This window comes from Haemophilus parainfluenzae (genome assembly GCF_014931275.1).
Taxonomy (GTDB): domain Bacteria; phylum Pseudomonadota; class Gammaproteobacteria; order Enterobacterales; family Pasteurellaceae; genus Haemophilus_D.
The window spans coordinates 452672-509512 of record NZ_CP063110.1 but is presented as its reverse complement, the minus strand read 5'-3'; the positions used below and the strand labels follow the sequence as shown (position 1 = coordinate 509512).

General features: G+C 39.6%; 65 protein-coding genes (2 of these 65 only partly in view). 34 read left to right on the top strand and 31 right to left on the bottom strand.

Going from position 1 to position 56841, the window contains the following annotated elements; translation table 11 throughout:
- Window positions 1–725, top strand: partial view of a putrescine-ornithine antiporter gene (gene potE, locus INQ00_RS02505; protein WP_232086613.1) — the 3' portion only. It extends 592 nt beyond the left edge of the window; only the last 725 of its 1317 coding nucleotides appear in the window; the start codon falls outside the window, past its left edge; it ends in the stop codon at window positions 723–725.
- 107 nt (window positions 726–832) lie between these two features.
- Here potE and INQ00_RS02500 read toward each other — a convergent pair whose 3' ends face one another.
- The 6 genes from INQ00_RS02500 to INQ00_RS02475 form a co-directional block, all read right to left on the bottom strand.
- Window positions 833–1273 (bottom strand): SoxR reducing system RseC family protein, encoded by a 441-nt coding sequence (locus tag INQ00_RS02500; RefSeq protein WP_197547216.1) that lies wholly within the window; start codon window positions 1271–1273, stop codon window positions 833–835.
- Window positions 1267–2034 carry a class I SAM-dependent methyltransferase gene (locus INQ00_RS02495; RefSeq protein WP_197547215.1) on the bottom strand — a complete coding sequence of 256 codons (768 nt, stop codon included), beginning with the start codon at window positions 2032–2034 and terminating at the stop codon, window positions 1267–1269. The genes INQ00_RS02500 and INQ00_RS02495 overlap by 7 nt, the downstream gene beginning before the upstream one ends.
- On the bottom strand, window positions 2016–3107 hold the full coding sequence (trmA, locus tag INQ00_RS02490) for a tRNA (uridine(54)-C5)-methyltransferase TrmA (protein WP_197547214.1): 1092 nt from the start codon (window positions 3105–3107) through the stop codon (window positions 2016–2018). The genes INQ00_RS02495 and trmA overlap by 19 nt, the downstream gene beginning before the upstream one ends.
- 101 nt (window positions 3108–3208) lie before the next feature.
- Window positions 3209–3544, bottom strand: coding sequence for a MaoP family protein (locus INQ00_RS02485; RefSeq protein WP_032804166.1), 336 nt, complete (start codon window positions 3542–3544; stop codon window positions 3209–3211).
- Window positions 3545–3597: 53 nt separating this feature from the next.
- Entirely contained in the window at window positions 3598–4203 is a 606-nt protein-coding gene (gene dsbA, locus INQ00_RS02480) for a thiol:disulfide interchange protein DsbA (protein ID WP_049364231.1), read from the bottom strand.
- A gap of 9 nt (window positions 4204–4212) precedes the next feature.
- Window positions 4213–4479 (bottom strand): YihD family protein, encoded by a 267-nt coding sequence (locus INQ00_RS02475; RefSeq protein WP_005694923.1) that lies wholly within the window; start codon window positions 4477–4479, stop codon window positions 4213–4215.
- 66 nt (window positions 4480–4545) lie between these two features.
- Between INQ00_RS02475 and mobA the strand changes: the two genes are divergently transcribed.
- Both mobA and htpX read left to right on the top strand, forming a co-directional pair.
- Window positions 4546–5112, top strand: coding sequence for a molybdenum cofactor guanylyltransferase MobA (mobA, locus tag INQ00_RS02470; protein WP_197547213.1), 567 nt, complete (start codon window positions 4546–4548; stop codon window positions 5110–5112).
- Between the two features lie 78 nt (window positions 5113–5190).
- Window positions 5191–6042, top strand: a complete 852-nt coding sequence (htpX, locus tag INQ00_RS02465; protein WP_197542885.1) for a protease HtpX — start codon at window positions 5191–5193, stop codon at window positions 6040–6042.
- Between the two features lie 52 nt (window positions 6043–6094).
- Here htpX and INQ00_RS02460 read toward each other — a convergent pair whose 3' ends face one another.
- Entirely contained in the window at window positions 6095–7543 is a 1449-nt protein-coding gene (locus tag INQ00_RS02460) for an aminoacyl-histidine dipeptidase (RefSeq protein WP_197547212.1), read from the bottom strand.
- Between the two features lie 111 nt (window positions 7544–7654).
- Between INQ00_RS02460 and gpt the strand changes: the two genes are divergently transcribed.
- The 23 genes from gpt (at window position 7655) to pdxH (ending at window position 32084) form a co-directional block, all read left to right on the top strand.
- Window positions 7655–8113, top strand: coding sequence for a xanthine phosphoribosyltransferase (gpt, locus tag INQ00_RS02455; RefSeq protein WP_049364228.1), 459 nt, complete (start codon window positions 7655–7657; stop codon window positions 8111–8113).
- A gap of 79 nt (window positions 8114–8192) precedes the next feature.
- Entirely contained in the window at window positions 8193–9422 is a 1230-nt protein-coding gene (locus INQ00_RS02450) for a tetratricopeptide repeat protein (protein ID WP_054420112.1), read from the top strand.
- Between the two features lie 35 nt (window positions 9423–9457).
- On the top strand, window positions 9458–12937 hold the full coding sequence (dnaE, locus tag INQ00_RS02445; RefSeq protein WP_054420113.1) for a DNA polymerase III subunit alpha: 3480 nt from the start codon (window positions 9458–9460) through the stop codon (window positions 12935–12937).
- Between the two features lie 78 nt (window positions 12938–13015).
- The gene (gene pyrR, locus INQ00_RS02440; protein ID WP_197547211.1) at window positions 13016–13555 is read left to right on the top strand and encodes a bifunctional pyr operon transcriptional regulator/uracil phosphoribosyltransferase PyrR; all 540 of its coding nucleotides are present in this window, start codon (window positions 13016–13018) and stop codon (window positions 13553–13555) included.
- A 77-nt stretch (window positions 13556–13632) separates the two neighbouring features.
- Entirely contained in the window at window positions 13633–14565 is a 933-nt protein-coding gene (locus INQ00_RS02435) for a peptidylprolyl isomerase (protein ID WP_197547210.1), read from the top strand.
- A gap of 63 nt (window positions 14566–14628) precedes the next feature.
- A complete protein-coding gene (mltG, locus tag INQ00_RS02430; protein ID WP_197547209.1) occupies window positions 14629–15678 on the top strand; it encodes an endolytic transglycosylase MltG in 1050 nt (349 codons plus the stop codon).
- Window positions 15678–16310, top strand: coding sequence for a dTMP kinase (gene tmk / locus INQ00_RS02425; RefSeq protein ID WP_197547208.1), 633 nt, complete (start codon window positions 15678–15680; stop codon window positions 16308–16310). Before mltG ends, tmk begins: the two co-directional genes overlap by 1 nt.
- Window positions 16307–17287, top strand: coding sequence for a DNA polymerase III subunit delta' (locus INQ00_RS02420; RefSeq protein ID WP_197547207.1), 981 nt, complete (start codon window positions 16307–16309; stop codon window positions 17285–17287). Before tmk ends, INQ00_RS02420 begins: the two co-directional genes overlap by 4 nt.
- A gap of 7 nt (window positions 17288–17294) precedes the next feature.
- Entirely contained in the window at window positions 17295–18077 is a 783-nt protein-coding gene (locus INQ00_RS02415; protein ID WP_197547206.1) for a YchF/TatD family DNA exonuclease, read from the top strand.
- 26 nt (window positions 18078–18103) lie between these two features.
- Window positions 18104–18628, top strand: a complete 525-nt coding sequence (locus tag INQ00_RS02410; protein ID WP_049369996.1) for a DUF1523 family protein — start codon at window positions 18104–18106, stop codon at window positions 18626–18628.
- Window positions 18629–18740: 112 nt separating this feature from the next.
- Window positions 18741–20051, top strand: a complete 1311-nt coding sequence (gene paeA / locus INQ00_RS02405) for a polyamine export protein PaeA (protein ID WP_197547205.1) — start codon at window positions 18741–18743, stop codon at window positions 20049–20051.
- A gap of 81 nt (window positions 20052–20132) precedes the next feature.
- Window positions 20133–20663, top strand: coding sequence for an HI_0449 family lipoprotein (locus INQ00_RS02400; RefSeq protein WP_049369994.1), 531 nt, complete (start codon window positions 20133–20135; stop codon window positions 20661–20663).
- A 74-nt stretch (window positions 20664–20737) separates the two neighbouring features.
- Window positions 20738–22258 (top strand): fused PTS fructose transporter subunit IIA/HPr protein, encoded by a 1521-nt coding sequence (fruB, locus tag INQ00_RS02395; protein ID WP_197547204.1) that lies wholly within the window; start codon window positions 20738–20740, stop codon window positions 22256–22258.
- Window positions 22259–22261: 3 nt separating this feature from the next.
- Complete coding sequence (fruK, locus tag INQ00_RS02390; protein ID WP_197547203.1) at window positions 22262–23203, top strand: 1-phosphofructokinase; 942 nt, start codon at window positions 22262–22264, stop codon at window positions 23201–23203.
- Window positions 23204–23207: 4 nt separating this feature from the next.
- Entirely contained in the window at window positions 23208–24884 is a 1677-nt protein-coding gene (locus tag INQ00_RS02385; protein ID WP_197547202.1) for a fructose-specific PTS transporter subunit EIIC, read from the top strand.
- 84 nt (window positions 24885–24968) lie between these two features.
- Entirely contained in the window at window positions 24969–25226 is a 258-nt protein-coding gene (locus tag INQ00_RS02380; protein WP_049366673.1) for an FAD assembly factor SdhE, read from the top strand.
- A 116-nt stretch (window positions 25227–25342) separates the two neighbouring features.
- Entirely contained in the window at window positions 25343–25918 is a 576-nt protein-coding gene (gene rpoE / locus INQ00_RS02375; RefSeq protein ID WP_014064431.1) for an RNA polymerase sigma factor RpoE, read from the top strand.
- Between the two features lie 21 nt (window positions 25919–25939).
- Window positions 25940–26521: a sigma-E factor negative regulatory protein gene (locus tag INQ00_RS02370; protein WP_197547201.1), complete on the top strand. Its 582-nt coding sequence runs from the start codon at window positions 25940–25942 to the stop codon at window positions 26519–26521.
- Window positions 26522–26591: 70 nt separating this feature from the next.
- A complete protein-coding gene (gene rseB, locus INQ00_RS02365; RefSeq protein ID WP_177989620.1) occupies window positions 26592–27536 on the top strand; it encodes a sigma-E factor regulatory protein RseB in 945 nt (314 codons plus the stop codon).
- Window positions 27537–27671: 135 nt separating this feature from the next.
- On the top strand, window positions 27672–28181 hold the full coding sequence (gene mobB, locus INQ00_RS02360) for a molybdopterin-guanine dinucleotide biosynthesis protein MobB (protein WP_197547200.1): 510 nt from the start codon (window positions 27672–27674) through the stop codon (window positions 28179–28181).
- On the top strand, window positions 28160–29569 hold the full coding sequence (locus INQ00_RS02355; RefSeq protein ID WP_197547199.1) for an MFS transporter: 1410 nt from the start codon (window positions 28160–28162) through the stop codon (window positions 29567–29569). The genes mobB and INQ00_RS02355 overlap by 22 nt, the downstream gene beginning before the upstream one ends.
- 169 nt (window positions 29570–29738) lie before the next feature.
- Window positions 29739–31385 carry an ABC transporter substrate-binding protein gene (locus tag INQ00_RS02350; RefSeq protein ID WP_197547198.1) on the top strand — a complete coding sequence of 549 codons (1647 nt, stop codon included), beginning with the start codon at window positions 29739–29741 and terminating at the stop codon, window positions 31383–31385.
- Window positions 31386–31451: 66 nt separating this feature from the next.
- Entirely contained in the window at window positions 31452–32084 is a 633-nt protein-coding gene (gene pdxH / locus INQ00_RS02345; RefSeq protein ID WP_197547197.1) for a pyridoxamine 5'-phosphate oxidase, read from the top strand.
- A gap of 79 nt (window positions 32085–32163) precedes the next feature.
- Here pdxH and INQ00_RS02340 read toward each other — a convergent pair whose 3' ends face one another.
- The 5 genes from INQ00_RS02340 to INQ00_RS02320 form a co-directional block, all read right to left on the bottom strand.
- The gene (locus INQ00_RS02340) at window positions 32164–32787 is read right to left on the bottom strand and encodes a PM0109 family protein (protein WP_049369982.1); all 624 of its coding nucleotides are present in this window, start codon (window positions 32785–32787) and stop codon (window positions 32164–32166) included.
- Window positions 32787–33557, bottom strand: coding sequence for a hypothetical protein (locus tag INQ00_RS02335; RefSeq protein ID WP_197547196.1), 771 nt, complete (start codon window positions 33555–33557; stop codon window positions 32787–32789). Before INQ00_RS02335 ends, INQ00_RS02340 begins: the two co-directional genes overlap by 1 nt.
- Before the next feature lie 186 nt (window positions 33558–33743).
- Window positions 33744–34850 (bottom strand): Gfo/Idh/MocA family protein, encoded by a 1107-nt coding sequence (locus INQ00_RS02330; RefSeq protein WP_049369980.1) that lies wholly within the window; start codon window positions 34848–34850, stop codon window positions 33744–33746.
- A gap of 10 nt (window positions 34851–34860) precedes the next feature.
- Window positions 34861–35934: a Gfo/Idh/MocA family protein gene (locus INQ00_RS02325; RefSeq protein ID WP_197547489.1), complete on the bottom strand. Its 1074-nt coding sequence runs from the start codon at window positions 35932–35934 to the stop codon at window positions 34861–34863.
- On the bottom strand, window positions 35924–36634 hold the full coding sequence (locus INQ00_RS02320) for a FadR/GntR family transcriptional regulator (RefSeq protein ID WP_197547195.1): 711 nt from the start codon (window positions 36632–36634) through the stop codon (window positions 35924–35926). Before INQ00_RS02320 ends, INQ00_RS02325 begins: the two co-directional genes overlap by 11 nt.
- 174 nt (window positions 36635–36808) lie before the next feature.
- Here INQ00_RS02320 and INQ00_RS02315 point away from each other — a divergent pair, with 174 nt between their 5' ends.
- Window positions 36809–38035 carry an MFS transporter gene (locus INQ00_RS02315; protein ID WP_197547194.1) on the top strand — a complete coding sequence of 409 codons (1227 nt, stop codon included), beginning with the start codon at window positions 36809–36811 and terminating at the stop codon, window positions 38033–38035.
- Window positions 38036–38190: 155 nt separating this feature from the next.
- Window positions 38191–39576 (top strand): SLC13 family permease, encoded by a 1386-nt coding sequence (locus INQ00_RS02310; RefSeq protein ID WP_197547193.1) that lies wholly within the window; start codon window positions 38191–38193, stop codon window positions 39574–39576.
- Between the two features lie 70 nt (window positions 39577–39646).
- On the opposite strand, the gene INQ00_RS02305 is transcribed toward INQ00_RS02310, so the two are convergent.
- From INQ00_RS02305 to INQ00_RS02285, 5 genes are all read right to left on the bottom strand, one after another.
- A complete protein-coding gene (locus INQ00_RS02305) occupies window positions 39647–40738 on the bottom strand; it encodes an extracellular solute-binding protein (protein WP_178165121.1) in 1092 nt (363 codons plus the stop codon).
- Window positions 40739–40757: 19 nt separating this feature from the next.
- A complete protein-coding gene (locus tag INQ00_RS02300; protein WP_049369977.1) occupies window positions 40758–41609 on the bottom strand; it encodes an ABC transporter permease in 852 nt (283 codons plus the stop codon).
- Window positions 41606–42475, bottom strand: coding sequence for an ABC transporter permease (locus INQ00_RS02295; protein ID WP_197547192.1), 870 nt, complete (start codon window positions 42473–42475; stop codon window positions 41606–41608). The genes INQ00_RS02300 and INQ00_RS02295 overlap by 4 nt, the downstream gene beginning before the upstream one ends.
- Window positions 42472–43542 (bottom strand): ABC transporter ATP-binding protein, encoded by a 1071-nt coding sequence (locus tag INQ00_RS02290; RefSeq protein ID WP_197547191.1) that lies wholly within the window; start codon window positions 43540–43542, stop codon window positions 42472–42474. Before INQ00_RS02290 ends, INQ00_RS02295 begins: the two co-directional genes overlap by 4 nt.
- A 138-nt stretch (window positions 43543–43680) precedes the next feature.
- Window positions 43681–43902, bottom strand: coding sequence for a SlyX family protein (locus INQ00_RS02285; RefSeq protein ID WP_197547190.1), 222 nt, complete (start codon window positions 43900–43902; stop codon window positions 43681–43683).
- 94 nt (window positions 43903–43996) lie between these two features.
- Between INQ00_RS02285 and fkpA the strand changes: the two genes are divergently transcribed.
- From fkpA to tusB, 5 genes are read left to right on the top strand one after another with little or no spacing between them, the layout of a single operon-like run.
- Entirely contained in the window at window positions 43997–44719 is a 723-nt protein-coding gene (gene fkpA, locus INQ00_RS02280) for an FKBP-type peptidyl-prolyl cis-trans isomerase (RefSeq protein ID WP_014064414.1), read from the top strand.
- Between the two features lie 59 nt (window positions 44720–44778).
- A complete protein-coding gene (locus INQ00_RS02275; RefSeq protein WP_081000843.1) occupies window positions 44779–45444 on the top strand; it encodes a helix-turn-helix transcriptional regulator in 666 nt (221 codons plus the stop codon).
- Window positions 45444–45824, top strand: coding sequence for a sulfurtransferase complex subunit TusD (gene tusD, locus INQ00_RS02270; RefSeq protein ID WP_197547189.1), 381 nt, complete (start codon window positions 45444–45446; stop codon window positions 45822–45824). Before INQ00_RS02275 ends, tusD begins: the two co-directional genes overlap by 1 nt.
- A complete protein-coding gene (tusC, locus tag INQ00_RS02265; protein WP_197547188.1) occupies window positions 45821–46180 on the top strand; it encodes a sulfurtransferase complex subunit TusC in 360 nt (119 codons plus the stop codon). The genes tusD and tusC overlap by 4 nt, the downstream gene beginning before the upstream one ends.
- A gap of 8 nt (window positions 46181–46188) precedes the next feature.
- Entirely contained in the window at window positions 46189–46476 is a 288-nt protein-coding gene (tusB, locus tag INQ00_RS02260) for a sulfurtransferase complex subunit TusB (RefSeq protein ID WP_197547187.1), read from the top strand.
- Here tusB and INQ00_RS02255 read toward each other — a convergent pair.
- The 8 genes from INQ00_RS02255 to INQ00_RS02220 form a co-directional block, all read right to left on the bottom strand.
- Window positions 46471–46872, bottom strand: a complete 402-nt coding sequence (locus tag INQ00_RS02255; protein ID WP_197547186.1) for an HI_0559 family membrane protein — start codon at window positions 46870–46872, stop codon at window positions 46471–46473. The genes tusB and INQ00_RS02255 overlap by 6 nt on opposite strands.
- Window positions 46873–46939: 67 nt before the next feature.
- Window positions 46940–47428: a YbaK/prolyl-tRNA synthetase associated domain-containing protein gene (locus INQ00_RS02250; protein ID WP_049384684.1), complete on the bottom strand. Its 489-nt coding sequence runs from the start codon at window positions 47426–47428 to the stop codon at window positions 46940–46942.
- A gap of 68 nt (window positions 47429–47496) precedes the next feature.
- The gene (locus tag INQ00_RS02245; protein ID WP_197547185.1) at window positions 47497–48258 is read right to left on the bottom strand and encodes a hypothetical protein; all 762 of its coding nucleotides are present in this window, start codon (window positions 48256–48258) and stop codon (window positions 47497–47499) included.
- 20 nt (window positions 48259–48278) lie between these two features.
- Window positions 48279–48713, bottom strand: a complete 435-nt coding sequence (locus tag INQ00_RS02240) for a DUF4189 domain-containing protein (RefSeq protein WP_197547184.1) — start codon at window positions 48711–48713, stop codon at window positions 48279–48281.
- Window positions 48714–48785: 72 nt separating this feature from the next.
- On the bottom strand, window positions 48786–49784 hold the full coding sequence (locus INQ00_RS02235; protein ID WP_197547183.1) for a DUF4424 family protein: 999 nt from the start codon (window positions 49782–49784) through the stop codon (window positions 48786–48788).
- Window positions 49785–49875: 91 nt separating this feature from the next.
- On the bottom strand, window positions 49876–50316 hold the full coding sequence (locus INQ00_RS02230; protein ID WP_197547182.1) for a DUF6636 domain-containing protein: 441 nt from the start codon (window positions 50314–50316) through the stop codon (window positions 49876–49878).
- Between the two features lie 97 nt (window positions 50317–50413).
- Complete coding sequence (locus INQ00_RS02225; RefSeq protein WP_197542565.1) at window positions 50414–50812, bottom strand: hypothetical protein; 399 nt, start codon at window positions 50810–50812, stop codon at window positions 50414–50416.
- Window positions 50813–50873: 61 nt separating this feature from the next.
- A complete protein-coding gene (locus INQ00_RS02220) occupies window positions 50874–51221 on the bottom strand; it encodes a hypothetical protein (protein WP_197547181.1) in 348 nt (115 codons plus the stop codon).
- A 235-nt stretch (window positions 51222–51456) separates the two neighbouring features.
- Here INQ00_RS02220 and INQ00_RS02215 point away from each other — a divergent pair, with 235 nt between their 5' ends.
- Complete coding sequence (locus INQ00_RS02215) at window positions 51457–51855, top strand: pyrimidine dimer DNA glycosylase/endonuclease V (protein ID WP_197547180.1); 399 nt, start codon at window positions 51457–51459, stop codon at window positions 51853–51855.
- A gap of 68 nt (window positions 51856–51923) precedes the next feature.
- Here the strand turns inward: INQ00_RS02215 and INQ00_RS02210 are convergent, their stop codons facing one another.
- The 6 genes from INQ00_RS02210 to INQ00_RS02185 all read right to left on the bottom strand — a co-directional run.
- Entirely contained in the window at window positions 51924–53036 is a 1113-nt protein-coding gene (locus INQ00_RS02210; protein WP_197547179.1) for an ABC transporter substrate-binding protein, read from the bottom strand.
- Window positions 53037–53259: 223 nt separating this feature from the next.
- Window positions 53260–54117 (bottom strand): cysteine ABC transporter substrate-binding protein, encoded by an 858-nt coding sequence (locus INQ00_RS02205; RefSeq protein WP_197547178.1) that lies wholly within the window; start codon window positions 54115–54117, stop codon window positions 53260–53262.
- Window positions 54101–54865 (bottom strand): amino acid ABC transporter ATP-binding protein, encoded by a 765-nt coding sequence (locus tag INQ00_RS02200; protein ID WP_197547177.1) that lies wholly within the window; start codon window positions 54863–54865, stop codon window positions 54101–54103. The genes INQ00_RS02205 and INQ00_RS02200 overlap by 17 nt, the downstream gene beginning before the upstream one ends.
- Before the next feature lie 18 nt (window positions 54866–54883).
- Window positions 54884–55552, bottom strand: coding sequence for an amino acid ABC transporter permease (locus INQ00_RS02195; protein ID WP_065244426.1), 669 nt, complete (start codon window positions 55550–55552; stop codon window positions 54884–54886).
- Complete coding sequence (locus INQ00_RS02190) at window positions 55542–56201, bottom strand: amino acid ABC transporter permease (RefSeq protein ID WP_197547176.1); 660 nt, start codon at window positions 56199–56201, stop codon at window positions 55542–55544. Before INQ00_RS02190 ends, INQ00_RS02195 begins: the two co-directional genes overlap by 11 nt.
- 174 nt (window positions 56202–56375) lie before the next feature.
- Window positions 56376–56841, bottom strand: the end of a protein-coding gene (locus INQ00_RS02185; RefSeq protein ID WP_197547175.1) for a heme biosynthesis protein HemY. Its footprint extends 821 nt past the window's final position; only the last 466 of its 1287 coding nucleotides appear in the window; the start codon falls outside the window, past its right edge — the gene reads right to left on this strand; it ends in the stop codon at window positions 56376–56378.

The window sequence follows — 56841 nt, the reverse complement described above, 5'->3', positions numbered from 1 at the left end:
CATTATGGGCATTCTTAGGGTTAGAGTCTGCTTGTGCGAACTCTGATGCGGTTGAAAATCCAGAGAAAAACGTACCAATTGCGGTACTTGGTGGTACTTTAGGTGCGGCAGTAATTTATATCGTTTCAACTAACGTGATCGCAGGTATTGTTCCTAACCTTGAACTTGCTAACTCAACTGCACCGTTCGGTTTAGCCTTTGCTCATATGTTTGATGAAACAATCGGTAAAGTCATCATGGGCTTAATGGTGATGTCTTGTTTCGGTTCATTATTAGGTTGGCAGTTCACTATTGCTCAAGTATTCAAATCTTCAGCGGAAGAAGGTTATTTCCCAGCATTCTTCAAAAAAGTTACTAGCAAAGATGCACCAATCGTTGGTATGGTAACTATCACTGCGTTACAAACATTACTATCATTAATGACAATCAGCCCATCATTAAATAAACAATTCAATGTGCTGGTGGACCTCGCGGTAGTAACAAACGTTATTCCATACTTGCTCTCAATGGCTGCACTTGACGTATTGCTGAAAACTGAAAATGCTCCTCAACAAAAACACAAAAAAACTGTTCTTGTTGCCTTTATTGGTTCAGTCTATAGTATCTATGCGCTTTATGCTGCAGGTGAACAAGCGATGTTATACGGTTCAATTGTGACCTTTATCGGTTGGACATTGTATGGTTTTGTTTCTTACAAATTTGACCTTAAAAAATCTCAAGCTTAATTAAAAAAGAAAAGCCTACATCTTCATGTAGGCTCTTTCGAGTAGTAATAAGCTTAAAGTATAAAAGAGCGGTTGAAAATTTAATTGTTTTCAACCGCTCTTTTTATTTAGGACAACACTCTCAACAAAACAGGCTGAAATTCCGTTTGTTGGCCGAGTTTTAGGGTGTAACGTTTAACCATCACAAAGGAAAGTGCGGTCAACATAAAGATTAAAATCGCACGGATGATCTCATTTTCACTGATATAGCTAGAAAGCAATGTTGCAACCAATAGAGTGAAAAGCGGCACGATATACATTAACAATGCAGAAAATAACATGGATTTTTCTTCTAGACCGATTTCTACCATTTGGCCTGCACGGAGTGGCGTGATGGTTTCTAGCGTGAAGATATGTTCGCCTCGTTTTCCGTTAAGCTCAGAAAGGGAAGCTGTTCCACAGGCTTCTCTAGCTGAACAAGCTCCACAGGCGCTTTGTGATTGACATTTCACTTTAGCAAGACCTGTTTTCGCATCATAGCTCATCACAATTGCACTTTCTTTTAGCATTGCGCTTCTCCCATATAAATATCAAAGCGGTGATTTTTGGTTTCACGACTAACATGGGGCGCTTTTTGCGCTAAAAATTCCGCATAATCAGGACGTTTTACCACCACACGTTTACGGGCTAATTGTAACGCAGGTGTCAAGAGCTCATCGGCATCCAAATCGGCACCAACCAAATGTTGGAATACACGCATTTCTTTTTTAACTAGGGCTGATTTTTGTTTGTGCGGATACATTGGATCCAAATACACCACATCGGCACTCTCGGTTTGTGGATTGAGTTCGGCAATATGATGAACATCTAGTAAGCGCATATTTTGTTGCATCATTTCGCCTATTTCTGTATCCTGATAGGCGCGGTTGAGACCATCCTGCAATAGCAAATATACTACAGGATGACGTTCTACTAAACGCACTTGGCAACCGATAGAAGCTAGAACAAAGGCATCTCGACCAAGTCCGGCTGTGGCATCAATCACGCTCAGCAATTCTGCGCCTTTAATGCCTACAGCTTTGGCAATAGCTTCACCACGTCCACCGCCAAATTTACGACGATGGGCCATTGCACCAACTACGAAATCCACAAACACATCGCCCAATTTAGGCTCATCCAGTTTACGCAGGGTAAGGTGGGTTTCGGTTCGCACCAATGCAAGCGGACTTTCAGTACAATGCTCGATACCAAAAGGGGAACAAAGTGCGGTCAATTCTGACAATGTTCCCGCTTCGGCAAGCAGTTGAATTTTTATTTTCTCACCAGCCATACGCCGCTTTCCATATGATCTGTGTAAGGGAATTGATCAAACAGCGCCGCTTTTTCAATGCGGTGGGTTTGGCTTAGGGTTTGCAAATTCTCACAAAGGGTATGAGGATTGCAGGAAATATACAAAATACGATCGTAATTCTGCACCAGTTTTACCGTGTCAGGGTCAAGCCCTGCTCGTGGTGGATCCACAAAAATCGTATTGCATTGATAGGCTTTTAAATCAATGCCTTTTAAGCGATTAAACTCACGTACGCCGTTCATTGCTTGAGTAAACTCTTCTGCTGACATACGGATAATTTGTAGATTATCTATACCATTTTCCGCAATATTAAATTGTGCGGCAGCAACGGATGGCTTGGCGATTTCGGTAGCAAGGACTTTGCGGAAGTTTTGTGCAAGGGCGATAGAGAAATTGCCGTTGCCACAATACAGCTCTAATAAATCGCCTTGAGAACCTTGAGTGCAATCAATCGCCCATTCCAACATCTTGCAATTCACCGCTGCATTAGGCTGAGTAAAGCTGTTTTCCACTTGGCGATAAACATAATTACGCCCTTTCACCGGTAACACTTCATCGACAAAATCCTGCTCTAAACAGATTTTTTGTTTACTCGCTCGACCAATCAGCTGCACATCAAAACCAAGTTGTTGTAATTCTTCTTTTAAGCGTGTAGCAGCGCTTTGCCATTCTTCCGTAAGTTGCTTGTGGTAAAGCAGGCTTACAATAATCTTATTGCTGAGCGTGCTCAAATAATCAATTTGGAACAGTTTTTTATGTAATACTTCCTGCATTTTTAACAATGGCAGTAAGGTTTTCATCATGCGATTGATCAGTTCGCTGGCAATCGGGAACTCATCCACTCGATAGCGTTGTAAGGTACTTTGATCAAACATGATGTGATAAAAATCGCCTTTATCATGCCAAATACGAAATTCTGCACGCATCCGATAATGGCTAGTCGGCGAATCAAACACGGCTATTTCTGGGGCGTTAAAGGGCTGTAAAAGTGCGGTCAGCTTTTCAGTCTTTTTTTGCAGGAGTTCGGTATATTGGGAAATGGGTAGTTGCATTGATGTTTACGTTTGAATGATAAATATCCCACAGCCCTTGGCAAGCATGGGGATTGAGTAAAAAAGCAAAAGGCAAGCTTCTGCCTGCCTTTTAAAATGTATTATTCGCCAGAATAATCTTCGCCGCCAGAAGCCGCTTCGCTCACATCACCTGATAAGGTGTAAACACGTTTTGTTGTGTTAATGCGAGTACGATATTTATTCCACGTTTTTTCGAAGAAAGTTTCCGGTGCACGTTCACCACGGCAAAAAGCAACAAATTCTTTTTCTTCTTTTGTCGCTGGCTTGCGCTCGCCTGAATCTAATGCTTTAAACGCTTGACCATATTGCTCTAACACTTGGGATTCTTTGATTGTATAATCACCGTGACGGGAAAATCCGCGTGGGTAGTTTTTGTCGTCAAAAAAACGACGAGTAACACTGAAACTAGCAGCCATAATCATCTCTCTTCTTTATATTTAAAAACGGCAGGCATTAAACCAATTTTTTTTTATTTTTGCAATAAACCTTTCACGGTTTCTACATAATCTTTGACGAAATCGTCGTAATTTAAGCCTTCAGGGTTTACACGGTATTTGCCATTGACATAGAAATCAGGTACGCCACGTACTTGAAACTGTTCCGCTGCATTTACTTGCTTATTCACTAAACCGTTTACAGCAAAGCTGTTGATGTTGTTATCAAATTGTTCAGCTGTAACCCCGTTATCAATGAAGATTTTGCGAATATCGTCCATTGAGCTTAATTTATCTTGCTGTGCGGCTTCGAATAAAGGTGCTTTCACTTTGCTTTCTGCACCAAGAGCCATCGCTAATGCCCATGCACGAGTGAGGTTTTCAGATTGACGACCTAAGAAGTTAACGTGATATTGTTTAAATTCAGTGCCTTGTGGTAAGCCTTCAGCAACTTGTTTTGGAATGTGGTATTCCATTTCAAAGGCATAACAATGTGGGCAGTAGAAAGAGAAAAATTCAATCACTTCTGGTTGTGCAGAAGCCGTTTGACTTACTTGAACGTATTGTTTGCCTTCTTCTAGGTTGGCTGCGAATGCATTAAATGAAAATAAAGCACCGAGTAAAAATAAAACTTTTTTCATTTGTTTTCCTTATTTAATAATTCCGCGTGCTTTTAACAATGCGGTTTTAAAATCTTCTTCATAATCTTTTTTGATGCCAGGGATTGGCTCAAGTTTATCTGTGCCGTGCATTTTTAAATGATAAATAATTACTTCATCAGATAATTCTGCTACGGGTTTATCAAAACCTGCTTCATCAGCAATTTTTTGCAAAATTTGTAACAAGCTCAGATCTGGGTCTTTAGACCAATAAGGTTGTAAAAGTTCCAATACTTCATTTAAACGCTTACATTTCATTGCTATTTCCTTTTAAATGGAGAAAAATAAGGCTAGATCATACTTCAAATAAGGCAATAAGAAAATATGAAATACACAATAAGTGCGGTTATTTTGGCGGGAGGAAAAGCGCGGAGGATGAATGGTGCGGATAAAGGCTTGCAGCTTTTACAAAATAAACCATTAATTAGCCATGTGATTGATCGCTTACAACCTCAAGTGGTTGATATTTCAATTAATGCTAATCGTCACCATGCGGAATATGCACAATGGGGGTTTCCTGTATTTTCAGATGAATTGCCTGATTTTCAGGGACCATTGAGCGGTATGTTAACAGCACTCGAACAAGCTAAAACGGATTTTGTGCTTTTTGTGCCCTGCGATAGCCCGTATTTTCCACAAAACTTATTAGAAAAACTAAAAAGTGCGGTTAAAAATGACCGCACTTTAATGGCTTATGCAAAAGATAAAGAGCGTGAACACCCGACATTTTGTTTAATGTCCGTTCAGCTTAAAGAGAAGTTACGCGCCTATTTAAACGAGGGTGAACGTCGTTTATTACAATTTATGAACAAAAATGGCGCGGTTGCTGTCCAATTTGACGAACAAGAAGGACGATTTGTAAATTGTAATACCTTAGAAGATTTACAATAAATTATTTGTTTAACCTTGAATTTTGTAAAAAATTCTCCATTATTGCAGTGTTTACTTTCTATTTTATTGAGGAACTTTATTATGATGCGAATCCTTTTATTTTTAGCCACTAACTTTGCTGTGATGCTTGTGTTAGGGATTATTTTAAATGTGACCGGTATTGCAGGAAATAGTACAGGTGGCATTTTAATTATGGCGATGCTTTTCGGTTTTGCCGGATCATTAATTTCATTATTCTTATCAAAAACCATGGCATTGCGCTCTGTGGGTGCGGAAGTGATTACTGAACCACGTAATCAAGCTGAGCGTTGGTTAGTAGAAACTGTACGCCGTCAAGCACAACAAGCAGGCATCCCAATGCCAGATGTGGCGATTTACCATTCTAATGATGCGAATGCTTTTGCTACAGGTGCGACTAAAAATAATTCTTTAGTAGCGATTAGTACCGGTTTATTAAACTCCATGACGGAAGAAGAAGCTGAAGCGGTATTGGCTCACGAGGTCTCACACATCGCGAACGGTGATATGGTGACCATGACTTTATTACAAGGCGTATTGAATACCTTTGTAATTTTCTTATCTCGTGTGATTGCTAATGTGGTGGCAAGTTCTCGTAATGGCGATGAAGAAAGTCGTAGTTCAGGCATTTACTTCTTAGTCTCAATGGTGTTAGAAATCTTGTTTGGTATTTTAGCGAGCATTATCGCGATGTGGTTCTCACGCTATCGTGAATACCGTGCAGATGCAGGTTCTGCACAACTTGTTGGTAAAGAAAAAATGATTGCGGCATTGCAACGTTTACAACAAATTCATGAGCCGCAAGAGATGGAAGGTTCACTTAATGCCTTTATGATTAACGGCAAACGTAGCGAACTCTTTATGAGCCATCCTCCACTTGAAAAACGTATCGAAGCATTACGTAATTTATAAAAGATAAAAAATAAAGGGCTAAATGTAATATTTAGCCCTTTTTATTTATGGATTATTTAATGTCTGCTAAGACTTTGGTGAGTAATTCCCAGTAAGTTTGTACTGTTGAAATTTGGACTTTTTCATCAGGCGAATGCGCATTACGAATAGTTGGCCCCACAGAAATCATATCAATATTTGGATAATGTTCTTTCAATAAGCCACATTCAAGCCCTGCATGAATCACTTTAATAACAGGCTCTTTGCCAAGCATTTCTGCATAATGTTTTTTCATTAAGGCTAAAATTGCCGTGTCGTTTACCGGTTTCCAACCAGGGTAAGAACCTGAGAATTCAACCGTTGCACCAGTGAGTTCAGCGAGTGAAGTTAAGGTTTCTTCTACATACTCTTTACCACTTTCAATAAGCGAACGAATAAGAATCGTACCTTTGATTTTATCTTCAAGGGTTTTTAATACACCAATGCTTAACGAGCTCTCCACGACATTTTTGATGACATCACTGTTGCGGATTACGCCATTTGGTAAGACGTTCAGCAAATTAATCACTTTTTTGGTGGTTTCAAGCGTGAAGGTTTGTTGTGGATTTTCAACTAGCTCAGCGGTTAAGGTTAAGTTTGGTTCAGCGATAGCAAGCTCTTCTTTCAATAAAACTTCAAAATTTTTTACCGCACTTTTTACGCTTTCTACATCATGATTGAAGCAAATGGTTGCGGCGGCTTCACGTGGAATTGCATTACGAATTGAGCCTCCACGAATTTCTGCAAGGGCAAAATGCGGTTGATTTTGTGAGAGTTTTGCTAATAAGCGTGCTAAAACTTTAATTGCATTCGCGCGTGTGGTGTGAATATCACAACCAGAGTGACCGCCACGTAAACCTTTTAAGTTAATTTGCAAAGTATGGCTGAATGAATTGGTTTCACGGTGAACAGGTAGCTCAACATTCGCATTTACCCCACCAGCACAACCAATATAGATTTCACCGATTTCTTCGGTATCGGTATTAATTAAGATTTCCGATTTTAACCAGTTACGGCGAAGGTGTACGGCACCATCCATGCCGGTTTCTTCAGTCATGGTGAGTAACACTTCAAGTGGTGGATGTGCAATATCGGTACTTTCTAATACCGCTAAGGTAGAGGCTAAACCGATACCGTTATCTGCGCCAAGTGTGGTACCTTGTGCTTTTACCCAATCCCCATCAATATAAGGGCGAATTGGGTCTTGAGCGAAGTTATGTGGATTGCCTTCATTCGCTTGCGGAACCATATCTAAATGTGCTTGTAACACAACAGGTTGGCTTTTTTCCATACCTGCTGTGGCAGGTTTACGAATTAATACATTACCGGCTTCATCACGCTCGGCAAAAAATTGTTTTTCTTTCGCCCAGTTGACAATAAAGGTCGCGAGCGCATCTTCGTGATGAGAAGGATGTGGAATCGCACAAATTTGATCAAACCATTTCCAAAGTAATTGCGGTTGTAATGTGGTAATTTCTGACATAATGAACTCCTTTTTTCATTAAAATTTTTGCGGAAATCATAGCATAAAACGCCATTTCAGGTTAAAATTCCGCAATTTTTTTATTTAGCGACAAAGTTTAAGGTATTTGTTATGAGCGAAAAATATGTTGTGACTTGGGATATGTTCCAAATGCATGCCCGCAAATTAGCGGAACGTTTACTTCCTGCCACTCAGTGGAAAGGTATCATCGCAGTAAGCCGTGGTGGTTTATTCCCTGCAGCGGTACTTGCTCGCGAATTAAATATTCGTTTCGTAGAAACCGTGTGTATTGCCAGTTATGATCACGATGAACAAGGTGCATTAAAAGTATTACACCGCGCAGATGGTGATGGTGAAGGAATGATCGTGGTAGACGATTTGGTAGATACCGGCAATACCGCTCGTGCAATTCGTGAAATGTATCCAAAAGCAAAATTCGTCACGGTATTCGCAAAACCTGCAGGTGCTGAGTTAGTGGATGATTACGTGATTGATATTCCACAAAATACTTGGATTGAACAACCTTGGGATTTAGGTTTAACTTTCGTGCCACCATTGGCAAGAAAATAATAAAACCTTAATATAAAATTTCGTTACGCCGGTGCTTTCATAGTTCCGGCGTAATAATTATGACCAATTTATTTTGATTATGAATAGTATCGACGCACAAAAAGCGCTAGAGAGATCTTACGTTTCCTCAATTGAAAATACAGAATATGATGAAGCATTAAAGCTGGCTGAAATGCTTTATTTACTTGATCCCAGTAATCCTGAATATTCCCATAAAATTGCTTATGTTTATTTGAAAGAATTAAAATGGGAAGAAGCCATTGAGGCGGAATTAAAAACATTAGAATTAGATGCTCAATATATTCCGGCTTTAGATTTATTAGCACATGCTTATGGCGGAATAGGTAATTGGGAACGTTCAGGCTTTTATGGCAGTTTAGCCCTTGAGATGAAAGACAAAGCCATTCCCGTTCCAACACTGGAAATGGTTCCTGCTCCTGCACCTAAAAATGGTAAACGAATTATCGCATTTTCTTTATTTGGTAATAATCCTAAATATGTTGAGCCGGCGATATTAAATACACAAGTATCTCCCATGTTATTCCCTGGGTGGGTATGCCGTTTTTATGTAGATGATTCAGTTTCATCTGAAGCGATTCAACGATTAAAAAATAATGGTACTGAAGTAGTATATGTCACTTCACCTGTGGATAAATGGCCTGGTGCAATGTGGCGTTTCCTTGCAATTAATGATCCAGAAGCTGAGTATGTGATCTTCCGTGATGCTGACTCCGTGGTATCTCACCGAGAAGCTGAGGCCGTAGCTGAATGGATTGAAAGTGGTCGTTCATTCCATACGATGCGTGATTCAGGTTCCCATACAGCACTTATTTTAGCGGGGATGTGGGGAGCAAAAGCCGGCGCTGTTCCTGATATGGAAGCAAGAATTCAACGTTTTATTGATAAGGGTTACGACTCTCGTCATTTTGCTGATCAGGATTTTCTTGCAGAGGAGTTGTGGGGCTATATTCGCCAAGATGTTTTCGCACATGATAGAGTATTTAATTTCTGTGATGCTAAGCCTTTCCCTGGGGCGTTTTATTCTGATTACCAAATTGCGCATTGCGAGGGGGCGAGCAGTTTTGATGCAAAAACCTCTTTTGAAGAAGGGAGCAAAGTAAGATGGACGTTATATTCAAAAATATCCCCTATGGTCAATGTTGATTATTCCTTTATTCGTGTGCCTGAATTTAAAGTTTGCAGCTATGAAACTACAGTAGAGAATGGTAGGTTTGAAGCGTCAATACCAAGACGTTATGGATTAGCTTTTAAAGCAGGCTTAGCTAAAATAGATATTAAAAAAGCTTAATTTATTCGTTTTAACTATCAACATAGGGATTGTTAATGTCAACTCAACCGAGTTTTGTACATCTTCGTACGCACACTGATTTTTCAATGATTGATGGAATCGCGAAAGTGAAACCATTAGTCAAAGCGTGTGCAGCAAATAATATGGTCGCGTTGGCATTAACGGATTTCACCAATTTTTGTGGTGTGGTACGTTTTTATGGTGAAACCCTTTCTTCTGGGATTAAACCAATCATTGGCGCAGATGTTCATGTTAAAAGCGAGTTATGCGGTGAGGAATTATTTACGCTCACTTTACTTGCTAAGAACAATGAAGGCTATAAAAACATCACATTACTGCTTTCAAAAGCCTATCAACGCGGCTATGTGGACTTGCCTTATATTGACCAGGAATGGTTAATTGAACACCGTGAAGGTGTAATTGTTTTATCGGGTGGTACACAAGGCGATATCGCGAAAAAACTCCTTAAAGAAAATAGCGCTGAAGCTGAAAGTGCGGTCAGTTTTTATCAAGAATTTTTTTCTGACAATTTCTACCTTTCTCTTTCCCGAACGGGTCGTCCGGATGAAGAACGTTATATTCAAGCTGCATTAAAGCTTGCTGAAACGCATGATTTACCGCTTGTGGCGACCAATGATGTTGTCTTTCTTAAGCCTGATGATTTTGAGGCGCACGAAATTCGTGTCGCTATTCACGATGGCTATACCCTCGACGACCCAAAACGTCCAAAACGTTATACCGAACAACAATATTTTCGCTCAGAAGAAGAGATGTGCCAATTATTTGCTGATATTCCTTCTGCGCTTGAAAATACGGTATTAATTGCGCAACGCTGTAATGTTACTTTGCGTTTGGGCGAATATTTCCTTCCAAAATTCCCAACAGGCGATCTGAGTACGGAAGATTATTTGGTGATGAAATCCAAAGAAGGTTTGGAAGAGCGGTTGGCGTTTTTATTCCACGATGAAAAAGTGCGGGCAGAAAGACGACCGGAATATGATGAGCGTCTTCAAGTCGAACTCGATGTGATCAACCAAATGGGCTTCCCGGGTTACTTCTTAATCGTTATGGAGTTTATCCAGTGGTCAAAAGACAATGATATTCCAGTAGGGCCTGGACGAGGTTCTGGCGCGGGTTCATTGGTGGCTTATGCACTAAAAATTACTGATTTGGATCCCCTTGAATTCGATCTTCTTTTTGAGCGTTTCCTCAATCCAGAGCGTGTTTCCATGCCCGATTTCGACGTGGATTTCTGTATGGATGGACGGGATCGTGTTATCGATCATGTGGCAGAAACCTATGGTCGCGGTGCCGTATCACAAATTATTACCTTCGGTACCATGGCGGCCAAAGCGGTAATTCGAGATGTGGGGCGCGTATTAGGCCATCCTTATGGCTTTGTGGATCGTATTTCGAAAATGATCCCCCCGGATCCCGGCATGACCTTAGCCAAGGCTTTTGAGGCTGAACCGCAACTACAAACAGCATATGATTCAGATGAAGAAGTCAAAGCCTTGATTGATATGGCGCGTAAGCTAGAGGGTGTCACGCGAAATGCGGGTAAACACGCAGGTGGAGTGGTGATTTCCCCTTCTTTGATTACAGACTTTGCACCACTTTATTGTGACAATGAGGGGCTTCATCCTGTTACTCACTTCGATAAAAACGATGTGGAATATGCTGGTTTAGTGAAGTTTGACTTCTTAGGTTTGCGTACACTCACCATTATCAAATGGGCACTAGATATGATTAATGCCCGCCTTACTCGTGAAGGCAAACCGCCAGTTGATATTGCTGCTATTCCATTAGATGATCCCGAATCCTTTGAGTTACTGAAGCGATCTGAAACGACTGCCGTATTCCAGTTGGAATCGCGCGGGATGAAAGATTTGATTAAACGCCTGCAGCCAGACTGTTTTGAAGATATTATCGCGTTGGTAGCATTATTCCGCCCTGGTCCATTACAATCGGGCATGGTGGATAACTTTATTGACCGTAAACATGGTCGAGAAGAAGTCTCTTATCCTGACGCAAACTATCAACATGAAAGCCTTAAACCGATTTTAGAGCCAACTTACGGTATTATTTTGTACCAAGAGCAAGTCATGCAAATTGCTCAGGTGTTAGCGGGTTATACTCTTGGCGGTGCGGACTTATTACGTCGTGCGATGGGTAAGAAAAAACCGGAAGAAATGGCGAAACAGCGCTCTGTGTTTAAAGAAGGTGCTGAGAAAAATGGTGTTGATGGCGAGCTTTCCATGAAGATTTTCGACTTAGTGGAAAAATTTGCCGGCTATGGTTTCAATAAATCACACTCTGCTGCTTACGCATTGGTATCTTACCAAACCCTTTGGCTGAAAACCCATTTCCCTGCTGAGTTTATGGCAGCGGTAATGACCTCGGAAATGGATAATACCGATAAAATCGTCGGCTTGTACGATGAATGTTTGCGTATGGGCTTAAAAGTTACCCCACCAGATATCAATGTAGGAAAACATCATTTCAGTGTGAATGAAAATGGTGAGATTGTTTATGGTATCGGCGCCATTAAAGGGGTGGGTGAAGGTCCGATTGATGCACTGATTACCGCTCGTAATGAAGGTGGGATTTTCAGGGATTTGTTTGATTTATGTGCTCGCGTTGATTTGAAGAAAATTAACCGTCGTACCTTTGAAAGTCTGATTATGTCGGGCGCGTTTGATAAGTTAGGGCCACATCGTGCGGCGTTATCTAAGAATCTAGAAGATGCACTCAAAGCCTCTGATCAGCATGCAAAAGATGAGGCCATGGGGCAAACCGATATGTTCGGTGTGCTGACAGAAACACACGAAGAAGTGGAAAATGCTTACGCCCATACGCCACCTTACACAGAAAAACAAATTCTAGATGGTGAGCGTGAAACCCTTGGTTTGTATTTAAGCAGCCATCCGGTAAGTCGTTATTTAAAAGAGCTTTCTCATTACAGTTCTACGCGATTAAAAGATCTCACGCCAAACCGCCGTGGGCAAATTAGCACTGCAGCTGGTTTGTTGGTGGCAACTCGTTTCGCGACGACGAAAAAAGGAAATCGTATCGGTATTGCAACCATTGATGACCGTTCTGGACGTTTGGATTTAACCCTATTTGGAGAAAGCTTAGACCAATTCGGTGAAAAACTGCAAAAAGATACGGTTGTGGTGGTATCTGGCCAGGTAAGTTTTGACGATTTTTCAGGCGGATTAAAAATGTCTGTACGGGATTTGATGACTTTAGATGAGGCGCGTTCTCGTTATGCGAAATCTTTAGCCATCAGCTTGTCCGAGGAGCAGATTAGCCCAAGTTTTATTAAGAAACTGAAAGAAATGTTAGAACCTGTTAGTGGCGGCACTTTACCAATTAACGTATATTATCAAAGCGCAAAAGGCCGTGCGTTATTGCGTTTAGGGATTCAATGGTCGATTACACCAACGGATGAGATTCTAACAGAATTGGTGAATTTGCTCGGTGAAAATGCGGTAGAGCTAGAATTCGGTTAATATTCCAGTAAGAGTGCGGTCAAAAAAATCAGTGTTTTTTAACCGCACTTGGGCTATGTAAACAAAGCGAGAGATAAAATGGAAAAAATCATTATTGATGCAGACAGATTTTTACGCACCATTTCACGTATTTCCCATGAAATTATTGAAAAGCACCAAGATTTCAATAATGTGATTTTAGTTGGGGTAAAACGTCGTGGAGCAGAAATTGCAGAATTGATTCAACGTCGTATTGAAGAGTTGAATGGTATGACTCTTCCAATGATGGAATTGGATATCACGTTTTACCGCGATGACTTAGAGTATGTTGAACCTGAAAATCCAACCCCTGTGTATAGCGGCGCCTCCAGTTATATGAATATTCAGGGTAAAGAAGTCATTTTGATCGATGATGTGTTATTCACTGGTAGAACCATTCGTGCCGCGATGGATGCGTTAACGGATTTTGGTCGAGCAGCTAAAATTGAATTGGTGATTTTAGTCGATCGTGGACATCGTGAATTACCGATTCGGGCAGACTATGTAGGTAAAAATGTGCCGACCTCCCGTGATGAACAAGTTCAGGTGCGTACATTAAAATATGATGGTTGTTATGAGGTGGCATTATTGCCTAAATAACGATCAGCCTATTGTGAACCTTTGATAAAATTGATAATCTAACGAGCATTATCCTATTATTTTTTAAGAAAACTAAAATGAAAAAATCAATGTTAAAATCTCTTTTCTTTGCCATGATTGGTCTGTTTACTTTTTCTCAAGTACAAGCAGAAGAACGCGTTGTGGCGACCGTAAATGGTACACCAATTTTACAAAGTCAAGTGAATGCCGTAATGGGCAAGAAAGGTAGCCAACGTGCAGCATTAGATAAGATTATTGATGATATGCTGACAGAGAAAGCGATCAAAGAATCAGGTGTAAAAGTAAACCAAGCGGAAGTAAACCGTATCGTAGAAGATATTGCGGCGAAAAATGGGTTAACTTATGGTCAATTCTTAGATGCACTCGATTATCAAGGCATTTCTTTAAATGCATTTAAACAACAAATTTCTCGCCAAATGTTAATGGCGGGTGTGCGTAACCATGCTATTCAAAACAGCGTAGATGTGACTCGTGAGCAAGTGGATGCATTGGGTAAACAGATGCTCGATGAAGCAAAAGCAAAAGGCACGGCGCAAAAAGTGATGGGCAAAGAGTATGAAGTTCGTCATATTTTATTAAAATTAAACCCATTGCTGAACGATGCACAAGCAAAAGCAGAATTAGAACGCATTCGTGCTGACATCGTTTCAGGCAAAATGACATTTGCAGATGCCGCATTAAAATATTCTAAAGATTATTTATCTGGTGCGAATGGCGGTAGCTTAGGTTATGCCTTCCCAGAAGCTTATGTGGGCCCATTTGCAAAAATGGTTGAAACTACACCACAAGGTACTATTTCTGCACCATTTAAATCTGAATTTGGTTGGCATATTCTCGAAGTAACCGGCAGTCGTGATGGCGATAAAACAGAAGATGCTTATCGTCAAAAAGCTTACGAACAAATTGTGAATAGCCAATTACAAGAAGCAACCAAAGACTGGGTGAAAGCATTACGTAAAAATGCTGATATTCAATATTTCGATAAATAACAGAAAACGTTAGAATAAGGGGGCATTTTGCCCCTTTTGTCGTTTTTATAAAATGAGTGACGCATGAAAAAATTTTTTGTCTTTTTACTAATTCTTCTGCTAATTCTTGGCGGTGTTGGTTTTTGGGGTTATCAAAAACTAACGGAGTTTGTTCATACACCAGTGAATGTCACGCAAGATCAATTGCTGACAATTGAACGAGGAACTACGGGCAGTAAACTCGCTGCTTTATTAGAGCAAGAAAAAATTCTTGATCATGCGGATTTGTTGCCTTGGTTATTGAAATTACAACCGCAGCTCAACAAAGTGAAAGCGGGGACTTATTCTTTAACGGGTGTGAAAACGTTGCAAGATTTATTGGATATGATTAATTCTGGCAAGGAAGCGCAATTTAGTGTGAAGTTTATTGAAGGTAAAACGTTCAAGGAATGGCGTAAAAACCTTGAAAGTGCACCACACTTAAAACAAACCTTGCAAGGTAAAAGTGATAAAGAAATTATGGCGTTATTAGATATTCCAGCCGTTGCAAAAGCCGTTTACGAATGGAATAACATGGATGGCTGGTTGTATCCTGATACCTATAATTACACCCCAAATTCGACTGATCTTGAATTATTAAAACGTTCAACTACTCGTCTACAAAAAGCCTTGGATAAAGCATGGAGTGAACGCGATGAAAATCTCCCATTAGCGGATCCGTATCAGATGCTGATTTTGGCTTCTATTGTGGAGAAAGAAACGGGGATTGCGGCTGAGCGTCCACAAGTGGCTTCGGTATTTATTAACCGTTTAAAAGCTAATATGAAACTACAAACTGACCCAACTGTGATTTATGGAATGGGTGAGAGTTATACCGGTAATATTCGTAAGAAAGATTTGGAAACGATAACCCCTTACAATACCTATATGATTGAGGGGCTACCACCAACACCAATTGCGATGGTGAGTGAGAGTGCTTTGCAGGCTGTGGCGCATCCAGCGAAAACGGACTTTTATTATTTTGTTGCCGATGGAAGTGGCGGCCATAAATTTACTCGTAATCTGAACGAGCATAATAAAGCAGTGCAAGAATATTTACGTTGGTATCGTAGTCAACAAAAAGGAGCCAACTAATGCAAGGCAAATTTATCGTAATTGAAGGGCTGGAAGGTGCAGGTAAAAGTACCGCCATGCAAACGGTGGTGGATACATTAAAATCCCTTGGTGTAAATGATATCGTATTTACTCGTGAGCCGGGTGGCACACCATTAGCAGAAAAATTGCGCCATTTAATTAAACATGAAACAGAAGAACCTGTTACGGATAAAGCGGAATTATTGATGCTTTATGCGGCACGAATTCAATTGGTAGAAAATGTGATTAAGCCAGCATTGGCAGAAGGTAAAATTGTGCTGGGTGATCGACATGATATGTCTTCACAGGCCTATCAAGGCGGTGGGCGTCAGTTTGACCAAACGCTTATGGCGAATTTAAAAAATATGGTATTAGGCGATTTTGAGCCTGATTTTGTACTGTATTTAGACATTGATCCTGCAGAAGGGCTTGCTCGTGCTAGAGGTCGTGGAGAATTAGATCGTATAGAACAACAAGGACTCGATTTCTTCCATCGTACTCGCCAACGTTATTTGGAATTGGTGCAAAACAATCCGAAAGCTGCGATTATTAATGCAGGTCAGCCTTTGGAACAAGTACAATCGGACATTCAAAGTGCGGTCAAAAATTGGTGGGTTTCACAAGCAAAATGAGCGAACTTTATCCTTGGTTAGTGCCTACTTATCACAAAATTAGCCAAACTTTTAGCGAAGGTTTGGGGCATCATGCATTATTGATTAAAGCTGATCAAGCTCTCGGTGCTGAAGGTTTGTTTGAGGATTTAACAAAACGCATTATGTGTCAAACGCCAGATAATGCACCTTGTGGCCATTGTCATGCTTGTCACTTAATGGCAGCGCAAAGTCACCCTGATTTTCATGTTTTAGCTTCTCAAGAAGGCAAAGACATTGGTGTTGATCAGGTAAGGGCGCTTAATGAAGTTGTCAGCCAACACGCGCAACAAAATGGTAATAAATTGGTGTATATCCAAGATGCAGAACGCCTTACGGAAGCGGCAGCTAATGCATTGCTCAAAACCTTGGAAGAGCCACGTCCGAATACGTATTTCTTGTTGCAAACAGAGCCTTCCTCTTCGTTGTTAGCGACTATTTACAGCCGTTGCCAAGTGTGGAATGTTCCTTTGCCAACGGAAGCAGAAGCCTTAACTTGGCTTTCTTCTCAATTTCAGGCAGAAACATCTGAATTATTGACCGCACTTGCGATGAATTTGGGTCGTCCACTGTTAGCATTAGAAACACTCCAGCAAGGATTAATTGAACAGAGAAAAAATTTCCTACGTCAATTTTGGCTGTTTTATCGTCGTCGTTCACCTTTGGAAATTTTGCCTTTCTTTGAAAAAGAACGCACCGTACAGCAAGTGGATTGGATTTTAGCGTTTTTAAGTGATGCCATTAAATACAAACTCGAAATACAAAATGGCTGGCAAACACTTGATCTTAAAACAGGTGTAACTCAATTTGCAGACGAGCAAACAGCGCTTGGGTTATTAACCGCAAATAAAATTATGCAAAAAGTGCGCTCGGATTTACTCACTATCAACGGCGTTAACACGGAATTAATGTTACTAGATGGTTTGACAAAGTTAATTACCGACGTATTTAAGGACTAAATAAATTATGTTTATCGTAGATTCCCATTGCCATTTAGATGCATTGGATTATGAAAATTTACACAAAGATATTGCTGATGTTGTGGCCAAAGCCCAAGCACGAGATGTGAAGCATTTATTGGCGATTGGCGTAACATTAAGCCGTTTTGAAAAAGCTTACCCTGAGTTAGCAAAATTTCCGAATGTGTCTTTGGCTTGCGGTGTACATCCACTAGATCTTGAAGAAGAACCTTACGATGCCGATCGTTTATTACGTTTATCCCAAGATAAAAAAGTGATCGCAATTGGCGAAATTGGTTTGGATTATTATTACAGTGCAGATAATAAGGCATTGCAGCAAACGGTTTTTGCAGATCAAATCAGAATTGCTAATGAAGTGGATAAACCCGTGATTATTCATACTCGTTCAGCGCCAGAAGATACCATTGCCATGTTGCGTGAGCACGAGGCAGAAAAGTGTGGTGGATTAATTCATTGTTTTACGGAAACCTTGGATTTTGCGAAAAAGGCACTTGATTTAGGGTTTTATATTTCTTGTTCAGGCATTATAACCTTTAAAAATGCGGAAAGTATTCGTGAAGCTATTCGTTATGTACCGGCAGATCGTTTGTTAGTTGAAACGGATTCGCCTTATTTAGCACCTGTACCTTATCGTGGTAAAGAGAACCAACCTGCCTATACACGTGAAGTGTGTGAGTATGTGGCAGCGTTAAAAGGGTTGTCTATGGAAGAATTTGCACAAATTAGTACACAAAACTTCGAGCGTTTATTTAAAATTAATGTACAATAAATCATCGATTTAAATGAGGGAGTTTTATGCGTAAGTTTTTTAAGTACTTTTTATTTTTAGTAGTCTTTGTTTTCCACGGCTTTATGTTCGCGGTGGTAGACTACGTTTTCCCACACTATGATGTAACGCGAGTAACCGGTGTGGAAGTGAAACGTGTGGATAAAGATGGCCCGATTACAAAATCGAATCCGGCTGATGGTCCAACGCGCGATGTGTATTTTATCAATACACAAAATGATGATGGCAAAATCATGGTGTATCGTAATGAAGATACCCGTTGGGGTTTTCCATTCTACTTTAAATTTGGTTCAGCGAACTTACAGGCTCAAGTTCAAGCCTTGGGTAATGAAAACAAATTAGTGCAAATCAAGTATTACGGTTGGCGGATGACGATGTTCGATGAATATCGCAATGCCGTTGCAGTGAAAGAAATCAGTGGCGATGTGACACCAAGCCATCCGATTTTATCTTGGGTATTCTATGCTTTCTTATTAATTACTCTTTTCCTTTCTATCCAATTTGTACGTGGCTGGTTCGACAGCGAAAATTAGCGTTTCTCAAATATGGGGCGTCATAGAACGCCCTCACAATTTAATAATAACATTTCTAACCTAAAAACCAGCGGTAAATAGACCGCACTTTAAAACCAATAAAGAGAACATTATGAGTTTATCTGCAGCGATTTTTATTTTAATCGTATTAATTATTGTCAGTGCAATCTTGTCATCAGCTGAGATTTCTCTCGCGGGTGCAAGACGCATTAAACTACAAGCGTTGGCCAATGAAGGCAATATCAAAGCGGAGAAAGTTTTAAAATTACAGGAACAGCCAGGGCGTTTCATTACTGTAGTACAAATTGGACTTAATATGGTTGCCGTACTCGGTGGTGTGATTGGTGAAGCGACAATTAGTCTTCACTTACAGAGTTTTTTACATGAATACACTACGGCAGAATGGGTTGAGCCAGCCTCCTCTTGGATTGCTTTTTTCATGGTAACCACAACATTTGTTTTATTAGCCGATTTAATTCCGAAACGTCTCGCATTGATTAATCCTGAAGGTGTGGCGTTACGGACTATTGGCATTATGCAAGTCTTCATTTTCTTCTTAAAACCTATTGTATGGTTTTTTGATGGTCTTTCTAATATCTTCTTCCATTTAATGGGGATATCCACTAAGCGCGAAGATAATATGACTCCAGAAGACATTGTGGCGATTGTGGAGGCTGGTGCCGAAGCGGGCGTACTAAAAACACAAGAACATTATTTGATTGAAAACATCTTTGAAATGCAAGAACGTACCGTGTCTTCAACCATGACGACTCGTGAAAACATCGTGTTTTTAGACCGCACTTTTACTCGTCAGGAAGTGTTGAATACCTTATCGGCTGACTCTCATTCTAAATTAGTGATCTGTGATAATGGTTTGGACAAGATTTTAGGTTATGTGGAATCCCATACTTTGTTGACGCTTTATCTTCAACAAGAAGTAGTAGATTTAACAGATAGCCGTTTATTACGCAAAGCGTTATTTATCCCAGATACGCTGTCGTTATACGAAGTATTGGAGTTGTTTAAATCTACGGGGGAAGATTTTGCGATTATCGTCAATGAATATGCGCTTGTAATGGGCTTAATTACCTTGAACGATGTGATGAGTATTGTGATGGGAGAATTGGTTTCTAACGAAGAAGAGCAAATCGTTAGCCGCGATGAAAACTCTTGGTTGATTGATGGGGCAACGCCACTTGAAGATGTGATGCGCGTTTTGGATATTGAATCTTTCCCTGATTCAGAAAATTACGAGACTATTAGTGGCTTTATGATGTATATGTTACGCAAAATTCCGAAAAAAACCGATTTTGTCGTATACGATAAATATAAATTTGAAGTCATTGATACCGAAAACTTCAAAATTGATCAAATTTTAGTTTCGATTGTCAAAGACAGCGGAGTGAGCAAAGAATCAGCGTAGTACTAGGTGTTACCTTGCTTAACTCCCCATTCTAAGTATAATTAACAGCGGTTTTAACCGCCTATAAATAAGGAAAATTTAATGTTTAAAAAAATCTCGATATTCTTTGTTGCAGTAATGCTTGCGGGTTGTTCTTCGATTTCAGATATGACCTCTTATATTCCGTTTATGGGTAAAGACAAAAAGGTCATTGATTTAGATAAAGATAAAATCGACCAAAAATCTTATGCCGCCGCTTATGAAGCCACTGTGGCAACCTATAAAGATCGTGTAACAAAAAATTTCTTTGTGGATAATTTTGCAAGTGGTGCGAATGACTGGTATCTCGGTCGTATTGTTGTACCAATCAAGCAAATTCAAGATAAACTCTACACAGGTGGTCATGATTCTGATGTGTATGCTTACTATAGCGGTGTGTTACATGCAGAAGCATTACAAACTAACTTCAGCCGTTTAAGTGCAAATTGTTGGCAAAAAGTGGATTCGCCAAGTGTGACGCAAGGGATCTACGATGCAATGCGTGATTTGCAAAAAGGCAAAGAGCGCGGTGAAAATGACGCCTACATTTCCCAAGGTAGCGAAATGCTACTCAAAGCCTGTACTGGCCAATAATCAATTTGAGCTGTTGATGAGTGATCTTATCAGCAGCTTTTCTTTTTTTAAATCATCAATGTGAAGGAGCAAGAATGTTAGAACTTTCGGAAAGCAACATTCATTTAAATGCTACGGCAACAAATAAGCTGCAAGCAATTGAAATGGCTGCAAGCGCGTTAGAGCAAGCCGGCAATGTTGAACAAGGCTATTTGCAAGGTATGCTTGGACGTGAACAACAAACCTCCACTTTTTTAGGCAATGGGATTGCAATTCCACACGGTACATTAGAAACCCGTTCAATGGTGAAAAAAACCGGTGTGCAAGTTTTCCAATTTCCACAAGGTATTGAGTGGGGAGAAGGCAATGTTGCTTATGTTGTGATTGGTATTGCTGCCCGTTCTGATGAGCATCTGGCTTTACTTCGTCAATTAACGCATGTTTTAGGTGATGAAGAGACCGCGGCACAATTAGCGACATTAACCGATGTTGAAAAATTCCGTGCGATTTTGTTAGGTGAAAGCGATTCTTTTAGCATTACTGAAGAAACATTAAGTTTAGATATTGAAACGCAAAGTTTGCTCACCCTTACCGCCATCAATGCAGGTAAATTACAACAGCAAAGTGCGGTTGAAAATAGCTTTGTTTCTGAAGTGGTATCCAATTCTGCTCTGCCACTAGGTAAAGGTTTATGGGTTACAGATGCCGTATCAGGTAACGTGAAAAATGCGTTGGCATTCAGTCGTGCGAAAACCATTTTTAATCATAATGGCAAAGCGGTGAAAGGCGTGTTGACGATTTCGGCTGTCAGTGACCAAATCAATGAGACATTAGCGCGTTTATTGGATGATGAAGTCCAAAATATTTTATTAAGTGGTAATACGCAGCAAATTTTGACCGCACTTAATGGTGGTAAAGTGCCAGTTGCAGCAGCTGCTCAATCTGAAGGTCAAATCGCTACGGGTGCAGTGATTGGTACCTTTACTGTTCGTAATGAACATGGCTTGCACGCTCGCCCAAGTGCGGTGCTCGTCAATGAAGTGAAAAAATTCACATCCAAGATTACGGTACAAAATCTTACTCGAGAAACCGCACCAGTTAGTGCGAAAAGTTTAATGAAAATTGTGGCATTAGGTGTCACTCAAGGTCATCGCTTACGTTTTGTTGCGGAAGGTGATGATGCGAAACAAGCTATTGAAGCCTTAGGTAAGATTATTGCGAGTGGGCTTGGCGAAAGCGTATCTGCCGTACCACCGGCTGAACCAGATACTATTGAAGTAAGCAGCGAGCATGCACCACAAATTCACGAAGAAAACACAGGCTTACCAGCCGATGCCATTGAAGCCGTATTTATGATTCGTAATGAACACGGTTTACACGCTCGTCCAAGTGCCGTGCTTGTTAATGAAGTGAAAAAATATAATGCGTCTGTTGCGGTGCAAAACTTAGATCGTGACACCCAATTAGTCAGTGCAAAAAGTTTGATGAAAATTGTGGCACTTGGTGTCGTGAAAGGTCATCGCCTACGTTTCGTAGCGAGCGGTGAAGAAGCTCAACAAGCGATTGACGGTATTGGTGCAGTCATTGAAAGTGGTTTAGGCGAAGGTCGGGGGTAAGTGATGGCAAAAGTAGCAACAATTACCTTAAATGCCGCTTACGATTTAGTCGGGCGTTTGCCTCGTATTGAAATCGGCGAAGTGAATACCGTTGAAACGCTTGGTATTTTTCCTGCCGGCAAAGGCATCAATGTCGCTAAGGTGTTGAAAGACTTGGGTGTAGAGGTGGCCGTTGGTGGATTCTTAGGTGAAGACAACGTTGGTGATTTCGAAACGCTATTTAAAAAACAAGGATTAGAAGACAAATTCCATCGTGTTACAGGCAAAACCCGTATTAATGTAAAGATTACTGAAACCGAAGCAGATGTAACAGATTTAAATTTCTTAGGTTATCAAATCACTCCAGAAGCTTGGCAGCAATTTACAGCAGATTCATTAGCGTATTGCCAACACTTTGATATTGTTGCGGTATGTGGCAGTTTACCGCGAGGTGTGAGTCCTGGATTGTTCGCGGATTGGCTTAATCAGTTGTATCAAGCTGGTGTGAAAGTCGTATTAGATAGCAGTAATGCCGCACTCACGGCTGGTTTGAAAGCGCATCCTTGGTTGGTGAAACCGAATCATCGCGAATTAGAAGCGTGGATTGGTCATCCGTTAAATTCTCTTGATGAAATTATTGCAGCGGCTAAAAAACTTAAAGCAGAAGGCATTGCTAATGTGATTATTTCGATGGGGGCAGACGGTTCTTTATGGCTGAGTGATCAAGCTGTTATTCAAGCTCAACCACCTAAATGTAAAAATGTGGTGAGCACTGTAGGCGCAGGTGATTCTATGGTAGCTGGCTTAATTTATGGTATCGAAAAAGGCCTGTCTCAAGCGGAAACCTTAGCGTTTGCAAGTGCTGTTTCTGCCTTTGCTGTTTCGCAAAGCAATGTGGGCGTGAGTGATATCGCCTTGCTTGAGCCAATTCTGGCGAATGTCAAAATTTCTGTGATTGAAGGATAATGTAATGAATTTGTTTTTAACTCACTCTCCGCAAATTGGTGCGGCAAAATCCTATTTACTTCGCCAAGCATTGAGCGAGGTCGCAAAAAAAGCCAATCATACTCTGGTTGAACAAGCCAAAGAGGCGGATTTAGTGATTGTTTTCGGATCTAGTTTGCCAAACTCTGCTGAACTTGTGGGCAAAAAAGTCTTTTTAGCCAATGAAGATGCGGCAATTGCTTCACCTGAAGCAACGCTGACGAATGCGCTCAATCAAGCAGTAGACTATGTGCAACCGACTCAAAGTGTGGTTGGATTTAGCGGCGTTTCTGGTGTAAAAAATATCGTCGCGGTTACAGCTTGCCCAACGGGTGTGGCACATACCTTTATGTCTGCTGAAGCCATTGAAACCTATGCAAAAAAACAAGGGTGGCAGGTAAAAGTAGAAACGCGTGGCCAAGTGGGCGCAGGTAATGAAATTACCCCTGAAGAAGTCGCTGCGGCAGATTTAGTTTTTGTTGCAGCGGATATTGATGTACCGTTAGATAAATTCCAAGGTAAACCGATGTATCGTACGTCGACCGGTTTAGCGTTAAAGAAAACGGCACAGGAATTCGATAAGGCATTTAAAGAAGCGAAAATTTATGAAGGTGGCGTAGCAAAATCTTCTGCTAAATCAGAAGAAAGTGGCGAGAAAAAAGGCGTTTATAAACATTTGATGACTGGTGTATCGCACATGTTGCCGTTGGTGGTTGCCGGTGGTTTATTAATCGCGATTTCCTTTATGTTTGGTATTGAAGCTTTCAAAGATGAAACGATTTTCCATGGTATTCCAAAAGCCTTAATGGATATTGGCGGTGGCGCAGCATTCCATCTGATGATTGCAGTATTTGCCGGCTATGTGGCCTTTTCTATCGCAGACCGTCCGGGGCTTGCGGTAGGTCTTATTGGCGGTATGTTAGCCACCACAGCCGGTGCAGGGATTTTAGGTGGGATTATCGCCGGTTTCTTAGCGGGTTATGTGGTAAAAGGATTAAATGCAACCATTAAATTGCCGGCAAGTTTAACCTCCTTAAAACCGATTTTAATTCTCCCGCTCTTTGGTACCTTGATTGTTGGTCTTGCGATGATTTATGTGATTAACCCACCAGTTTCACAAATTATGACGACCTTAAGCGATTGGTTAAAATCCATGGGCGAGGTCAATGCGATGGTATTGGGTGCGATTATCGGTGCGATGATGTGTATTGATATGGGTGGTCCAGTAAACAAAGCGGCTTATACGTTCTCCGTGGGAATGTTAGCCTCTCAAGTTCACACTCCAATGGCTGCTGCTATGGCGGCTGGTATGGTGCCGCCAATTGGTATGGCGATTGCAACTTGGATTGCTCGCAGTAAATTTACCAGCAATCAACGTGATGCGGGTAAGGCCTCTTTTGTCTTAGGGTTATGCTTTATCTCTGAAGGAGCATTGCCGTTTGTAGCAGCCGATCCATTACGTGTGATTATTAGCTCGGTGATTGGTGGAGCAACTGCCGGTGCGATTTCAATGGCATTAAATATTTCACTACAAGCACCACATGGTGGTTTATTTGTGATTCCGTTTGTCTCTGAACCATTACTCTACCTAGGTGCAATTGCAACGGGGGCATTATTAACCGGCGTGGTTTATGCGGTGATTAAGCCGAAGGCGACAGAATAATCGATTCTTTGATTAAAAAGTGCGGTAATTTTTAACCGCACTTTTCATTTATCAGGTATAATTACAATGATTTAGGGAGAAATTATGGATAAATACAATAAACTCCGCATTGAATGGGATTGTCGTCGAGGTATGCTTGAGCTGGATAAAATCATCATGCCTTTTTATAAAGCGCATTTTGACCAACTGACTGACGACAAAAAAGATATTTTTATTCGTTTACTTGCCGCCACGGATTTACAACTTTTTTCGTGGTTTTTTAATGGCAGTCAATCAGACGATGCCGAAGTACAAGCGATGGTTGAATATATCCAAGATATGCAGAAAACGAATGTCCGTTAATTTTTTGAAATTTTTTACACATAAGGAACTTTTCAATTTTAACTCTGTCTGATAAAGCAACAATAGCTTGCTGTCTTGAATATATGAAGGCGTGTTAGACGTAGCATAGGAGATATATGGCTGAACAGCTAACAGATCAGGCTTTGGTAGAAAGAGTGCAGCAAGGCGATAAAAAAGCCTTTAATTTATTGGTTTCTCGTTATCAAAATAAAGTAGCCGGACTTTTAACCCGCTACATTTCTCATAACGACATTCCAGATGTTGTACAAGAATCCTTTATTAAGGCCTATCGTTCCATTGAATCCTTTCGGGGCGATAGTGCATTCTACACTTGGCTATATCGAATTGCCGTTAATACGGCAAAGAATTATTTAACGGCACAGGGGCGCCGTCCACCGAGCGAAGATATTTTGGCTGAAGATGCCGAAAGCTATGATGTGGGAACCCATCTACGTGATGTAGATACCCCTGAAAATGAAATGTTATCTAGCGAATTAGAAAAAGTGGTGTTTGATACTATTCACAGTTTGCCAGAAGATTTAAGAACTGCGATTACCTTGCGTGAGCTTGAAGGGTTAAGTTACGAAGAAATCGCAGAAATAATGGATTGTCCAGTAGGCACTGTACGTTCTCGCATTTTCCGTGCTCGGGAAGTGATTGAGAACAAAATACAACCGCTTATGCAACGTTAAAATAAAGTCGGAGTTTATAAAATGCAAAAAGAGTTACTTTCAGCCTATATGGATGGAGAAGAAGTCAGTGCCGAGTTGACGAAACAACTCTGTCAGGATAAAGATTCACAAGAATCTTGGGTGGCATATCACACAGTAAGATCAGTTATGCGTAAAGAGTCACCAGTATTATTAGGTGCTGATTTTACCGCGAAAATGGCTGACTTAATTGAATTAGAAGAAGTAAAACACGTTGAAATTACTGTTTCTCAACCAACCCCAGAAGAGGCAGACAGCTTACCGTTCGTGCAAAAATTAAAAGCATTCTTTGCACCAATGACACAAATTGCGGTGGCTGCAGGTGTGTGTTTGGTGGCAGTAGTGGGTGTACAATCGTTCAATGCAAAAAGCACCTCGGTTACACCTGAAAACCCAGTTTTACAAACCTTACCATTTAACAATTCTGTTCAAGAAGTAAGTTACAACGCTCCGACCAAAGATGTAGCGACTTCGGAACAGGTTGAGCAAAAAAATCGCCGTATTGGTACGATGTTACAAAACTATGAATTACAGCGTCGTATGCATGCAGATAGCTTAAATGTGGGTAGCAACCAAGCGAAATAATTACTACAGTTAATCGATAATTCACCACCTTAGGCGTGGTGAATTTTTTTCTGGATAAACCAATTTATTTATGAAAAAAACGTCTCTCAAATTAACCGCACTTTTAGGCTTATTCTTATTGCCTTTCACAGCATTTGCAGAAGAGCCAATCCAGTCATTAAATAAAATGTCGCAAGCCATGCGAGATTTAAACTATGAGCTTGCTTTTGTGCAAACTACGCCAACAAATATGGACTCATTCCGTTATCGTCATATTAAGCAAGGGCAAAAAGTGTATGCACAATTGGTGACATTAGATGGTGAACAGCAAGAAATCATCCAGCGCGGTAATTTAGTCAGCTATTTTCAGCCGGGATCACGTGCTTTCACGATTAACAGTGGTGAGATTGTGGATGCGCTTCCGGCAGTGATTCGTACTGATTTTAGCAAGCTGAGTCAGAATTATGATTTTATTAAGCTTGGAAAAGATCGAATTGCAGGCCGATTTGTCGATACCATTCGTATTGTGCCCAAAGACGATTTTCGCTATCAATATCTCGTTTTCTTAGATGAAGAAAATGGTTTGTTATTGCGTGGTGATATGCTTGATCGAGAAGGCAAGTTACTTGATCAGTTCCGTGTCGTGACGTTATATATCGATGATCGTCTACGTGGTTTAACAGATTACCTTAATAAGGTGTCAGTGCCGCCACTTTTAAATGAAAGCAAACAAGAGTCATCTCTTGCAGTCAATTGGAAAACGGATTGGTTACCGCAAGGTTTTGATTTAGTTCGCCAAAATCAAGATGTAATGGATGGTGAAGTGGTTGAAAATGCGTTATTTAGCGATGGGCTTTTCACTTTTACACTCTATGTCAACAAAGCGGATAGCACTGCCGCAACAGAAAACACATGGAAACAAGGGGCATATACGATTTATAGTGAAGTCATGGGCGATAAAGAAATTACCTTTATCGGACAGCTTCCAATTGCCGCGGCTAAGCGAATTGTGCAAGGTGTAACATTCCTAAAATAATTCAGGAGACGTGAGAAAGTTGCTATTTTGTTTCCCCTTGCTATACTTTCTTCACCTGATGGATTTTGATAGCAAAACCCCGTCCTGCGGGGTTTTGTTTTATCAAGTGCGGTCATTTTTCTTAAGGTTTTTACAATGAATAATCCCCTTCCTCTTCTTGGTATTACGGGTTACAGCGGTAGTGGCAAAACCACATTGCTGGAAAAATTACTTCCTCAATTAATTAAAAAAGGCCTACGTGTTTCAGTCATTAAACACAGCCATCACAACGCCCATGTGGATAAAGAGGGAAAAGACAGCTGGCGAATGAAAGAGGCGGGTTCTGCGCAAGTTATTATGGCTTGCGATAGTCGTTGGGCATTAATGACAGAAACACCTCAGGCGCCGGTTTCGTTAGCTTATTTAAGCCAACAATTTGATCGTTATTTAACGGATTTAGTTTTGGTGGAAGGATTTAAACAAGAACCTATTCCAAAGATTCTGTTGCATCGACAAGAGATGATAAAGCCTTTGCCGGAATTAGATGAAAACGTGTTGGCTTTAGCAACAGATTATTCGCTTGAAACTGACCGCACTTTATTAGATATTAATCACATTGAACAGATCGCTGAGTTTATTTATCAATGGTGGAAAAAGACGCAGTAATAGAAAGTCAGCACTATAAAGGGCTGGCTTGGGTGGCTTCCATGGCTTTGTTTATGCAAAGCTTGGATGCGACTATTTTAAATACTGCCTTACCAACTATTGCAACAGATCTACAAACCCCCGTCTTTGAAATGCAAATGGCGATTATCGCCTATTCTCTGGCCGTTGCTTTATTTATTCCTTTAACTGCTTGGGCGGCAGCGAAATTTGGTACGCTTACGGTTTTCCGTTCAGCTGTTTTTACCTTTATATTCGGTTCAGTCGCTTGTGCGATGGCAACCTCTCTCGAAACTCTTGTACTTGCACGGATTCTTCAAGGTATTGGCGGAGCATTTATGATGCCTGTCGCTCGCCTTGCGATTATTCAAACGGTACCGAAAAATCAATTAATTAATGCCTGGAATTTAATGGCTACAGCAGGACTCATCGGCCCGATTCTTGGCCCGATTTTAGGTGGTTGGCTTGTGGTGCATACCTCATGGCATTGGATTTTCTTAATTAATATTCCTATTGGTATGTTAGGTTTTTGGGCTGCAGCTAAGGTGATGGGAAATCATAAAGGTAATGCGTCTAAGTTAGACTGGACGGGCTTTTTACTCTTTGCATTTGGTTTGGTAAGCTTAACGCTAGGGCTAGATTTGCTGGGTGAAAGTCATAGTGATCACATGACCACATACAGTGCATTAGCGATTGGCATGGCATTATTGATGGCTTATTATTTTTATGCGAAAGGTAATGAGCGTGCCATTTTGCCGTTATCTCTTTTCAATACAAGAACATTCCGATTAGGCATTGCAGCCAATATTTTTATCCGTCTTTCTGGATCGGCTGTGCCATTCTTATTGCCATTAATGTTCCAACTTTCCTTTGGTTATTCAGCTGAAGTGTCAGGCTGGTTGCTTGCACCTATTGCGCTAATGTCCGTCGTATTTAAACGCTTTATTGGGCATATTTTAAATAGCTTAGGTTATAAAACGACGTTAATTTTATCGTCACTTTTAATGGCAGGCTCTACAGTTTCCATGTCATTACTTGATATTTCATCATCAACGATATGGATTATATGTAATCTAATGTGGTACGGGGCTTGTATGTCGATGATTTTTACTTCGATTAATACACTTACTGTTGGCGATTTATCACAGGAACAAGGCGGTGTAGGCTCGACGGTATTGAGCATTGTGCAACAAGTGGGAATTGGTTTTGGTATCGCCGTAGCATCCATTATTTTAACGTTATATCGCCAATTTATTGGTAACGAAGGTGAAGCACTACAGCATGCTTTCAGTTATACGTTCCTGACCACTTCTGTTTTTGCTATCGTATTGGTTTGGATATTAAGCTATTTGCATAGAACAGACGGGGATCATTTGCGGAAAAAACGCTGATATTGAATACCTTAGTTTAATTTGTTATAAGAAAGATCATTTTCTTATTTTGTAAAAGTTTGATTTGCTTATATCTTAAGTAAAATTTTTATATACAGGGTGGATTCAAATCTACCACAATTGATGGTTGGGTAAGCGAGAAACTTACCTTACAAAGAAAGGACAACTTATGAAACTAAAAGCGACATTAACACTTGTTGCAGCGAGTTTGTTTTTAGCTGCTTGTGATCAATCTGGTTCTGCTGCAAAAGAAACTGCGAAAGCAGAAACAGCAAAACCTTCGGGCAATAACACGTTTGTGTACTGTACGGCAAAAGCACCACTTGGCTTTAGCCCGGCATTAGTAATGGAAGGCACATCTTACAATGCGAGTTCACAACAAGTGTATAACCGCTTGGTTGAATTCAAAAAAGGTTCAACTGACCTTGAGCCTGCATTGGCTGAAAGTTGGGAGATCAGTGACGATGGTTTAACCTACACGTTCCATTTGCGTAAAGGGGTGAAATTCCATACGACAAAAGAATTTACGCCAACACGTGATTTTAATGCGGATGATGTGGTCTTTTCTTTCCAACGTCAGTTAGATCCTAATCATCCTTATCACAACGTATCGAAAGGGACTTATCCGTATTTCAAAGCGATGAAATTCCCAGATTTATTAAAATCAGTTGAGAAAGTAGACGACAACACCGTTCGTATTACTTTGAATAAAAAAGATGCGACTTTCTTAGCAAGCTTGGGTATGGACTTTATTTCTATTTACTCAGCTGAATATGCTGATGCGATGCTGAAAGCGGGGAAACCAGAAACGATCGATAACAAACCGGTAGGTACAGGTCCGTTTATTTTTGTGGATTACAAAACTGACCAAGCGGCACAATACGTAGCAAATGAAACCTATTGGAAAGGTCGTACACCGCTTGACCGCTTAGTCATCAGCATTGTACCAGATGCAACGACGCGTTATGCGAAGTTACAAGCAGGTTCTTGTGATTTAATTTTATTCCCGAACGTGGCGGATTTAGCCAAAATGAAAACTGATCCGAAAGTACAGCTTTTGGAACAAAAAGGTTTGAACGTGGCATATATCGCATTCAATACAGAAAAAGCACCGTTTGATAATGTGAAAGTACGCCAAGCATTGAACTATGCTGTAGATAAAAAAGCCATTATTGAAGCAGTTTATCAAGGTGCGGGCACTGCAGCGAAAAACCCACTACCGCCAACAATTTGGAGTTATAACGACGAAATCCAAGATTATCCGTATGATCCAGAGAAAGCGAAACAGCTTTTAGCGGAAGCAGGTTATCCAAACGGTTTTGAAACAGATTTCTGGATTCAACCGGTGGTACGTGCGTCTAACCCAAATCCAAAACGTATGGCTGAACTTGTGATGGCAGACTGGGCGAAAGTAGGTGTAAAAGCAAATCCAGTAACGTTTGAATGGGCTGATTATCAAAAACGTGCTAAAGCAGGCGAATTAACGGCAGGTATCTTCGGTTGGTCAGGCGATAACGGTGATCCGGATAACTTCCTTTCTCCGTTACTTGCAAGTGCGAATGCGGGAAACTCAAACTTTGCTCGTTTCAAAAATGCAGAATTTGATGCCCTATTAGATAAAGCGATTGGCTTAACCAATAAAGATGAGCGCGCAGCGCTTTATAAACAAGCACAGGTGATTTTCCACGATCAAGCACCGTGGATTCCAGTAGCGCACTCTGTTGGTTTTGCACCACTTAGCCCTCGCGTAAAAGGATACGTACAAAGCCCATTCGGCTATGATGCGTTTTATGGCGTGAGTGTTGATGGTAAATAATTAACGAACTATACTAGCCCTTGCAGTTGCAAGGGCTTTTTGTTTTCAAGCAAAAGGAGAAAGAAAATGGACTTACATGATATTCGTGAGGATTATTGCAAACAGGTGCTTTCTCAGCATGATTGCGATCCCAATCCAATAAAACAATTTGAAAAATGGCTCAACGAGGCCATTACCGCCAAAGTAAATGAGCCAACAGGTGTTAATGTTGCGACAGTCAATGAAGACGGTCGACCAACAAGTCGAATGGTGCTGTTGAAAGAAGTGAACGAACAAGGTTTTGTATTTTTTACGAATTATCACAGCCGAAAAGGTCGCTCCATAGAGCATAATCCTTTCGTTGCCCTAACATTCTTTTGGCCCGAATTAGAACGTTCTGTTCGTATTGAGGGCAAAGCTGAAAAAATCTCGCCTGAACAATCAGATGAATATTTTGCGACTCGCCCTTACACCAGCCGAATTGGCGCTTGGGCCAGCGAGCAAAGTGCGGTCATTTCTAGCCACAAATCTTTATTAGCGAAAGCTGCTCTGATTGCAGCAAAACACCCATTAAACGTACCTCGTCCACCACATTGGGGTGGTTATCTTGTAATTCCTGATCGCATTGAATTCTGGCAAGGTCGCCCAAGTCGCTTACATGACAGAATTTGTTATTTGTACAATGAGGGGAAATGGGAAAGAGAGCGGTTATCGCCGTAAGTTTCTTAAAAACATTCTAAAAAAACAACCGCACTTTTTTGGTAAGTGCGGTTAGGAGTGTGGTATTCTACAGTATATTTTAGATTTCTTGTTTTAGTTTCTCAGAAGCGCGTTTTCTAAAGGCATCAAGAGTCGATCTCACACTTTCCTCGTCATACATTTCAGATAAATCTAAAGATTCTCCATAGATTTGGTATTCAATTTCACCTGATTTATCTTGATAGTGAGTAACTGTTCCAAAGTCTGGGTATTCTATATTCCACCACACATCACTATACCAGTCCTTTTTTCTCTTATGCTTTTGGCATTGATAAATATAGATGTGGATCTCACTTTTACTGTCAATAGGGGATAGCTCTCCGTCGTTATCTTCATCAGAGGCTATGACTATACTAAAGGCTAAATCATTTGGCTTAATGTGATTTTGCCATTCTTCACCAGCTGGAATGCTACGAGTTTTATGCAGTAATAAGGTTAAGTTCATCATTGGTAAAAATCGCCAACCAATACCATCCTCAATATTATAAATTTTATAAAGGGAACGTGGATCGCAATAGTTTGGAATTGAGTGGTAATAATGTTCAATATCTAGTTCTTTTTTTATGAAAGTAATTAATTCAATAATTCTTTGTTGATAATCAGCTAGCAATCGGTAGGCTTTCCTGACATCTTGTAGAATAAGGCTCATATCATTTTTGTTCATTAGCATTCTCCTAGAAAAGAGGGAAATTTTTCATGTGTTAAATTAATAGGTTTTAATTGAATCCAAGTGTTTTTTTGCTTAATTAATTGAGGGTATTCAGTATAAGTAATCTTTTTTTCTTTTAATTCGTTTAGCCATTGGTAAGGTTTATAACGAATATCATGCCAATCGTAAGCCTCCCTAATATCGCTAAGTAGTCTTTGTAGAGATTGAGCTTTTTCTTCTTTTATAGCCTGCTCTAAAGTCAAATAAATGTCTTGCCAGCTTTTAACATATAATTGATAAGTTATTTTAAGATTTCTAGCTTGTAGTATATCGTCTATTTGTTTCTTTAATTGTTTCTTGTTTTTGACGCTATATTCATACATTCCACCAACAGTTAGTAAAATAGGATCGTTTATTTCATTGTTATAAGCAGCCTGAATTTCATTAGCGAGTTGATACGCATATTGTTGCTGGGTATTATCGTATCGTTTGGCTTCGACAATAATGGTTTGTTGCATTTGATTAAATAAGACGACATCGGGTTCGATTTTGGCGTTATTTATTTCCCAATATGGCCAGAATTCTATTTCGTATAAGTGACCAAAATCATAACCATTAAGAAGATTTTGAATAAATCGGTTAAATACTTCATCGGGTAAATAAGCTATTCTTTCAAAAACACTTGATGTCAAAATATCCTCGGCTCCTTGCGTTTCTCCTATTTTTAATCTGGTTCCGGCTAGTCCACTACCGGTTTTTTTTCCATGTAATATTGCTGATAGCATTTATTTTTCCTTTTAATTCATTATAGAGAACAGCAATCTATAGTTTCTGCAAAATATTATCTATATGTATTTTCAGATCTAACCCTCTAGCTTTAGGGTTTTTCTTTAACCTTGAGTAATATATCTCATGTAGATAAACCGCACTTTGATTCCTCAACCAAAGTGCGGTTAATTTTTACGTTATTTTTATTTACCGATGATTTCTGCTAAATCAACTTTGCGGTTTTCGTAACGAGAACGGGTACATGCATCGGCTGTGGCGATGGCGGCACGGGCAGCTTCACCGGTGAGTAATTTTACAAATTCCTCAGTTGGTTCCATACCATGAAGAATATCGTTTAAATAACGCATTTCTTTTTTCATGATAGAACTCAACCAGAGCGGTGTGCGTTTGCCTGGTTTACCGTATTGAATCGCACCGTCCATTTCTGTGCTGTTGTAAATACGGGTACGGTCATCATCTTCTTCTTGGGTTTCGTGAATGAGGAAATAGGTGTCTTTTCCATCCACACGAAGGGTGCCTTTGGTATTGTACATATCAAGTTTGATCGCGCCTTTTTCCCCTTGAATTAATACATAATGTTCACCCCAACGGAAAGCCGAACCCCATTCTAGAACAGCGAAGCGATTATCATCGTATTCCATGGTGACAAAAATCATATCGTCTTCATCACCAAAGTTTTCGCCTTTGTGTGCAACATTGGCGGCTGCCATGGTAACAGTTTTTGGCATGCCCCCCATAATGAATTGTACGCAGTCTAATTCGTGAATATGGTGATATAAGTGGCCGCCAGATTTTTCACGGATTTTTTTCCATGAGATAGTCGGTTGTTGTTCTTCCCAGCCGTTACGTGCAGTGTGACAATAAAGCACTTTACCGATCACGCCTTGATTGATTAATTCTTTGGCATGGTGAACACCGTTAAAGAAGTTCATCACATGGCCAGCCATAAAGGTGACGCCATTTTCTTCGCAAGCACGTACCATGTCGTCACAGTCTTGATAACTTAAGGCGATTGGTTTTTCACAGAAAACGTGTTTTTTGTTTTTTGCGGCAAGGATGACTGGTTCTTTGTGTAAGTAGTTTGGGGTGGCAACAATCACGCAATCCACATCAGGGGAAGTGACTAATTCTTCAAGAGATTTTGCCGCTACGCATTGTAATTCTTGAGCAATGGTTTCACCATTTTCAGGGTCGTATACCATTGTAATCTGTGCATCATCAAATTCATTCATGAAACGGGCTAAATCCGCACCAAAATAGCCAACGCCAACAACACCATATCGCATCATAATAAACTCCTTATTTTTTCACTGAGATTTGTTTTTCCGTTACCATGGATTGCTTCGCTGCTTCTGCAACTTCGATGGCTTCAGTTAAACATAGACTTAATGGGCTGATTTTTCCTTGTGTTAAGTGCTCCACTACGCTTTGTACTTCGATTTCAGCCGCTCGGCTTAACCAAAGTTGGCAAGGTGCGTGGGTGACATTATATTGCTGAGTGCCTTTGGCACTTTCACGTAAAGATAAATCAGCCTCAAATTCATCAAATAAATCAACGTGTTCTATTTTTCCATCTAGATAATTAAATGTGACACTTGAGGTAAAGAAATTGACTTCAATCACACCATTTTCACCATGAATTTGAATACCCCATTGGTGTAACCGATAAGCGGTACCCATTTCGAGCGAACCTAACACCCCATTTTCAAAACGTAGTAACAGTTGCAACACATCACGACTATCTGGTGTATCGTGATGCGCTTGATTAGCGGCTTGAGCAAAGACCGCCTTAATATCGCCTAATAACCAACAGAGTAAATCCAGTTCATGAATGAGGTGGAAAAGCTCACCGCCCGTAAGATTGGCATCTAATTTCCACCACTCTTTATTTGGTAGGTTTTCAATCCAACGCTGACGCGTGGCTCGTGCGACCGTAATTCTGCCTAATTTTCCTTGTTCTAAAGCCGCTTTGACTTTTAACATGCCAGGTAACGTACGCTCTAAATGGCCCACAAAAATGACTTTACCTTTTTCTTCAGCAAGACGGCGTAAATGTTGGCCTTGAGAAGAGCTTAAGGTAAAAGGCGTTTCAATAAAGACATGACAACTCGCATTTAAAGCCAAAATAGCCGGAGAATAATGGGCATAGTTTGGTGTGGCGATAACCACTAAATCCGGTTTAGTTTCAGCCAACATTTCTTCTACACTAAAAAAGGCTTGGCTGCTGTATTGGTCTGCGAGTTTTTGTGCAAGAGAAGGATTGATATCGGTCACTGCAATTAAGTTTGCTTGGGCTTTATCAAATGCTGAAGCCAACTGAACACCAAAAAAGCCACAGCCGATTAAGGCAATGTTTAATCCATTAGTTTGCATCATGCCCTCCTTGTTGTAAGCGTTGGCGAATACTTTGGAAATATTGCAAGATCGCGCGTTGCATGCGTACCAAATCATGAGCTTCTACGGCATCAATTAATTCACGGTGTTGCATGGCTAATTTTTCAGGCGAAAGTATTGGTGGCGGTAAGCCTTTTTCTACTTGCTGATAAATTTGCCAAAACGCATCTAAATATTGAATCAGTAATGGGTTATTTAATGGTTCATAAAGTTTTAAATGAATGTGATATTCATCTTTTGAGGAAAATTTTTGCTCACGGGCATTTTTTTCCATGTTTGCCACTGATTTTTGCAAAAGTGCGGTCTGTTCTTGGCTAATTTTTCCTAAAACCATCGGGGCAAAACCGTATTCCAAAATTTCCCGAATATCCAAAATATTAATCAGCTGATTATGATCATTATGCAAATTCAGTTGGGTGTGAAAACTTAATCCGCGGATCATTGGCACAAGAGAGGATTCACTCACAAAAGTACCAACACCATGGCGAATATCTAAAATGTGTAGTGCCTCTAAAGATTTAATGGCTTCACGTAAACTGGAACGGCTCACACCAAGCTGTTCAATCAGTTCATTTTCTGTTGGCATCAAATCGCCAGATTTGAGGTTTTGTTTAATGATGAGCGATTTGATTTTATCCTGCAAAACGAGACTTGCTTCTTTTTTACTTGTTTTTTTCATTTCTGTTCTCATTTTCTAATCTATTTTCTGAATTTGTGATCCAGCTCTCATTCTCTTTGATTGACATAAGACATCATACGTCTTATCTTTATTTATGCAAGCAGAAATTAGCAGTGATTTTAAATTCTGTGATCTATACCACAAAATTCTCAAATACAAGGAAGGGAGGTTGTTATGGCAACATCATTACCATGGTATAAAGAAGTCAGTCCTACGCAAAAGAAAGCGTTATTTGCGGCTTGGTTAGGTTATGTTTTTGATGGCTTCGATTATATGCTTATCACTTACGTGCTTTTGGATATTCAAAAAGAATTCGCCATGAGTACAACGGAAACATCCACATTATTACTTGCAGCGTTCGTCGCACGTCCATTAGGCGGGGCGATTTTTGGTAGTTTTGCCGATAAATATGGGCGTCGTTTGGCGATGATTGTTTCCATTATTACGTATTCCGTTGGGACATTCTTGTGCGGTTTATCCACCAGTTATATTTGGCTTTTCATCTTCCGTATGATTATCGGTATGGGGATGGCAGGTGAATATGCGTGTTCTTCCTCTTATGCCATTGAAAGCTGGCCAAAACATTTGCGTACAAAAGCCAGTGCATTCTTAGTGAGTGGCTTTTCTATTGGTAATATTCTTGCTTCTCAAGTAATCCCTTGGGTTGCACAAGCTTATGGTTGGCGTATGGCTTTCTTTATTGGTTTAGCTCCAGTAGCTTTAGTACTCTATGTTCGTCGCCATGCACCAGAAAGTGAAGAATGGGCTCAAGCGAAAGCAGCGGGTAAAGTGAATAAAGTTCCACTTACTGACCTATTCACTAAAAAACAATTACCAATCACCTTAATTATTTTCTTAGTTTGCTATTCAATTTTCTCCGTAAACTGGCCGGTAGTAGGTCTACTTCCACTTTACCTCAAAGAAAACGGCTATGCTGAAAATGTGAAATCGCTAATGTTCTGGGCAGGCTTTGGTATCCTCATTGGTACCTTAATTGCAGGCTTTATTGGGGATAAATTGGGTGAGAAGAAAACCTTTGTATATAGCTTATTGTTATCACTTTTCTTCCTCTTCCCAGTATTCTATTTGCCAGAAAATAATGTATTAGCGCTTGGTGCGTTGCTCTTCTTCTTACTTGCAACTAATCTAGGAATTGCCGGTTTAGTACCAAAATATATGGCGACTTTCTTCCCAGCTGAAATGCGAAGCACAGGTATCGGTTTCATCTATAATTTCGCTGCAATCGGTGGTGGGGTGTCTCCTGTGATTGCCGCCAAACTTAGCGAAAGAGTAGGACTTGGTTCAGCCCTTGTGTATGTCACCTTATTCTGGACAATTGTCCTTGTTGCTCTCGTTGGATTAAGATTGCCAGAACGTATTCAAGCTCGTATGCAACAATAAAAAACGAAAGCAAAACAGACCGCACTTTTAGGTGCGGTTTGTTGTATATACAAAAATAGTTTGAAGCGTGTCACAAATTTGTTAAAAATATGTTTCAATTTTTTCGGTTAAATGCTAATTAATAATCTCCCCTATCGTTTTATAGGAGATTATATATGCAAACTCAACAAACCTTTCTCTCTAAATATAAAAGTCTCATTATTCTTGCCTTAGACTTTGTCTTCATGTTGGTGTTAATCAAAATACTGCCGTTTTCTGCTCAAGAGAATCGCGGGCTAGCCTTGCTGATTTTTATTGGTATTTTATGGTTAACGGAAGCCTTTAATATTACCGTGACATCCCTTATGGTGCCTGTCGTGGCCATAGGATTAGGCTTGATTAATACACAAAAAGCGCTCGCACCATTCTCTACCCCAATTATTTATATGTTCTTTGGGGGATTTGTGGTGGCTGCAGTGCTGCAAATTCAGAATCTAGACAAGATTATTGCGAATTACATTATTCGTTTGGCCAAAGGAAACTTAAAACTTTCTATCACCTATCTATTCACTGTAACCACATTCCTTTCCATGTGGATTAACAACACCGCTGTGGCGGCGATGATGTTACCGCTCACGATGGGGATGTTAAAAGGTATCAATGCAGAGAAAAATCATCGGTTGTACGCCTTTGTATTGTTAGGCATGGCATTTAGCGCCAGTATCGGTGGTATAGGTACATTGGTGGGAAGTGCGCCGAATGCGATTTTGGCATCTCAAATTCAAGTGACTTTCACGGAATGGCTAGGTTACGGTTTCCCAGTGATGGTATTGCTTGTACCTTCAATGATTTTTTCTTTATGGGTGATTTTACGTCCAGACTTTTCTGTGGATTTTAATCCATCACTTGAGAAAGTCAGCTTTAATCGAAAAAATATCATTACCTTAATGATCTTTATCGGTATGGCGATTATGTTACTTTTCAGCTCTCTCTTAAACCCATGGATTACGGCTTTCCTTGAATTACCGAAAAAAATCGAAAACTTTGATACGGTGATTGCGCTATGCGTTGTGATCTTTATTTGTATTTCAGGCGTGGCGACTTGGAAAGAAATTCAAGAGCGTGTTGAATGGGGCGTGCTCGTTTTATTCGGTGGTGGTTTAACACTCAGTATCGTGATGAAAGATTCTGGTGCCAGTAAGATTATGGCGGATAGTATCGTTCAGTTTGTGCAAACCAAACCACTTTGGGTACTTTGCTTTGTGATGACGGCATTTATTATTTTCTTAACGGAATTTACATCGAATACCGCCAGTGCAGCGTTGATTATGCCAATTGTGATTTCAGTGGCACAATCTATGAATTTACCGCCTATCGCTTTAGCAGCAATTATCGCTTGTGGGGCAAGTTGTGCATTTATGTTGCCAATCGCTACACCGCCCAATGCTATTGTGTTTGCAACAGGAAATGTGAAACAACTTGATATGGCAAAAGTCGGTTTGATTCTAAACCTATTCTGTATCGCCATCATCGGCAGTATGACTTATTTTGTTTGGTTGTAAATGTGGTTAAAACTGACCGCACTTTATTAGCCTATAAAAGTAAACCGCACGTTAACGTGCGGTTTATTGTTTATCTCGAAATAACTTCTTTTGTGAAGGCTTCCATTTCGGCTTTACGCCATGGTGTTGAGAAGAAAATGGTATCTTTCAAACCAGATTCACTATTTAGTGGACGAACACCGAATTCTTGGTTTAATTTCTGTTGTACTTCAGGTGAGGTAATCCAATGCACGAAAACAAGTGATGCGGCTGGGTTCGGCGCATTTTTTGCTACGGTTACAACATTACCACCGCCAGGCATCCCAAATTTGGGTACATAGAATTTTAAACGGTCAGTAATTGCACCTTGTTTTTGCAAGCTGAACAAGTGATCTTGCCATGCAGAGACAATTACTAACTCACCATCGTTTAAACGGGTTAGACTATCAGCATTTGAAGCGGTACGGATTAGCGCATCTTTTTTACTGCTGAACCAATCCCAGGTTTTCTTCCAATTAGCAATCTGTGCTTCATCAATTTTATCGGTACGGTAATCATAATCACCATTAATATATACTAAAGCTCGCTGAATGAAGGCATTACCGGAGCTGCCACCGTTTGGATCAGAATAGCCGAATTTTTTTGGATTTTTATCAATATAACTTTCCATATCAGCCCAAGATTGTGGCAGTTCCTCTTCTTTGATTCGCATAGGATCATAAGCTAGACCGGTTTGATTACCCCAGTAACCTACAGCCATATCGCCTAATTCAACACCTTGTAAGTGGTGATTTAATTTATCGAAATTTGGTAAGTTATTGAGTTTTACAAGAATGTCATTTTTCGCTACGTTGCCTAAACGGTCAGCATTTAACACAACCACGTCCATTTTGCCGGTTTCTAGATTTTTTTCAGCGATCAGTTTATTGATATTACCGTCCAAGGTGCCTTCAGGTACTTTGACTTTAATACCGTATTGATTTTCAAATTCTTTGACAAAATTACGGAATTGCGGCTGCAAATACCAAACGCTAACTGTCAATTTCCCTTCTTTTTTAGCGAGTTCTTCGATTTCACTCCAAGATTTACCACTTAAGTCAGTGGAAGCCGAGGCAAAAGTACTGACAGCCAAAGCGGCAGCGGTAAGACCAATGGATAGAAGTTTACGGATATTTTTTTGCATAAGATGCTCCTTGTGAAAATTATGCTTTTCCTGTGGATTGAGAGAGATAATTCCCTTTCAACAATTTTTCGATAATCATCATCAAAATAATGTTTGGTACCAACAAAATAATCGATACAACGGCCGCATTCGGACGAATAAAAGAATAACCGAGGAAAGAATATAAAATGGTTGGCACGGTAATAAAGTCTGGTGAGCCGATAACGAAAGCGATAGCAAACTCTTCAATACTTTTCACTAAACAGAAAATAATTGATGCTAAAAAACTTGGTTTTAACATCGGCATATACACGTCTTTGAAAACGGTAAATTTAGATGCACCTAAGTCACGGCTAGCATCAATAAGGTCTTGCGGTACAGAAGAAAAGCCCGCGGATAAAATCCGAATAGCATAAGGTAAAGTGAGTACAACATGCCCAATAACAATGCCGATGAATGGATTATTAATATTTAAATCCAATAACATACGGCTAAAGAATAGGGCAATAATCATGCCTGGAATAACCAATGGAATCAGTGTTAATAATTCTGCTAATTTTTTACCTCTAAACTCCATACGTCCAAATGCATAAGCTGTTGGGAGAGAGAGTAAAATAGTGATCAGAGAAACCGTAGGCGCAATGGTATAGCTATTAAACATTGCTTCAGGTAAAGAGGTGGTTTCCCAGACGATTTTCCAACGCTCAAAAGATAATGATTGAGGGAAAATATCTGGATAACTCCACGGTTTAGCGGGATCTACCAATGACCATAAACCAGCCATCAAAAATGGCAAGAACAACCAAATAAAATTAGCAAGAATAAAGAACGTTAAGGAAATACGTGCGATTAATCGACCATTTTTCGTTGTGATTTGTACGGAACTACTCATTTGACTTCTCCACGTTTGACGGCTAATGGTTTAATCAATAATGACACTAGGATGGTGAAGAAGGCAGAGGTCAACATAATAGTTAATGCCATGACCGCACTTTGATTCCATTCTTCAAATTCATAGGCAGACATTTGCATTAAACGTGCTAAAGAATAGGTACTACGAGGACCTGCAATACTATAAAAGGCGAAATCACCGAGTGCGCCGATAAATATTAAAATAAAGGAAACTTGTACCGCACCTAAGGTTAGTGGAAAGATCACATAACGAAAACGTTGCCAAGGACTCGAACCTAAATTAGCCGCCGCATCTAATAAATCAGTTTTCAGTGAATTGACCGCGCCACCAATAAGAATTAAAGCAAAGGGAATGTTTTTCCACATTTGTAAAATCACTACCCCCCAACCAAATTCGTCATTTTGTAGGGTTTTCGGTTCGTCCCAAATGCCTAAATAAACGAATACTTCGTTAAGAATGCCGTGGTAAGAAATCATATTGACGAACAAAAAGGCGGCAACTAATCCCGGTACCAACATAGGTGCCCGCAAGATGGTGATGATCGTTACCTTGGCAGGCAATTTTTTACGCAACCACATGGCAATGGGATAAGCCACGATGATGGATAAAATCGCCCCTAATAAAGACACTTTTACGGAATAAATATACGAATTTTGGAATACAGGGCTATTTAATACGGCTTGCCAATACTCCAAATTAAATTGGCTTTCTTCCCCACCCATACTGTATAAACCAAGGCTTTGAGAGACGACAATGTAGAATGTGGACCCCATTAAAAATAGGATTGTACCTAAACCGCTGCATAGCAATAACCATGCTTTTACATCATTTTTGAGACTTTTCATTTTACGGACTCCAAGAATTTAATCGCATGGCGGGGAACCGTAAAGGTGAGTTTATCGCTCAAATTCGGACATTTTGTTAGTTGCAGGCGTAATTTTTTCTCTTCATCACTACGTTTAATAACTCCTTGCACTTCCGTGATATTGCCCATAAAAGCGGTGTTGATGATATCTACTGTAATTTGGTTTTCCGCTTCCGTTTGTGCGTTTGGTAACAATTCAATGTCTTCTGGTCGAAAGCAAATATAAATTCGTTCTGATTCCGGTTTTTTCTCAGAAAATACGGTGAAATCGCCAAAAATAGAACTAACAGCATAAAGGTTATCGCCGATGTTTTTTACATTGGCTTCCGTGATATTGGCAATGCCAATAAAATCTGCCACAAAGCGGTTTTTAGGATGATGATAAATATCTTGAGGAGAGCCAATTTGCTCAATAGCACCTTTATTTAACACAATAATTTTATCTGACATAGTTAGGGCTTCAGCCTGATCATGAGTCACATAAATACTAGTCAAATTGTATTGTTTTGAGAGTTGCTTAATTTCAAAACGTACACTTTCGCGTAATTTGGCATCTAAGTTGGAAAGCGGTTCATCAAATAAAATTACATCTGGACGAGTGACCATGGCTCTGGCTAATGCGACACGTTGCTGTTGACCTCCAGAAAGCTCATTGGGTAATTTCAATTTATGAAATTCTAAATCCATTTGTTTCAATGCGAGATTTAAACGCTGTTTTTGTTCTTCAATATCAATTTTACGTTGCTTTAAACCATAGCAAATATTGTGAGAAACGTTGAGGTGAGGGAAAAGGGCATAGGATTGGAAACACATGGCTGTATTGCGTTTTTCTGGAGGAACGTTGTTAACATTTTTTCCTCCAATAAGGATTTCACCTTCATCAGCCACATGAAATCCAGCGATTAACTTTAATAAGGAGGTTTTACCACAGCCACTTGGTCCTAATAAGGTGACAAACTCGCCTTCTTCAGCGGTAAAAGTAATATTATTTGCTGCGTAAAAGTCACCAAATTTTTTTGTAATATTTTTTATTTCTAACTTTGCCATTCTTACATCCTCTATTTGGTTTACAACTATAGAGTAACCATAAAAACACTTAGTTATTTTTTCAATAAAATAAAAATATTTTTCATGAATTTGTGATGAAGATCACGCATTTAGCTAAAAATATGGTTTTATTACATTTTAATAATGCGGAGGTGGCGTTTCTTCTGCTTGGCTAGCAATGTTAGAAGGTTGCATATCTTTTAATTTGCCGGCGAGATAGTGGAGTTGAAGTTGAATTTTATCCATATCAAACTGTTGTTGAACTAATGCTTGGTTGAGTTCGTCTAAAAGTTGTTCTTGAAAAGCAATTTTCATTTCAAGTTCGGCGATGCGATCTTCTAAAATTTGTTGATTTTGCATAAAATTTCTCTAATTTTTAAAAAAATGTTGTGAATTTGGTCAATCCGATTTAACCTATTCGCTATTCCGTTTCTATTATAAAGGATCAAGCAAAATGTTGAAAATTCAAAAGCTTTCTCTTGCTGCACTTATGGTAAGTGCGGTCGTTTCAGGTTCTGTTTTTGCAGAAGATAAAGCAGCGCCAAGCGCAAGTGATGCGTCTTATGCTGTAGGTGCATTAATGGGTAACCAAGTAAAAGATTTAGTGGATGCTCAAAAAGAAGTGATTCAATACGACAATGCGCGTATTTTAGATGGCTTAAAAGATGCATTAGAAGGTAAAGTTGATGTTCGTAAAGACGAAAAAATTCAACAAACCTTAGATGGTATTCAAGAGCAATTAGTGTCTGCGGCAAAAGCAAAAGTAGAACAACAAGCGAAAGCCGCAAAAGAAGAAGGCGATAAATACCGCGCTGAATTTGCGAAAAAAGATGGCGTAAAAAGCACTAAAGATGGCTTACTTTACAAAATCACTGAAGCAGGTAAAGGTGATGCGATTAAAGCAACAGATACTGTGAAAGTACATTACACTGGTAAATTACCAGATGGTAAAGTATTTGATAGCTCTGTTGAACGTGGTCAACCGGTTGAATTTAAATTAAACCAAGTGATCAAAGGTTGGACTGAAGGTCTTCAGTTAGTGAAGAAAGGCGGTAAAATCGAATTAGTGATTCCACCTGAATTAGCTTATGGCAAACAAGGTGCAGGCGATTCAATTCCACCTGATGCAACACTTTACTTCGAAGTTGAAGTATTAGACGTTAATCCTAAAAAATAATCCTTAATTCAACCGCACTTTGTCCAAAGTGCGGTCATTTTCCCTACCAGATTTGAAAAATGATACTAACTGATAGACAACCTTTCACTGATGAAGATCGTGCTATTTTGATTTCCTATAAAGCGGTAGTTGATGGCGTGAGTGCGTTGATTGGCGAGCATTGTGAAATCGTCTTACACTCTTTGGAAGACATTGAACATTCCGCCATTTGTATTGCCAATGGGCATAATACCAATCGCCAAGTGGGTTCACCAATTACGGATTTAGCCCTGAAATCCTTGCGTAATATGCAAAGTGAAAGTGTGTCTAAGCCTTATTTCACGCGTGCGAAAGGCAATGTGTTGATGAAGTCTGTGACCATCGCCATTCGAAATGGCAAACAACGCATTATTGGTTTACTTTGTATCAATATTAATTTGGATGTGCCGGTCTCTCAATTTATGCAGGCCTTTATGCCAACGCAGGAACAAAATGAAACCTCTTCCGTCAATTTTGCAAGTTCAGTGGAAGAATTGGTGGCACAAACGGTAGAAAAAACCATTGAAGAAGTGAATGCAGATCGCTCGGTTTCGAATAATAATAAGAACCGTCAGATTGTGATTTCACTTTACGAAAAAGGCATTTTTGATATTAAAGATGCGATCAATTTAGTGGCTGATCGCCTCGCGATTTCTCGCCACACCGTGTATTTGTATATTCGTCAAATCAAACAAGAGCAAGAGTAATGAACTATGTTCTCGCTGTGAAAAGTCCTGTTTATGGAAAACAAGGGGCTTTTCTTGCCTATCAATTCGCCCAAGCTTTACTCGAAAAAGGGCATGCCATTAGCCAAATTTTCTTTTTCCAAGACGGTGTGAGTAATGGCAATGGCTTGGTTTATCCTGCCAATGATGAATTTAATCTCATGCAAGCTTGGCAAGCCTTTTCAATCCAGCATCATATTCCTTTGCATTTATGTGTAGCCGCTTCACAACGTCGTGGCGTAGTGGATGCGCTTACAGCAAAGGATACGGATCATACGAATCTGGCAGAAGGTTTTGAGATTACAGGCTTAGGCGAGTTTATGGCGATGGCATTAAAAGCAGATCGGGTGGTGACATTATGAAGCTTGCATTCTTATTTCGTACCGCACCGCATGGAAACGCGATTTCTCGTGAAGGTTTAGATGCTTTGCTTGCTGCGACAGCATTTTGTGATGAAGAGGAAATCGGTGTCTTTTTTATCGATGATGGCGTATTAAATTTACTCGATGGGCAAAATCCTGAGTTATTGTTACAAAAAGATTTTATTCGTACCTTTAAATTATTAGATTTATACGATATTGAACAGCGCTTTGTCTGTGCCACTTCACTCGACCAATACAATTTGCAAACAAAACAACTCATTATTTCTGCTGAAAAAATTGACCGCACTTCGCTGATCAATAAACTTAGCCAAGCAGAAAAAGTGTTTACGTTTTAAGGAATATTATGCTTTATACCTTTTCTCAAGCTCATTATTCTGAGGCAGACCTTCAACGTTATTTGACTGAAATCACGGAAAATGATGCGGTGGTTTTATGGCAAGATGGCGTGTTGCTAGCGGTAAAGTACGGAGAAATGTTTACTCAATGCAAAGGACAATGTTTTGTGCTGGAACAAGATGTTTTAGCCCGAAATTTAACCGCACTTTTGCCAGAAAACAATCAAGTGCGGTCAATTTCATTAACAGATTTGGTGGATTTAACTGCTCAATATTCGCCTCAAATCGCCTTATAGCGGGCGTTCTTTCGGTAACAAGAGCGGTAATACCATAACAGAATAAAGTGCTAAACCTGCGGCCATTAAGCAGGTAATTTCTAATCCTCCTGAGCGTAACCATTCGCCAAATCCCATGTCATTCACTAGCGTTGCATAAAAGATCCCCGCTACGACGGTATAACAAAATCCAATTAGTACCGAAATTAATGCGATAGCTTTTACGTGATAACTCGCATAACGGTGAAATGCTGCCCAAAGTGTAATGAGAAAAGTCGGTACCGCAGCCACGATAAAGACGGTAATCGCTGAAGATTGAAATCCATCGGCATCATTGTTTGCGAACATTAGGCCAATAGTGCCAATAATTTGAATAATCAACGGTAAAAGAATAAATGCTTTAAGATATTTTTTCATGAGATGTCCAATTAATAGAAAAACGGACGCATTGTATCAATCAAATGAAAGACAACCAATCTTTTCTCTATTCGGTTTTTATTACATCCACTAATGTGGGCTGAACGATTGAGGCATAATCTTGTGTATTGAGAATAATAGAGCGTTCTAACGTACCTGCATTAAATGCTAATTCATCATAACGAGACAGTAAGCTAGGATCGGCAATTAATAACAAATCAGGATGAAAGCTAAAAGGCGGAATTGCACCAAATACACAGTCAGTTAGGGTATCTACTTCTGCAGGACTAGCAAGCGAGGCTTTCGTGCCGCCTAAATAGGCTGCAACTTTGCTTAAATCAGATTGTTGATCAGCCGGCAATATAACTAACACTGCTTGTTTTACGCCATTTCCTTTCACTTTGCATACTAGCGCTTTTGCCCCTTGCCCTAATTCTGTACCGCGAATTTTAGCCACTTCTTCTGATTTTCCTGCTGTGGGGTGTTCAACGACACGATAGCGTGCTTGATGTTTATCTAAAAGTGCGGTCAATTTTTCAAATGTTTTGACAGACATGCTGTTTCCTTAAAGGGGAAATCCTTTAATAAGAATTCCCCCTTTTTTATGTGAGTACAGGAATAGATCTATTTTTTAACCTTTTTCTCTTTTACAAAGTATTTGCCATCAAAACGATAATAAATGCGTTCTGAGGTCATTTTTCCGTTACCACAGGTATCTTCAAATTGATGTACTAACGGGAAGCTAAAGCGGTTATTTTTCAAGTCGTAATCAAAATAGGCATTCGATTCTGGTAAATCATTATTCGTATATGAGATAAACGATACCTCAATATTAGAAGTTGGTTTTTTACCTTGAATCAGATTGGCTTCTTCTAAACCTTTTTCCGTAATTTGATAAAATTTCGCTGCGATTGCATGATGACATTGACTGTAGATGTCAGCGGTTTCTATATAATAGTAAGGTTTTCCATTCAATTTAAGCGATACTAGCCAGGTTATATAAGAGTCTAACTCATTAACTTCCGTTTTCCAAATGCCATTAGGTAACTGATAACGCCAAATGCTGCCATATTCATGCATTGTCCCGCCAGATTGCCAATCCCAAGCAAGGATTTGCAGTTTTTGGTCTTTTGAAGTGAGCACGCGCACACCCTCTTTAGGCGCTTTTTCCCAAGCGCAGAATTTGCCTTCTAATTTTTCAATTTTGGCTAATGCGTCTTTAAACCGTTTTTCTGAAGACTGGTATTTTTCTTCATTTTTTTCGTTATAGTTGCCGTAGGTTTTCATCTCTGAATAACTTGCGGCTAATTCGGTATCAATGATTTCACATTGGTTAGCATAAGCGGCAGAAGAAAAGAGGCACAGGCAAAGTAAGATTTTTTTCATAGAGCGTTCCTTTTTTAAGATTATTTTTCACAAGCGGAAAAGGTGATTGAGCAATTCGCTGAATTCATTTTACAGGCTGCCAAGGCTTCTTGTTCAGCTTTTTCTCGCTTCATTCTGAAATTGCGAACAGCGGCATATTTTTCAGGAGAATCTCCTGTTGCCAATGCAACACAAGCATGATTAGCTTCTGTGACAATTTGACAATGTTGTTTATTTACATTATTTGAAGCAAGCTCGCAATCCTTTAGTGCTTTATTTTGAGCAGCCTTTATCATACCTCCCTCGCCATAACCAAAAGCACCATTTTGTGGATTATAAGCAATTACACTCCACCAATTAGGAAAATCTAGAAGTGGCGGTTGTGGTGGATACGACATTTGATCTTCGATTGAAGGTGTTGTTGCAAAGGCTGAAACGGATAAAGCACATAAAGCTAATGTAAGTGATTTTTTCATTTTTATTCCTTGTGAAAAATCCTGTGAGATTTGTCTTCTCTTTATTGTAAAAGCATATTACTAAGCAAGGTGTTAGTTAAAAAACTTTGCATCTATACCATATAGCACATCTAAATCATGCTGTGGTAAGAAGTCTTTTTCTTTTACTTGATATTGCACAACTTTGTCATTTTGTAGCACTTTTTTCACCTCGCCTTTACCTTTCCAACAGAAAGAAACAATCTGATCTTTTGGTCTTTCAATGGTAAGCGTAAAATCCGCAATAGGTTTTGCCCAGTTTGCTCCAGTTTTGAGAATATAACCTAGCTCACGGTAGTATATCCCTTGACTAGATTTTGCTTTTACTGATTTTTTAAATGATGGATCAATACAAAAGGTATCGGCAAACTTTTTATAATTCACGAGATCATGAAGCCCCATGCCAGATCCTAAAAGAGGGACATATTCGTGCTGAATTTGAGTAGTTGAATTGCCTTTAAAGGTTTGCTGCCAGCTATAAATAATTTGTCCACCCCAAGTGATATCTTCGCTATCCTCAGAGTCTTTGTATGCGAATTTGGCAAGACGTGGATCCTGACATTTTAAGATTTTCTTATCTGCGGAATCTGATTTACGTAACCAAGGCTCCATCAACTCTTCTTCAGTTAAACCACAGGCACGAAGAATGTCCGTGACATCGTGAGAAACCAATTCTCTTTTCTCTGGATCTTCTGCATTTTTGGTTTCGTAAAAGAACGCGCGTACATGAGTCGTCGGTTTGATTTCTTTGCCATTCGCATAAATCTTAAAAGAATTGATTAAACTTTGGGTGTCAGCAAAATCACCGTAATCGTGCAGCATCACTTCCGGTAATGGGAATAGCACCGTCTCAGTAATGTCTTTATCGGTTAGATTGCGATATTCATATTTCACCTTAATTTTATCTTGGCTGATAAATAGGTTTTCCTTTTGCATCGCAATATGCTCATTTTTAATATATTCCACACCACCAGTAGAGACCGTTCCCGTACTGTCGTTAGCTTGAGCCATAAATGGAAGACAAAGAATCGTTAAGAGAAGAGACTTTTTCATGATTGGTGTTCCTTGTAAAAAGTGAGAAAAATTTGACCGCTCTTGTGGTAAGGCAATTAACGTATTGTGTATTTTTCAAATACGCTACGAACTAAAATAATTTTTGTTTTGCTTGGCTAATTTTAAAACCGTGTTTTTCTTGGTTTGAGCAAGTTAATGAATCGCCCGAAGCAGTACATTGCCAGCCTTTGCCTTTAATCGTTTCGCCGTCTTTTAAGATCTGAGAGTCTGGCACAGCGGGGGTATCACTTGCACAAACAAGTGAGGCTTTTCCGGTAGCGCCAACAGAAAATAGCTCGCCCCATTCGAATTCACAATCTTTCGGACGCGGTAAAATCGGTTTTCCTTTGATTGTGGTAACACATTCAACTTTGGGGGTTAGACCAGGAATGTCGCCAGAGCAATAAATAGCATCATTAGCAGTGCGGAAACTGATAAGCGAGTCTGAGTTTGATGCTGTTTCTATTCGCGGGGTTAAGGCAAAGCTAGAAACAGAGAAAGTACATAAAGCGAATAAAAATAATTTTTTCATGTTGAATTCCTTGTTGAATGGCGGAATTGGTAAAATTCCCACAAAATTTAACCGCTTGCAAACCCTTTTGAATTGCTAAGTTATGAGTTTACTTGTTTTATTTCTTACAATAAAGGTAGGATAACAAACTTAACAATAATGGGCATAAAAAATAAATATAAACCGATGAGGTTTGGAATATGCCATCATAATCGGTGCTTTGTAGCGCATTCAAAGCAAATAAATATTTCCCGAATACTCCAGCTTCCGCCATCCATAGTAACATTGCAAAGCGACGATAAAAACGTTGAAAAATAGCAAAAAAGAGATAGCTAAAAGTGGTAATGGCAATAAGTTTAAAATAGATATTAATAGAATGATTTAGACTATTAGCCACAGGCTCGTTGAATGCTAAGTTATAACCAATAACTTGCACCCAACGCACGTCAAAGTTGAAGTAGAAATAAGCACTAAATAACAAGACGATGAAATGAGTTAAAAAAAGTAAAAATTTCATATTGGAATATCTTTGTATGAAGAAAAAGATGCCATTTATGACATCTTTTTCTCAGTTTAGATTATGAGCATTGCCCTGCTGCGCGTAATAAGTCGTTGCAAGAGCCAGTAGATTTCCCTGTACTTCCACGACCACCGTTACACACTGCACCAGAAGTGGCTGGACCAAAGAAGGTTAATGCATTTGTGACATAACATTGGTGTGAACGTTTGCCTACAGTTGCGGTAAAGTTAATTTGTACGCCTTCGTTTGAACGATTGCTGATTTTAACTGCGCTGGCATCAGTATTCAGTGCAAATGCCGCTTTCTCTTTAAGTTTTTCTTCAGAAACAGTTGCGCTGTTTAACGCACTACATCCAGTTAATGTTAAAGCGAGAAGCGAGGCAAGGATTGTGGTTTTCATGTTCATATATTACTCCTAAATAAAGGTAGAGTTGTGTAAAAATCGAAGAAAGTAATACCTTCTAAAATTGATTAGTAAATTCTTTGCTATGATACATTTTATTAGGAATAGATCAATACTTTATTAAAATACTCGGATAAATATCTTTCTAAAATACTAGGATATTTCTTAAAGAGATAGGTAAATAATAGACAAATACATTTATGCCCCGTACTATGTTCCTTTTTCTTTGGTATCGTTTATGACTCGAATTAATCTTGTTCCGCCTGAGGAACTTTGTGATCAGCATCTTTTAGCTGAACATCGTGAATTAACCCGCATTCCTAACGCCGTGGCGAAAGGTAAATTTCATTTGAAAGGACAGTCTACGGAATATAAATTAGGTGAAGGGCATGTGCGTTTTTTCTTTAATAAATTGGCGTTTTTAAAGAAACGGTATGATGCATTGCATGCGGAATGTAAGGCGCGAGGCTTTAACGTGCAGTATATTTGGAATGAAACGTTACCCGATGATCCAAGTTTATGGTTGGACTATGAAGCCACAGAGGCGGCGTTACAGATTAATCGGGAACGTATTCAGGAAAGAATGCCATTAAAGGCGAGATTTACACCGCATCTTCCAAAGGGCGGTCAAAAATAAAGGAGTTTTCACTTATGAAAGGCAGTGAGAATATAAAAAAGGTGAGCATCGCTCACCTTATGAATTGTTTAATCTTTCAATTTAATAAAAAACGTACCACTAGGTATGATAGGCAAATAGTTTTTATGGAAATCCATAAAGGTTTTTTGTGGGTCTATGTCTTCAAAAAGTTTTGGGTAAAGTGCTTTTGCCATAAATTGAGCAGCTGCCAGATCACTTAGTGAGCGAGAAGCCGTATGATAAATACCGTAAACACGGTGGTTTTTAACTGCAGGTAAATCTTGCCACCCTGCACGGGTTAAGAAACCTTTTAGGCGTTTTTGTGCATCCTGTTCATTGATGTTTATTCCCATCGCCATCATTTCATCGTTAGTTTCATGCCCCATTTCTGTGCCAGAAATCATAATCACTTCAGGTTGTGCGGCAAGAAGTTGTTCTGGATTAATTGGTCCCCAATTTTCGACAAAAGGCGCGCTTACGTTATCCCCGCCAACAGTTTCAGCAATAGCACCCCACATATTTTTACCAAAGGTAAAGCTATATTCACTAGGACCTTTATTGCCAAATTCTACATAGATTTTAGGTTTAGGTAGGTTAGCCTCTTTTACACGTTTTTGAATATCAGTAATGCCTTGAGCATATTCATCTGCAATTTTATTTGCTCGTTCTTCGGTACCTGCAAGTTGCCCAAAAATCTTTGCGCTTTGGGTGTGTCGTTCTACACTTTGAGCATTAAAATCGACAACAATAATTGGAACGCCAGCTTGTTCTAACTTTGGTAGTTCGGAACCAATAGTTTGATATTGCCATTCTGCAAGAATCAATACATCAGGTTTTAATGCCAAGGTTTTTTCGGTTGAGAAAGTTCCTGTATTTACATTACCAATATCAGCAATATTTTTGAGTTCAGGTATTTTTTCAGAAAACAATGCCCAACTTCCTGGATTAAATTTTTCCCAAAATTCACGTGAGATACCTTTAACATATTTAAAATTTTCAACACCCGTAACAGCAATGTAATCAGGATAGTAAAAGCCTAACACGGCATTTTTTACGGGCACATCAACGTTAACTTCTCGTCCTAATACATCTTTGATTGTTTTTATTTCTGCTTGAGTAGTGATACCAAAAGTCAGTAATAGAACGGCCAAAATTAAACGAATTGTTGATTTTTTTTGCATATAAACTCCTGTCTGAATAAAACATCAGAATATTGCCATAAATAAGAATTATTATCAAATTTAGATGTTATAAAGTGATAATACAAGAAATGCTGTTGAAGGGTAAAATAGGCATATATCTAGAAAAAACATATTTCGCATTTAAAATTGGAAGTGCGGTCAAAACTTAGTAAGTTTTCACTTCTCCTTGAGTTGGACTAAAGGAGAAGTGAATGTGGGAGAATTATTTATACTCAACCACGATATCGCTTTCGCTGACGGTATCACCATAAACTGGCAATAAGGTTTTTTCGTAAGCTTGTTTTAAACGCCCATCTTTGCCTAGAGTTTGGATTTCGTTATTTAACCAATTTAACAATTCAGGTGCATCTTTGCGAACAGCTGGTGCAATAACATCTTGATCACCAAAGTTTTTTACGCCCACGGTATAACCTGGATTTTGTTTTGCCCAAGCGAATAAGAAGGTATTGTCATTAGATAATGCATCACCACGGCCATCACGTAAGGCTTCAAAGGTTTCTGTATTTTGTTCGAATTTCAATAACTTCACATCTGGATAGTTTTTGGTGAAGAAAATATCAGCAGTAGTGCCTTTATCTACAATTAAAGTTTTGCCTTTTAATTGTTCAAGATCCGTAATCACTGAGCCATCTTTCGAAACGACACCGAGTGCCACTTTCATATATGGATTAGCAAAATCCACCACTTCTTTACGTGCTGGTGTTACAGTGAAGTTGGCAAGAATAATATCAACTTTCTTAGAAAGTAAGTATTCTGCACGGTTTGCGGCATCCACTAAAACAAATTCCACTTTGTTTTCATCACCTAATAAATCTTTACCGATCGCTTTACCAATTTCAACATCAAAGCCTTGGCTTTTGCCTTGTGCATCCACATAACCAAATGGTGGTTTATCGCTAAATACACCAATGCGTACTTTGCCATCTTTTTGTATTTGCTCAAGGCTTGAAACTGTTTTTGCCTCGTCTTTAGCTGGTTCTTTGTCATTACACGCGGTTAAGCCAAATGCTAAGGTGGCAGTAGCGAAAAGTGCGGTCAATGTTTTAAATGTTTTCTTCATAGTTTGTCCCTCTCGGTTCATAATTTAAGATATTTAAGAATGTTTTCGCACGATCCGTGGTTGGATTCGTGAAGAAATCTTCTGGTTTTGCCTGTTCAATGATTTGCCCTTTATCCATAAACACGATGCGATTAGCCACTTGACGGGCAAAGTTCATTTCATGGGTAACGATAAGCATCGTCATGCCATCTTTGGCAAGACCTAAAATTACATCAAGTACTTCACGTACCATTTCTGGGTCAAGGGCAGCAGTGACTTCATCAAACAGAATAATTTCAGGGTTCATGCAAAGTGAACGTACAATGGCAATTCGCTGTTTTTGTCCACCGGATAATTCACGTGGATAGGCATTTTTTCGATCATATAGGCCTACACGTTTAAGTAACTCATCGGCTTGTTTTTCAGCTTCTGCACGATCGCGTTTTTGTACTTTTAAAGGGCCGATTAAAATATTGTCAATCACTGATAAATGAGCAAAGAGTTCATAACTTTGGAATACCATCCCAATGCGTTGACGCGCTTTAACCCAAGGAATGTCTTTACCTAATTCGCCTGCATTTTGCAGCAAAATCTGACCGCGCTTTATTTCCTCCAGTCCATTTAGGCAGCGTAAAAAAGTACTTTTACCACAACCCGATGGACCTAAAATAACGACAACTTCGCCTTTTTCTATAGAAAGATTGATACCTTTTAGTGCTTCTACATCACCGTAATTTTTGACGAGGTTTTTAATTTCTAATAACGCCATGTGTTTTCCTAATTAAAATTAACTTTCCCAACGGGTTTCTAAATAACGGGAAAATAAGGATAGCGGGTAACAAATCACAAAATATAAACCGAAAATGACACCGTAAATCCAAAGCGCCGCTGATTGATTACTAAATAATGAATGCTCGATAATTTGTTGACCGACTTTTATCACTTCTACTACCCCGATTAACATTGCCAAGGAACTGGTTTTTACCATGCGGGTAAAGAGGTTAATAGCACTTGGTGTCACACGTTTTAAACTTTGTGGAAGTAAAATATACACAAAGGTTTGAAACGGCGTTAAACCTAAAGCGTAGGCTGATTCCACTTGATGTTTTTCAATGGAAGTTAATGCACCACGCACTAAATCCCCCATTTCTGCCGTTCCCCAGAAAATAAACACCAAAATACATACAGAAATGCCATCTAAGTGAATATCAAACCATTTTGCCAAACCGAAATACGCGAGAAAAAGTAAGGCTAATAATGGAATGATGCGTACAAATTCTAAATAAAAGCGGCAAATGGCTTTGATAATGGGATTTCTGCTTGTCATGATTACGCCAAAAATCACACCTAAAATACAGGCGAAGAAGACAGAAATGAACGCAATTTCAGCCGTCACCCATAAACCGTTGAGCAAGCGTTCAATGTTGCTGCCTTGGAATAATAACTCAAGCCCCATATTTTGCTCTCCGAGTACGGCGTTCTAAATAACTGATGAACAGAGACATCGGTAATAGAATGATCAAATAAAACACCACTAATAAAAATAAGGCTTCATTGGTTTTGTAATCGAGCCCGATGACTTCTTTCGCTACAAACATCAGTTCAGCGACAGCGACAGCGCTGATCACCGAGGTTTCTTTCATTAAGAACAAGCAATTTGCGCCAATTGCAGGTGTGGCAATCGCAAAGGCTTGTGGAAAAATCACATAGCGAAAAGTTTGAAAAGGGGTTAGACCAATACTTAAGGCTGATTCAATTTGCCCTTTTGATACCGCTTCCAGACCACCACGAAAGGCTTCTGCCATATAGCTTCCACCTAAAAATGCCAGGCCGATAATGCCGCAAGTAAACCCATCTAATTTCAGGCCAATTTTAGACAGCCCAAAATAGAGAAAAAACACTTGAATCAATAAAGGCGTATTACGAGAAAGCTCGATATAGCCTTTTACTAGCCAAGTTAATGATTTGACTTTGTAGGTGGTAATCACCGCACAAATCACACCAATCACTAGCGACAATAAAATGCCCCAAAAGGCGAGATGAAGGGTCATCAGCGTGGCATGAATAAAACGTGGGGTGACACTTAAAATATAATCCCAATTCATTTTTCATGATTTAATCGTTTGCGTGGCGATATAGTAAAAAATTTTGAATCGGTGAGAAAAGAATGGAAATTCATTACTTATAATGAAATGTAATAAGAAGTTGGTTTTAAATAAAATAAGTGGTGATTAGGAATGAAAAAAACGGGGCTTTATTCAGCCCCGTCTTTGTTTATTTTAATCACGTTTCGCAATAAGTGCGATTGGTTCTTCGTCTGTTTTTGGTTCATCTTGTATTTCAGCCGGTTTGTCTTGAATAGACATGGCTGATTTTAAACTGTCCTGACGAATTCTTTCCGCTGCTTCTTTGTCGCCAGCTTGTTCGAACACATAAGACGCCATCATGACATCATTTGGTTGAAGTTGAGTTGGGCAAGCAGTAACTTCTTTAAATGCTTCTGCTGCTTTAGCGAAGTCATTATTACGCACATAAAGATAGCCTAATGCACGATTGAGACAACAACGTTGGCTTTCATCGGCACGTTTTGCACGTTTTTCCACTAGTTTGAGCAGTTTGCTGTTATCTTCTGCTTGTAAACGAGTGATTTGCGTGCAAAGCTCAGGGCTAATTGGGGTGTTATCACCCAATTTCTTCATGATTTCAAGCGTGAATTCATAAGCTGACTCATGATCGTTACAATCA

Coding starts and splice junctions, on each gene's coding strand:
- tusB (WP_197547187.1), top strand. CDS start 46,189: ATGCTTTATACCTTTTCTCAAGCTCATTATTCTGAGGCAGACCTTCAA.
- fkpA (WP_014064414.1), top strand. CDS start 43,997: ATGTTGAAAATTCAAAAGCTTTCTCTTGCTGCACTTATGGTAAGTGCG.
- INQ00_RS02190 (WP_197547176.1), bottom strand. CDS start 56,201: ATGAATTGGGATTATATTTTAAGTGTCACCCCACGTTTTATTCATGCC.
- pyrR (WP_197547211.1), top strand. CDS start 13,016: ATGGAAAAAATCATTATTGATGCAGACAGATTTTTACGCACCATTTCA.
- INQ00_RS02300 (WP_049369977.1), bottom strand. CDS start 41,609: ATGAGTAGTTCCGTACAAATCACAACGAAAAATGGTCGATTAATCGCA.
- mobA (WP_197547213.1), top strand. CDS start 4,546: ATGAAATACACAATAAGTGCGGTTATTTTGGCGGGAGGAAAAGCGCGG.
- INQ00_RS02495 (WP_197547215.1), bottom strand. CDS start 2,034: ATGGCTGGTGAGAAAATAAAAATTCAACTGCTTGCCGAAGCGGGAACA.
- INQ00_RS02320 (WP_197547195.1), bottom strand. CDS start 36,634: ATGAAAAAAACAAGTAAAAAAGAAGCAAGTCTCGTTTTGCAGGATAAA.
- INQ00_RS02195 (WP_065244426.1), bottom strand. CDS start 55,552: ATGGGGCTTGAGTTATTATTCCAAGGCAGCAACATTGAACGCTTGCTC.
- INQ00_RS02435 (WP_197547210.1), top strand. CDS start 13,633: ATGAAAAAATCAATGTTAAAATCTCTTTTCTTTGCCATGATTGGTCTG.
- INQ00_RS02410 (WP_049369996.1), top strand. CDS start 18,104: ATGCGTAAGTTTTTTAAGTACTTTTTATTTTTAGTAGTCTTTGTTTTC.
- rpoE (WP_014064431.1), top strand. CDS start 25,343: ATGGCTGAACAGCTAACAGATCAGGCTTTGGTAGAAAGAGTGCAGCAA.
- INQ00_RS02290 (WP_197547191.1), bottom strand. CDS start 43,542: ATGGCAAAGTTAGAAATAAAAAATATTACAAAAAAATTTGGTGACTTT.
- INQ00_RS02475 (WP_005694923.1), bottom strand. CDS start 4,479: ATGAAATGTAAGCGTTTAAATGAAGTATTGGAACTTTTACAACCTTAT.
- INQ00_RS02415 (WP_197547206.1), top strand. CDS start 17,295: ATGTTTATCGTAGATTCCCATTGCCATTTAGATGCATTGGATTATGAA.
- INQ00_RS02210 (WP_197547179.1), bottom strand. CDS start 53,036: ATGCAAAAAAAATCAACAATTCGTTTAATTTTGGCCGTTCTATTACTG.
- fruK (WP_197547203.1), top strand. CDS start 22,262: ATGGCAAAAGTAGCAACAATTACCTTAAATGCCGCTTACGATTTAGTC.
- INQ00_RS02400 (WP_049369994.1), top strand. CDS start 20,133: ATGTTTAAAAAAATCTCGATATTCTTTGTTGCAGTAATGCTTGCGGGT.
- INQ00_RS02335 (WP_197547196.1), bottom strand. CDS start 33,557: ATGCTATCAGCAATATTACATGGAAAAAAAACCGGTAGTGGACTAGCC.
- rseB (WP_177989620.1), top strand. CDS start 26,592: ATGAAAAAAACGTCTCTCAAATTAACCGCACTTTTAGGCTTATTCTTA.
- mobB (WP_197547200.1), top strand. CDS start 27,672: ATGAATAATCCCCTTCCTCTTCTTGGTATTACGGGTTACAGCGGTAGT.
- INQ00_RS02380 (WP_049366673.1), top strand. CDS start 24,969: ATGGATAAATACAATAAACTCCGCATTGAATGGGATTGTCGTCGAGGT.
- INQ00_RS02255 (WP_197547186.1), bottom strand. CDS start 46,872: ATGAAAAAATATCTTAAAGCATTTATTCTTTTACCGTTGATTATTCAA.
- INQ00_RS02485 (WP_032804166.1), bottom strand. CDS start 3,544: ATGGCTGCTAGTTTCAGTGTTACTCGTCGTTTTTTTGACGACAAAAAC.
- fruB (WP_197547204.1), top strand. CDS start 20,738: ATGTTAGAACTTTCGGAAAGCAACATTCATTTAAATGCTACGGCAACA.
- dsbA (WP_049364231.1), bottom strand. CDS start 4,203: ATGAAAAAAGTTTTATTTTTACTCGGTGCTTTATTTTCATTTAATGCA.
- mltG (WP_197547209.1), top strand. CDS start 14,629: ATGAAAAAATTTTTTGTCTTTTTACTAATTCTTCTGCTAATTCTTGGC.
- INQ00_RS02310 (WP_197547193.1), top strand. CDS start 38,191: ATGCAAACTCAACAAACCTTTCTCTCTAAATATAAAAGTCTCATTATT.
- INQ00_RS02235 (WP_197547183.1), bottom strand. CDS start 49,784: ATGAAAAAGTCTCTTCTCTTAACGATTCTTTGTCTTCCATTTATGGCT.
- INQ00_RS02330 (WP_049369980.1), bottom strand. CDS start 34,850: ATGATGCGATATGGTGTTGTTGGCGTTGGCTATTTTGGTGCGGATTTA.
- INQ00_RS02230 (WP_197547182.1), bottom strand. CDS start 50,316: ATGAAAAAATTATTTTTATTCGCTTTATGTACTTTCTCTGTTTCTAGC.
- trmA (WP_197547214.1), bottom strand. CDS start 3,107: ATGCAACTACCCATTTCCCAATATACCGAACTCCTGCAAAAAAAGACT.
- tusD (WP_197547189.1), top strand. CDS start 45,444: ATGAACTATGTTCTCGCTGTGAAAAGTCCTGTTTATGGAAAACAAGGG.
- INQ00_RS02420 (WP_197547207.1), top strand. CDS start 16,307: ATGAGCGAACTTTATCCTTGGTTAGTGCCTACTTATCACAAAATTAGC.
- INQ00_RS02245 (WP_197547185.1), bottom strand. CDS start 48,258: ATGAAAAAAATCTTACTTTGCCTGTGCCTCTTTTCTTCTGCCGCTTAT.
- INQ00_RS02385 (WP_197547202.1), top strand. CDS start 23,208: ATGAATTTGTTTTTAACTCACTCTCCGCAAATTGGTGCGGCAAAATCC.
- dnaE (WP_054420113.1), top strand. CDS start 9,458: ATGTCAACTCAACCGAGTTTTGTACATCTTCGTACGCACACTGATTTT.
- INQ00_RS02340 (WP_049369982.1), bottom strand. CDS start 32,787: ATGAACAAAAATGATATGAGCCTTATTCTACAAGATGTCAGGAAAGCC.
- INQ00_RS02325 (WP_197547489.1), bottom strand. CDS start 35,934: ATGCAAACTAATGGATTAAACATTGCCTTAATCGGCTGTGGCTTTTTT.
- paeA (WP_197547205.1), top strand. CDS start 18,741: ATGAGTTTATCTGCAGCGATTTTTATTTTAATCGTATTAATTATTGTC.
- INQ00_RS02450 (WP_054420112.1), top strand. CDS start 8,193: ATGAATAGTATCGACGCACAAAAAGCGCTAGAGAGATCTTACGTTTCC.
- pdxH (WP_197547197.1), top strand. CDS start 31,452: ATGGACTTACATGATATTCGTGAGGATTATTGCAAACAGGTGCTTTCT.
- INQ00_RS02250 (WP_049384684.1), bottom strand. CDS start 47,428: ATGTCTGTCAAAACATTTGAAAAATTGACCGCACTTTTAGATAAACAT.
- gpt (WP_049364228.1), top strand. CDS start 7,655: ATGAGCGAAAAATATGTTGTGACTTGGGATATGTTCCAAATGCATGCC.
- INQ00_RS02205 (WP_197547178.1), bottom strand. CDS start 54,117: ATGAAGAAAACATTTAAAACATTGACCGCACTTTTCGCTACTGCCACC.
- INQ00_RS02240 (WP_197547184.1), bottom strand. CDS start 48,713: ATGAAAAAATCACTTACATTAGCTTTATGTGCTTTATCCGTTTCAGCC.
- INQ00_RS02500 (WP_197547216.1), bottom strand. CDS start 1,273: ATGCTAAAAGAAAGTGCAATTGTGATGAGCTATGATGCGAAAACAGGT.
- INQ00_RS02225 (WP_197542565.1), bottom strand. CDS start 50,812: ATGAAATTTTTACTTTTTTTAACTCATTTCATCGTCTTGTTATTTAGT.
- tusC (WP_197547188.1), top strand. CDS start 45,821: ATGAAGCTTGCATTCTTATTTCGTACCGCACCGCATGGAAACGCGATT.
- INQ00_RS02200 (WP_197547177.1), bottom strand. CDS start 54,865: ATGGCGTTATTAGAAATTAAAAACCTCGTCAAAAATTACGGTGATGTA.
- INQ00_RS02350 (WP_197547198.1), top strand. CDS start 29,739: ATGAAACTAAAAGCGACATTAACACTTGTTGCAGCGAGTTTGTTTTTA.
- INQ00_RS02370 (WP_197547201.1), top strand. CDS start 25,940: ATGCAAAAAGAGTTACTTTCAGCCTATATGGATGGAGAAGAAGTCAGT.
- INQ00_RS02315 (WP_197547194.1), top strand. CDS start 36,809: ATGGCAACATCATTACCATGGTATAAAGAAGTCAGTCCTACGCAAAAG.
- INQ00_RS02460 (WP_197547212.1), bottom strand. CDS start 7,543: ATGTCAGAAATTACCACATTACAACCGCAATTACTTTGGAAATGGTTT.
- INQ00_RS02275 (WP_081000843.1), top strand. CDS start 44,779: ATGATACTAACTGATAGACAACCTTTCACTGATGAAGATCGTGCTATT.
- INQ00_RS02285 (WP_197547190.1), bottom strand. CDS start 43,902: ATGCAAAATCAACAAATTTTAGAAGATCGCATCGCCGAACTTGAAATG.
- INQ00_RS02355 (WP_197547199.1), top strand. CDS start 28,160: ATGGTGGAAAAAGACGCAGTAATAGAAAGTCAGCACTATAAAGGGCTG.
- INQ00_RS02305 (WP_178165121.1), bottom strand. CDS start 40,738: ATGCAAAAAAATATCCGTAAACTTCTATCCATTGGTCTTACCGCTGCC.
- tmk (WP_197547208.1), top strand. CDS start 15,678: ATGCAAGGCAAATTTATCGTAATTGAAGGGCTGGAAGGTGCAGGTAAA.
- INQ00_RS02220 (WP_197547181.1), bottom strand. CDS start 51,221: ATGAACATGAAAACCACAATCCTTGCCTCGCTTCTCGCTTTAACATTA.
- INQ00_RS02295 (WP_197547192.1), bottom strand. CDS start 42,475: ATGAAAAGTCTCAAAAATGATGTAAAAGCATGGTTATTGCTATGCAGC.
- INQ00_RS02215 (WP_197547180.1), top strand. CDS start 51,457: ATGACTCGAATTAATCTTGTTCCGCCTGAGGAACTTTGTGATCAGCAT.